Genomic DNA, 57,671 nt, shown 5'->3' with positions numbered 1-57,671 from the left:
CTAATCCTTTTGTATTTATTATGTTTTTACTCAGCGCGTAGTTGAGTAATTGGCATTTAATAATGCATGTTAGCCATAGATTAAGGCAGCTAAGCTGCCTTAGTATGTTGACTTAGTGGTAGGTTATTTACTTTGCAGGTGTATGCCAGCAATCATGCATCTAACCGAACCTCCCGCCGACTCTATGGTTGGTATAGGTAACGGAACAAGTTTAGCTGTTTTTTGTATTGCTGCTTTTTGCTCGGTTGTAAGTGCATTAAACGCCGTTTGTGAGAGTGCTAAAATACGACCATTTGTACCTTGTAACTCTATTGCGTTGCCGCAAAAGCTACTTATTTGCGCATTAGTTAAGTTTATTACTTCTAAATGGCTTTGTATCAAATGGCTAGTTAATTGTTTGTGCTGACTATTTGGCACCATATTTAAGCTGATCATGGCAAACTCTGTGGCTACACACATTAATACATTAGTATGATAAACCGCAGTACCTTGCTCATCGTAGGCGTTAAATACAACAGGTTTTAGCTTTAATTGCTCGCACACTGTATTAACCACGGTTTTAGTAGTGCGCTTAGATTCTACTGCATAAGCAAGCTTATGGGGGTGGTCAATAACAAGCGATCCTGTGCCTTCTAAAAATGCATTTTCTTTCGCTAAAAATGAATAATCAGTCACAGACAACACTTTATAGTGATTAGTCAAAAAATCAATAATATCTTTTCGATATTCTAGCCTTCTGTTTTCTGCGTACATTGGGTACATAACTAGCTCGCCACTTTGATGGGTAGAAAACCAATTATTTGGAAACACAGAATCGGGCGTGTGTGTATGTTCGTCTTCAAAAAGATGAACCGTTACGCCCTCGTTTTGTAATAATTTAACCGCATTAGTGACTTCGTCAAAGGCAAGCTGGCTCTGATTTTGTGAGTTACAGGTACTTTGAAACGTATTGTCTAACATGGTTTGTGGATTAGATGTAAAGTGATGCGGGCGCACCATCACCACCGCTGTTGGTGCTTGCTTTATTATGCTCATGCGACTTGCTCTTGGCTTACTGATTTATTACTTTGCTCTGTATTAAGCACCGAAAACAAGTTACGTGGATCGGCTTGTTGTGTAATTAAATCAAGTAGTTCAAACTCACCCGCAGCCACCAGCGCGTCTTTAATATACACCAGCGCGGTAAAGTCTTCGCTTGCAAAGCCTACCCCATCAAATATTGTAAGCTCGTTGTTACTTGTACGCCCAGGTGTTTGTTTATTAATTACTTTATGAAACTCTGTTACGGCAAAGGTATCGCTCATTTGCTGTATTTCGCCCTCTATTCTGGTTTGCGGTTCGTACTCTACAAACACATTTGCGCGCGTTAATAATTGTGAATCAAGCTCTGTTTTACCAGGGCAATCGCCACCAATGGCATTTAAATGCACACCCTGGGGGATCATATCGCTGGTTAAAATAGTGGCATTTTTTTTATCGGCTGTGCAGGTGGTAATAATGTGCGCGCCTTGTACGGCCTCTTTTGCGCTATTACAAATAGTCACGTTTAAGCCACAGTTACTTAAATTGTTAAACGCTTTTTGTGAGGCATTTTTATCAATATCGTATAAACGAATGTGAGTAATGCCTAATACAGCTTTAAAAGCTAATGCTTGAAACTCAGACTGTGCACCATTACCAATTAATGTAAGCGTTGTTGAGTGCTTAGGCGCTAAATATTTTGCCACAAGCGCCGATGTAGCCGCTGTGCGTAAAGCTGTTAGTAAGCACATTTCGCTGATCATAACCGGATAGCCGCTATCAACATCCGACAAAATACCAAACGCGGCCACGGTTTGAAGTTCCTTAAAGGTATTTTTTGGATGACCATTTACATATTTACAACTAAACATTTTACCGTCGCTTACTGGCATAAGCTCTATTACGCCATCTGGAGAGTGCGCTGCATAACGTGGCGATTTATCAAATTCGTCCCAGCGAGCAAAGTCGTGTTCTAATCTTTGGGTAAGCTCAAGCAATACGTTTTCTATTCCGACTTTATTTATAAGTTTGGCCATTGCCTGTACGCTAACGAATGGAACACCTTGTTTAGGTTGTGCGATAAAATGACTCATAAATACCTCTTTAATGACTAAATAAATTAATTGAAATTAGTTTATAGGCCAGAGGTGTTACTTAAAATGCCAAAAGTTTATACAAATAATAGTATTTTTTAGCAAATTGCTATGCATTAAAGTACAAATTTAGTAATTTTTAATAAACACATAACCCAAGGCGTTTTATGACCCCTTACATTTACGACTCATTAGATAACGCATTAATAGCCGAATTACGAAAAGATGGCCGCGCTTCTATTTCAGCCCTAGCCGATGTTTTAAAAGTGTCGCGCGGGACAGTGCAAAATCGCTTAGACCGTTTAGTCTCATCGGGCGCTATATTAGGCTTTACGGTGCGTGTACACGAACACATAGAAACCGAAGCTGTAAGAGCAATAATGATGGTGGAAGTGGTTGGTAAATCTACATCGCAGGTAATTAAAACCATGCGCGGCATACCAGAGCTAACAAAGTTACATACAACTAATGGCGCTTGGGATTTAGTGGCTGAAATACAGGCGGCAAATTTAGGTGAGTTTGATGGCGTACTCAGGCAAGTACGCGAAATAGAAGGCATTTTAAATAGCGAAACCAGTATATTACTGTCATCTACTTAGGTTAGGTTTAATAATGTCCCTTTACGCTTAAGCGTTAGAACACAGCTACATTGCATAGCTGTGTGCGTAATCTACGATACGTGCGTTTTGGCTTTTTAAATACTCTCTGCCCGCTTTTACACCTAGCTTATGATCAAAGCGTAAATCGTTGTTTGAACTGCCTAATAATTTACTGTGCAGCTTTTCGTCTGCAAAAATTTGTATAATCTCTACATCACTTGGTGGGTTAGCAATAAAGTTAAGCTCATCTAAATACGCTTGCTCATGCTGAATTAAGTAGTCGAGTGTTTTTGGGCAGTAGCCTGATGCACATGCAAACGTTCTTAATTTTTGCACCCACGCAGATTGCGCCTGAAAGTGTGCGTCTACCGTTCTTATAACCACAATTTTACGTGCACCACGGTTATATGCTTCGCGTACAGGTAATGGTGCAGCTAAACCGCCATCGAGGTAAAAGTCTTCTTCGCTTTGCTCTGCCGCTAAGTGTGCTTCGTTTGCCGCTTTTGTATCTAACCACGGTGTTAGTTTAACGCCTTGTTTGTATAAAAACGGTAATGCGCTTGATGCTTTTAACAGATCCCGCCATTGTTTGCCCTCACCGGTAGGTGATAAGTAATAGGCTTTTCTGTCGCGTGCGTTAGTCGCGGTTATTAAAAGCTCACGGTCGCCTAAACTAGTTTTAGCTGTTTTAAAGTCGAGTACTCTGTTTACCTCAGTGGTTTTATCAAAGTACCAGTCTAAATCTACTATGTGCTTACCCATTAAGCCGCGACCTAGTTGAAAAAAACGTTTATTGCGCGAAAGCCCTCTAATTAAGCGCTTAGCGTAACCTTTTTGGCGAGCTAAGTAGCTAGTTAAATTTTGCGAACCAGCAGAGGTACCAATAAATAAGTCAAATGGGTCATAGTTTTGCTCTAACCACGCATCAAGTACACCGGCTGTGAATATCCCTCGTTGTCCGCCACCTTCAGCAATCAGAGCAACTTTTGGCTGCGCTGGTTTAGTAACTGAATTAGCTGATGGGGTGTTTAGAGAATTCACGGTGTACCTGCCTTTAATTTAATGATGTTTTTGTTTATACAGTCATTATAAAAAATTAAAGTGATATCTTAAAATTGATTGTTTAAATCAGTTTGATTGAAAAAACAGAACGGCATTAAATGCAAAAGTAGCCGCTTACAATTGGCATAACACTTTACGCTAACTATTTAAAAACCGAAAACAACTTAATACAGACACCACTAAAAGTTAATAAAATAGGTATAAAACAACTAACTTTTGATGATGCCTGTATATTAACAAGCCTTGGGTGTACGCTTGCTTAACTAAATAACCAATTAATGTTTTATTTCCATTAAAATTTCTAGTGCGCGGTGGCGTTTTTCACTATCGTATACGTCGTTTGTAAATATAAACTCATCCACTTCAAGCTCTTTGGCTATCATCTCTAGCTTGTGTTTTATACTTACGTGCCCGCCAACAACGCTTAAGCTTAAAAAGTTCTCTACATGGGCGCGCTCTTGTTCGCTCCATAAACCTTCCATGGTATCTACCGGCGGCTTTAACCACAGCTCTTTACCACGTATTAGTTCAAGCACCCGTTGCTTTGAGGTGGTAGAAAGGTATTGAGCTTCTTCGTCAGTTTCTGCTGCCACCAGCGGTAAAGCAAGCATTACATAGGGTTTATCGAGTACGTTTGAGGCTTCAAATTCACGTTTATACAGTGCTATTGCATCATGTACAAAACGCGTTGCAAAGTGCCCTGCAAATACATAAGGCAGCCCTTTTTGCGCGGCCAACTGAGCGCTAAATAGACTTGAGCCTAATAACCAAAGTGGTACGTTTGTATCCTCCCCCGGAATAGCACGTATTGGGTGAGTACCGTTGTATGGGCCTAATAATGTTTGTAGCTCAGTTACTTCACCAGGAAAGTTTTCAGCTCGGCTTATATCGTTATTAAGTGCACGGCTTGTAACAGGGTCACTACCGGGTGCACGGCCAAGGCCTAAATCTATTCGTGCGGGGTATAAACTTTCAAGCGTACCAAATTGCTCAGCCACAACTAATGGTGAATGGTTTGGTAGCATTATTCCGCCAGAGCCAACACGTATACGCTGAGTTTTACCTGCAATATGACCTACTAATATTGAAGTAGCAGCACAAATTATACCTTGCATATTATGGTGCTCGGCCAGCCAAAAGCGGTTAAAGCCTATTGGTCGGCGCGCTGGGCGTATTTGGTAGTTTTATTGAGCGTGTGAGAAACGCTTTCCCCTTTGATCATGGGGGCAAGCTCTAATAACGAAAAAGGAATGGAAGATAACAAAATAGCAGCTCCTAAAAATGCATACTAATAATGAGTTCATTATCAGCATAAAACACTTAAATGGGACTGCTATTAAATCAATTCAAGCTAAGGGTAAACATAAAAGCAAAATAGGTATATGTTATTTTGCTCTAAGGTATTCAAGCAAGCTCAGCATTTTGTTGGCGCTCCTTTTTATAACCTTCAGAATCAACGCCTTTTTTCCAGTAACCTGATGACACTATATTACAACGCGGTATGTTAAAGTGCTCACTAAACACGGCTTTAGCCTTACGTACCAAACCGGCCTCTAGCGCCATAAACACAATAGGTGGCTGCTCTGTTAGCTCAATAGTTTTAATTGCATTGAGCATTGCTTCATCGGCGTTATTGGTAATTATCCAATTAATGTTGCGTGTGGTGTCTAAATCAATAATGTCTTGCTTTGTTGGGGCATGTATAAACGCATCAATTTTTGAAAACAAAGGAAGCGTTTGTACATAGCCTTTAATAGCATTTACCGATGTTAAATCGCCAAGTAATACATAATGTGAATGCTGGTAGTTATCAAGCTTTTTAGGGCCTGGACCTGCTATACCTAGCTCATCTCCTACTTGTGCAATTTTAGCCCAATGGGTTGCTGGGCCTTGGTGCATATTAATTACAAAATCGAGCGTTAGTGCGCCGCTTTGCTCATTTACATGCTGTATTGTGTATGAGCGCATGCATGCCGTTTTTAAATTTAAATCGGCAACGCCATTTTGTGGAATAAGCACTTTTACATAATTACCAATGTGCGCACAGGTTATATCTGCAAAATCGTCTGAGCCTACAACAATACGCTGTAAGTGCGGTGTAATTTGCTCAGTGCTTAATACTTTAGCTTTGCGAACTTGTTTAGCCATTTAAAATCACCTCGTTTACAAAATAGTTAACTGCTTTTTACAGCAAGCATTGCACAACGCCCCATTGGTTGATAAAATCAACTATAGCAAATTAATTGACATTGTCAACCATATTGAGAACCCTATGAACACGCCTTTATCAAATACCTTGTTTGAACTCATGCAAAATTACCGTGTAACAATCCGCGAGGCCATTAACGCCAAAGAGTTGGGTATTAACGCTATGCACGTACGCTGTATACATATAATTGCTGGTACAAGTAATTGCACAGCTAACGATATAGTTACTAGAACACAGCGCGATAAAGCACAAATAGCACGGTTAGTTAAAGATCTTATTGCGTTAAACCTTATTAATAAGCAAGCAAGTGAGCACGACAAACGCTGTTTTATTTTATCGCTCACTGAGCAAGGCAATACATTGTTTGATAAATTATTAGCGTCTGAGCAGCAAATAAATGATCAAATGTGCAAAAATTTAAACCCTCAACAAATCAAAGACTTTTTAAATACAGCACAACAAATGATCAAAAACATGGATTGATCGTCTTTCATTTCTTGGCATAACTCATACAAAACGCATATACTGTACACTTATACAGTATATGCGTTTTAGGTTGTGTTATGTTTGTTATTCCCGTTTATATAGAAGCCGGTGTGTGTGGGTTTGAATCGCCCGCGGCGCAATATACCGAGCTAGGTGTTTCTCTTGATGAGCTATTAATAAAGCACCCAGATGCCACATTTATTGGCATTGCATCGGGTAACTCTATGCAAGAGGTAGGTATTTTTGAAGGCGACCTACTTGTAGTAGACCGTGCAGAGCAAGCCGATAATGGCGATGTTATTGTTGCCAATTTAAATGGCCTGTTTGTTTGTAAGTTACTTGATAAAACGAATGCAAGGCTGCTGTCGGCATCGCCCTTACATAAGCCTGTACAACTCACCCCAGCAGATGAGTTTCAGTTAGAGGGCGTAGTAACGCTTTCTGTACGAATGCACAGGCAAACTCCAGAGCTTTTAAAATGTACGCCTTAGTGGATGCTGTTTCATTTTATGCAAGCGCCGAAAAAGTATTCGACCCTTCCATTCGCTCCAAACCTGTTGTTGTACTTACTAATAACGACGGCTGCGTATGTGCTGTGTGCCCTATTGCTAGGCAGTTAAACATTCCTAAATTTGGTCCTTATTTTAAAGTTAAGCATTTGCTTGAGCAAAACAACGTGGTTGTACGCTCAAGCAATTACGAACTATATGCCGATTTAAGCGCCAAAATGATGAACATAATTGGCCGCTTTTGCGACACACAATACATATACAGTATTGATGAGTCGTTTTTACACTTTAATGGCTACACGCCACTGATTAAAAACTGGCACGAATACGGTCATGTAATGAGGCGTACCGTATGGCGAGAAGCAAAACTGCCCGTAGGCGTAGGTTTTGGCCCAACGCCTACCCTTGCCAAAGCGGCTAACCACGCAGCTAAAAAGCTAAGCGGATTTGATGGTGTAGCCGTTATAGATAACGAGCAAAGCCGCCAAGCCATTTTACAAAGAATGAGCTGCGAAGATGTATGGGGTATAGGCAAGCGCTTAGCTAAAAAGCTTAAAATAATGAACATAAACACAGCGTGGGAACTTGCACAGCAAAGCCCTAAAACAATGCGCCGTGCATTTAGTGTGGTTGTAGAGCGTACAGTAAGCGAGCTTAACGGTGTAGCGTGTTTAACCTGGGACGATGTACGCCAAGATAAACGAGAAATTTATTCTACCCGTAGTTTTGGCGAGCGAATATACGAGCCTAGCGCATTAAAAACCGCTCTTATGAACCATGTTACTACCGTTGCCAGTAAATTACGGGCGCAACGCTCACTAACAAAACAACTTTATATATTTGCCGCAAGCGGTAAACACGAAGACCGCTATTGTAAAAAGTCGTTTATGTATAAGTTTGCAACCCCCACTAACGATACTTGCGTAATGGCAAATGCAGTCTCTGAGGTGTTTAATAATATTTATCAGCCAGGTGTTCGGTTTTATAAGTGTGGCGTAGGCGCTTTAGAGCTTACCTCGGTGCAGTATCAGCAAAGCGATTTATTTAACAAAAGTGCCGATAACCCCAAATTAATGCAGTGCTTAGATACAATAAATAACCGATACGGAAAAGGCATGCTAAGCCTTGCTAGCAGTAAATTAAACAACCGCTGGCACATGAACCGCGATTATTTATCGCCCCAGTACACGACTCGCTGGCACGATATACCTAAAATTTACTGTTATGAATAAGGGCGCTATTGCCTTTGTAAGTTAAACACTGTGTTTAATCGGCTTGTTTTTCAAAGGTGCATTGTACTTGAGGATCGTTAAGGGTGTATTTAACGGTGGTAGGGCTCACAAATTCTATACTTTGCCTAATGGTTTTTTCGTTAACGGGATCAACACAGCGACTCATTCTTAGGCTGTTATCTACCCCGTCACTTTTATACTTAAACGAGCTGGTTACAAAGCAAAAGTCAGGTTTTTTAGTTGTACGTGTGCCGTTATGCAGGCTTTCAAATACTATTTGCGAACCTAATTTAAAACCGGCATCGGGATACACTGGGTTTATTAAACTCAATTGACTATCAACACAAAGCGAAGAGCTTGCTGAAACCACCTTATAATCGCCTAGCTTTGTTTTTAATAAAGGAATAAAACGGCTCTTATTACTTGGCGTAGCAGTTTTAGCAAAAAGTACATTGCTTAGAAATAAACAGCTTAAACATAATAAAACTTTACGATAACTCATTAAAATTCCAACTCATTACTAGTAAAAATAGCATAACACACTCCTACCTATACTCACTTAAAATACATTTAGTTCATAAAACAAAAAGCCCCTTGATCAAATCAAGAGGCTTTTGGTTATATAAAAAATATATTTAATTATAGCGCTACTTAAAAATAAGTGCTCGTCTGTAAGCTACAGCACATGTTAAAAGTAATAATATGAAAGCTAATGAGCCACCACCGCCACTGCTATCTTCACGACTTGAAGAAGCTGTACTTGCTACATTAGTAACGGTAACAGTTAAACTTTGCTCAGTCTCACCTTCACCATCTGATACAACAAGTTTAAAGCCTAACTCTGTAGTTTGAGAAACACTCGGCGCTGTAAACTTAAGGGTGTTAGAGTCAACATCATCAATAGCAACTTCAATTCCCATTGTTTGAACCCACTTAAACGTAAGCTCAGATGACTCTTTATCACTTGCAGAGGCCGTAACAGTAACTTGCTTAGCTTCTTCAACCGAAACAGAATATGTACTTAGCTCTACACTCGGCAATTGATTTACATGTAAAAAAGTAACTGTAAATACTTCAGTAAACTGCTCATACCCATCAGATATTACCAAAGTAACATTTGCATCAACAGTTTGTTCAAATTCACCAACGCTAAGCACGGCTTTACCTTGTGTATCTTCAGCTGCAATAGATAACTGAGGATGATCAACACGCCACTCGTAAGATAACGTATCTCCATCTGGGTCAGTAGAAGCAGACGCATCAAGCTCAATAGTAGCAAGCTCTTCTATCGTTGCTGGCATATCCACATTTAATACAGGCGCCTGATTTAGACTCTCTTGCGCCAGTTTTGCAACTATTTCAATAACGCCGTTAACCTCTCCATCAAGGTCAAATGAACTACCGTCTGTAATTGCAAAACTAAAACAGCGTGAGCATGCTTGCTCATACACATTGCCTGACAAAATAGGGGCAGACTGCCAACCTGAAGCGGTTAATAACCTCACTTGCATGTCAGAGCTTAAAATAGAATTTACGTGTTCAGGCAGCGCAATTTCTGCGGTACTTGATGAATTAGAAAGCGTAACATGAAGGTTAATAACATCACTTTTAGCTTGGAAGTGAGGCTCTATAATGTCTAAATCTGGGAAATAAGTGCTAAGTGCCTGTTCAGAAATAGACATATCAGCAATATAACCCGCTGCTAGAGCCTCTTTAATGCTACCTACAGCTAAGTGATTAAACTCATCAATACTGTGAGCACTATCACCTGAAGCTAAGATAGCTGTATTAGTAGTAGAAGTGCTATCTAGGTAATCAGCAATACCATCTTTATCACTATCACCTACCCCTTCCTCAATATCAGGTATACCGTCGCCATCAGTATCTAGCTCAGGGTCATCAAATATAACGCTATCAACAATACGTAAACTAGTTTGCTTAGTTGCTAGTAGTTCATCACCTTGTTTTACACGTAAAGTTAAATCTATATTATTGGTTTGCTCAGAAAGATTTGCGCTAAATGAAACATCCCACTGTGAATCAGCTGTTTTATAAATGTAAAAATCAACACCTGTGGGGCCAATAAGCTCAAGTGATACATCACTACCTGTACTCGGTAAATTTACTAACTTAATGGTTGCATTAAAGTCAGGTAAAGAACGCTGAATAGTTTTATTAACTGCTTTACCATTTTGATAAAAATCAGTAATAAACTGCGCCTGTGCCGCTTCACTTAAAAACACGAGTTGGCTGTTATCATTTTTGCCTATAAAAGCATTGCGATTAGGTATAACACTTATATTTGTAGCATTTGCTAAAAACTCGCGCGCTAACTCAACCTTAATAGGTCCATGCTGCTCAGCTCTAATATACTGAGTACTATTATTAGCTTTTAAAGAAAAACCGGTGTAATCATATGGATTAGGGCCACTGATAAATATGTCAACAAGTACATTACCATTTTGGTATACATGCGTAATAGGTTGAAGACTAACTTCAGGATAGATCATCGCTGTTACTTCACCCGATACGCGGTTACCTGCACCATCAACAGCAGAAACAGGAATTGGCACATTACCCGTTCTAAATACAAAGCTATCTTCTATTTCAATAAGCGCTATCTCTGACACATCGTCAAAAACAACTCTACTGTCAATAATTGCATCTTGTATCGCTACTAGCGTATTACCAAAAACTTCAAAACGATACTGCTGTAAAACTGGAGGCGTTGTATCAACTAGTGTAACCGTTTGAATAGCCGCTGTTTCATTGCCAACATTATCACGTGCAATCCATGTAATTTGGTGCTCACCTAGTGGAAAGTAAGACCCTGAACTTGTATATACTTGAGGTTCTAAATGCCCGTTATCAGTCGCCAGTGGAGTATATAGACGGGTAATATTAGTATATTGTGAAGTCGCTTCAACCGTAATTGGCTCAAGGCTTGATACAAACTCAGGCGGACTATTTTCACCGCGGCTTGCATCACCTGGGTGGCTATCTTCACTGTCTTCAATACCATCGCCATCTGAATCAGTGCTAAGCGGGTTACCCGAAAGTTGATACTCTTGTAAATTAGTCAAACCATCATAGTCGGCGTCATAATTAGCATCGTAGGGTTCTAACGCATTTAGCCCATATTCGGCCTCCCAATAATCAGGGATACCGTCCGAATCAAAGTCGCTGGTAAGGTCTATATCTGCAGACCAAGTAATATTATCAACTGATAACGGTTGCTGCTGAAGGTATAAACTTTCATATTTAACTTTAATAATGTTAAAACCATCATCTACTGGTAACAATAAACGAGCCTGAATACTATTACTTATCTCTAAAGGGCTACCATTTAAAGTTATTTGCAACGCGTCAGTATTATTGACCCAGTAATCTAAGTTAATAAAACCAGCCTCAAATAACCCAGCAATAGCAAATCCACCCACATTACTAACAGGCGTTAATTGTGAACTAAGACTTGCATTACCCTCTGTAAACCAATCGGTGTTAGCTTGCCAAGCCCAAGCATTGATGGCAATTTCAGTAAACTTAGTCGGAAGAAGACCATCTTCAAAACTTTCGTTTAATTGCGAAAAAGTCTGCACTAATGACATTGCGTCATTAGCAAGGCTTTGAGAGTAAAACTCCTGAATATTTGTATAACCATCCGCATCGTAATCTAAATTAGCATCTGCAGCATCTAATGGTAAAAGGTCATTACTTACTTCATATCCATCACTGAGTTCATCACCATCTGAATCTGCTGAATTTGGATTTGTTCCTAGGTTAAATTCTTCAAACGCCGTAAGCCCATCAGTATCAGCATCGGAGGCTGCATCACTTGCGTCAAGGCGATTTAATCCATTAACTAATTCCCAGTAATCAGGAAGTTGGTCATTGTCTGTATCTGTTAAATCAGATTGAGAAAATAAAGCAAAGTTATCAAGCCATACAGTATCAGCACCCGATGAAGCATAACCGTCTTTATAATATTTAAATTCAATATTATGAAGCCCTTCGCTTATGTTAAGCAAAATAGACGTTACTTCTGAGATATTTGAATTACCTCGTTCAGCACGGTCAAAAACTGGTTGCCCATCAATAGTAATAGTTAAAAAGTCACAGCAAGATTCTGATTCAATTTTATAATCGAAAGCTAATACACTCTCTTCAAATAAACCTGTTACAGTAAAACCACTAAACTGTGAGTCGTTGATAATACCTGAACGAATACTTTGCACACCGTCAGTCGAAAAGCCATCTGTAATAAACCAAGGAGCACTAGAACCTTCTGTTTCAACCATCCAACTAGGTAGTGCAGAGCCTTCAAAAGAGGTCGTAAGATTTAAAGCAACAGGGAAAGAAGTATTAGACTGCGGGTCAGTGTTTGCCAAGTACTCTGTTAAGTTTGAAAAGCCATCACTGTCCGCATCTTCTGATGCATCTGAAGAGTTGGTTAAATCTAAACTATTATTATACTCCCAGCCATCAGGGATAGTATCGCCATCGGTGTCTGAGTTGTTTGGTAAACCAGCATTTAAAAACTCTAAAAGATTAGATAGGCCATCGTTGTCAGCATCAAGTGAAGCATCTTCACTGTTAGTCATATCAAGGTTGTACAGTAATTCCCAAGAATCAGACATACCGTCGTTATCTGCATCAGGAAAATTAGGCCCTATATATAAATTATCTATATATACAGCATCTGCAGGAGTAGAAACGGATACATCTTTAGAATACTTAAACTTAACTGTATTAAGTCCGGCAGCAACAGGAAACGAAGCACTTTTCCACTCGCTAACGCCAGATTCATCTAAAACAACTGAACCATTAATATAAACAGTAAAATAGTCATAACCAACTTCTGTGTCTAATGCGTAGTTAAAGTTTACATAGCCTTGCTCGCTATTTAAAAAGCTAAACTCAACACTGGTTGATTGGTTGTCTGTAATGTCGTTATTAGTCAACACAAAGCCAGAATCTTCATTAATTTGAGTTGTTACCCAAGGCGTTTGTAAATTTGACGAAATAAGCAAATCTGGAACAGCTGCATCATCGAAGTCAAAGGTTGTTTCAGGAAAAACGACCGGCTCAGAGCTTGCGTCTGAAGGGTCACTGTTACCAAAAAACTCGATTACATTACTCCATGTGTCTGAGTCTAAATCAAGTTGAGCATCATCTGCATTTAATGGGTTTAATGAAAACGATACTTCCCAGCCATCAGGCATGCGGTCAGAGTCAGAGTCTGCATTATTAGGCTCAGTAAGATATACATTTATTTCATCGTAGTCTGATAAATCATCTGAGTCGGTATCTGCTGAATTTGGTAAAGTATTAGCTGTGTACTCCTCAAGATTAGTTAAACCATCTTGGTCTAAATCAAGTGCAGCATCAGCGGCATCGCTTGGGTCTAATCCGTAAAGGAGTTCCCAGTTATCATCCATTAAATCAGTATCAGCATCGATAAACTGGATGTTATCGCAGGTAACACCTACTTCATTGAATGCTGAGATTACATCGTTTGCACTGTATCTTAGGTCAATGGCTGAGTTTATAGCGCCACAGGCACCATCAATAAAGTCACTAGAGTTAACCCAATAATTTTGATTAGCAAAAAGCATTATTTCAAACGCTTTTTTAGGATCCCATCCAGTAGTATTCGAAAGTAAAAAGAAAGCGCGATTAAAAACACCGCTACTAAAATGAACATCCATGCCTGAGTAATAATCGCTCGCTCTGTCAATTGAAAGTCCATCTAGTGACGGCGTTTCAAAATAACGAAGTGCAGGATCTATTTTAGAAATATCAGCGCCAGATAGCCAATCAGTCTCTCCACGTAAAAAATATTCAGCTGTTTCACCAGCCATATCAGAGAAAGACTCGTTAATACCACCCGATTGATCTGAATATATTAAATTAGAATTTTGACTGGTAAAACCATGGCTGACTTCATGAGAAACAATATCAAGGGATACCAATGGATAAAAATTATCGGCACCATCACCAAAAGTCATTGCCTGACCATTCCATGTGGCATTTTCCCAATTGTTACCGCTGTGAACACGCATTAATAATTGAAAAGTAAGTGGCGCCGTGTTGTACCACTGTTGATACATATCAAATACAGCCGTACCAAATGCATGCGCATCATTTAAAGGAGAAAATGCCCCATTCACCTCTTTATGTGTATTGCGATCACAGGCAAAAGAGTACGCTTCACTTGGCTCAAAGCCAGACTCCATCGTAACAGTTTTAACTTTATCGTTTTCTAAAAAACACATCCCATCACGCTGCGTTATATCCAACGCTTCGGTGTCTGTACCGTATTCGTACTGGCCTGTTTTTGTATTACCACCAGGCCCCGTGCCATGCGCACTGTGAATATTATTCCACAGCTTAAATACACGGTAATCAGATTCGCTTACCAAGCCTATTGGTTTTTTTTCTACACCATTTTCAGTGACATCTAACTCAATTAAGCGAACAAAATGTGCTGCTCCGTTATCAATATAAATATATCGTTGGTTATTGATAACTTTATAAGAGGTTGAATCAACAAGCTTAGCTTTAATTAAAAGTGCATTAACAGCAGAGTATTCATCAAACTGGCTATTAGCTGTGTTGTTTAAAGATTTGAGGCTAATATTTTTAGCAAAAAAACCACTAATATGTTGATTGCTAGACTGCACTGTAATTTGCTGGCCCCAAATAGGCACACCTGCAAAATGCTGCTGCATTTTTTTTGATAAACTAGTTTGCTTAGCAGAAACAGACCCAGAAGATTCTACTTCTATAAAGTAAGAACCCGCAGATGCTTTGCTGGCTAATGCTACATTATGATTTAAAAGCGAGTTAATTTCTGATGCGGATGATTTATTAACACGCTGCGAAACCGCCGCATGTGAACTGAGCGAGTTTATAAAGCAAAACGCAATCAATCCTGATGAGAGTGTTTTATACATAACATTCCTATGTCGTATATTGTTGTTATTCAGTGCTTATTCATTTAAAAACACGGAAATATAACATATTTATTAACATAGAGTCATTTGAAAAGATGAGTAAATGGGTTCGATTGTGAACAAATGTGAAGCTAAAAGCCAAGATGGTATACTCAAATACAACCACCTTGGCACAAAAAGATTGCTGAAATTACTGCCAATATTTTTGAAATAACTGTGGGTAGCTTTGTTTTAAAAATTTAGGTTTGTCTTTAAAGCGCTTACCCGCTGGTTGCTCACCTGATGGAACAAACGGCAGCTCGTCATCGTTTCGTTCTTCGTAGAGTAAACCCGCAATTAAATCGTACTCGTCAATATAAGGATAAGGTTGCTCGTTTAAATAATATACCGGTGAACACTGTGCTAATGAGTCGGCATTAGTTAAAGCATTGTTAAATACTGTTTGTCCGCGAGAAATAAGCCAGCATCTAAATTCACTAAAGCCGTATTCGTCGTTACAGCCCGCCATTACAAATGCCGCGCCAAATAAATCCCAGGTAAAACATTTTCGCATGTTAATACCAAAAAATTTGTCAAAGGCAATAAGCTGCTCGTCAGTTAAATCGCTTAGTTTAGCTTTTAAATTTTCGCTTACACTTTCTGGATCAAGCCCTAAGTCGGGTGCGGTTACTAAATCCCAAAAAGCCTGCTCTGTTAACGCTGTCATTATAAAATCTCTTTTACTCGTCCAACTTGACCATCTTCTAGGCGTACTTTTATACCATGTGGGTGATTGGGTGATTTAGTTAGTAACCGCTCAACAATCCCCTCAGTTAAAGTGCCACTGCGTTGATCTTCTTTTAATACAATATTTACTGTTGTGCCTGGTGTAATTTGCGAACGCGTAGGAACAGCCATCGTTTAAATCCTAAAAATAGTTTTAGCAATTATAGCGCCCATAGTAAGGCAAACCAATGTTAATCAACTAAAAACGATATTTGCTTAGCCGCTATAGGTAAGTTTATTTTACCAAGCTCTGCTGTAATAATATTAATGATCTGAGTAAAGTGAGTTTCGCTCTCGTGGTATGCCGTGTCATCTTCAAAATAACACTTCACTTTTAATGACTTTGTTTCGTTTTTAAAATCAATTGTATGGGTTAAATAAGCAAAACCTGGGTACGAGTGTTTAATGCTTTCGCATGCGGTGGTAAGCGCGTGTCTAATTTTTTTATCGCGGAGTTTTTGTGTTTTGGTCATGGTTTATTTAGTTTGCTCGCTTTGCTGCTTTTTGTATTCTTCAAAGTTTTTATCTTGGTTTTCAAGACATTCGTAATACTCTTTATCGGCTTTGTAATTACATTCATCAAGGCGTGCCGATTGTATTTCGTGAAAGCGCGCATCAGAGCTACAGCCGCCAAGGAGTGAGAGCCCTAAAACTATTAATGCACTTTTAGTAAACGTGCTAATTAGCATTGAAATTCCTTACACTGTTATTGTTTAAAGTATTTTATGTATCAAAAGATAAGACCTTCGATTGTCAAATTTGTTCTATTTAAGGCAAGTTATAATATAAATAACGAATACCGTGATTAAATAGCAAACAGCTAATGTAAATTTAATAACGAAAGATAAACACACCAATAATAATATTGTATATTAGCGCCATAAAACCTTACTTTGCATAGGATTCATAATTATGATGTCGCAGTTACAAAAGTTGTTTCAGCGTATAGACAAAAGCAAGATATTTCAATCGTTTGTTATTGCTGTTATTGTTGTTTCTGCCCTTACCGTCGGTGCTCACACTTACTCACTTCACCCAACTGTAGAATTTGCCCTTAACTGGATGGATGTAGGGATCACCGCATTCTTTTTAGTTGAGTTAATTATTCGCTTTATAGCAAGTAAAGGAATAAAAGACTTTTTTTCGAAGGGATGGAATATATTCGATACCATAATTGTACTCGGTAGCTTATACCCTGCAGCTGGTTCGGCTGTATTGCTTGCAAGGTTACTGCGTATATTTAGGGTGCTGCGTTTAGTCTCTATGATCCCTGAGCTACGTTTATTAGTTAATTCCTTACTCAAAGCCATTCCGCAAATGGGCTATATAGCGCTGCTAATGTTTGTTATTTTTTATATTTACGCGGCCATGGGCAGCATGATGTTTGCTGATATTAACCCCGTGCTTTGGAAAGATGTGTCAATTTCAATGCTTACGCTGTTTAGAATAGCAACCTTTGAAGATTGGACCGACATAATGTACGAGACCATGGCAGTTTATGAGCTGAGCTGGATTTTTTACCTTACATTCATATTTTTAACTGCGTTTGTGTTTTTAAATATGATGGTAGGCGCTATTTTAGAAGTAATGGGCGAGGAACATCGCAATGCCCGTGAAGAACTTGCAGATAGTAACTCGCTACCCGCAACGCAAGGGCAAGTAAATGAACTACAAGCTCAAATTGCAGAGCTTAAAACGCTATTGAGTAACCGCAAAAACTAATCTAGTAAGCGTACTAAAGCACCCACTTACAGTTTAAAAAGTGGGTGCCGTTTAAAGGTCTAATTAGACTAAAATTACCAAAACGCTTTAATTTCCCTCGTTATTAGGTTTGTTATCAGTATCTTCAAAAGAGATAACATTATCGACTTTCATTTTAAACGCATCAAAAAACGCATTTTTTAAAACCGATACCACCGCCTGAAAAGTAGAAACGTCGGCATTATCTAACTGTCCTTCAATAGGAATGCGTGCAGCCACCAGCTTAGAATCATCGTTTTCTAATAGCGAGCTAAGTAAATCTATACTGCCTTCAAAAATAGCGGTAAATAGGCCGTCGTCATCTTTTTCAATATCTTCGCGCCACGAAAAAACACTTAAATTGTGCACACCAGCTTTTACATAACCATTTAAGTTATTGTTATTAGCAGCTAGCTCCATTGCACCATCAATACCACCGGCTTCAATATCAAATGGGGTATACACTTTAAAAACAGTTTCTAGATTTTTAACCGAAAAGCGCTGCACCTCAACATTAAAATCAAAATTAGCCTGTTCACTAAAAGGGTCTAACTTCCCGTTTAATGAAAGAGCAGCCTCTCCCATTAAAGCGCCTTCTACATTTAAACTGGTGACTAACGTTTTAGACAGGTTTTGGGCATTGGTTATATTTTTAATCTCAGCATTTATATTTGAAATATACGTGGGTTTTTCACCGTCATTTATCGCATTAACTAGCGAGACTTTACCGTTATTAATACGCAAGGTATCGATTGAAAAAAGCACTAAATCGTTAGCAAGCCCAACCCATGTTGTTTCGTCTTTAACTTGTTGGTTTTGCTCAGTGGTTGATGGGTCTTTATCGTATATAACAATTTCTGGGCGAGAAAAGGCCATATTAGTGACTAAATTACCCTTTAAAAGCGCAGACCAAGCAAGAGAAAAATCAAGGGTTTGTACCGCCAATAACGGTTTAGGGGCCGATGTTGCATCTACAGCGTAAATTTCAACATCGTCAATTGCATAGGCACCGCGGTATAAATATAAATCCACATCGCCAACATGCCCTGTTATTCCTTGTGTTTGTTCAAGCTGCTGGTTTACATAATATTGAACAGCATAAGGCGCTGCCGCTCTTAGTAGAATTAAAAATAAAACAGTAGCAACTAAAACAGAAAACCATTTATTTCGGGCATGCTTAAAAGTAAAAGCCATTTTATATCCTTGTTGTAGGGCCTAATTACTCGGAATAAGTAAATGTTACGGGCGTAAGTGAACTAAATACGCACAAAACAGCTTAAACCGAGTAAAAAACGGTGTAATAGAATAACAAAAGCAAAAGCTATACCAGAAAACGCAATATAAATGTATTAGGTACAAACAAGTAATACATAAATTTTTACAAATAGCGCACTTTAATAACAACACTTTGCTCGAATTACTAAGCAACCTCAACTACAGTAAAAAGTAACTCACACAAGAACATACCTCTATGAGCCCAATCTTTTTTATTTTAATTACTCTTTTACTTACCAGTATTGTTTGGTCTGTTATATTTTTAATGGCGTGGTATACCTTAGGTAAAAAGTTATATGCATTATTTTGGGCAAGTGCATTTATGTGCTCTGCCTGCCAATGGGGTACAATTTTATTGCAACCCTACTTTGAGTCAGATGTTACTTATTGGATGCTTGCGGTAAGTTTTTCTATGGCATCGGTTTTACTGGGAACTTGGGGGCACTGCATACGCACACGGTGCCCTATTAATATGAACTATTTGTTAGCATTTGCTGTTATTACATTTGCTGCTGTGTACTACTTTAAAGCAGTAAATGTGCATGTAGGTTTGAATATGTCGTTATACATTTACTACGACATAATCCTGCTTTTTATAAATGCCATTATTATACTAAAACATAAACCAAAATCGCTTCCTGCTGAAATTGGTGCAGCTGTAACATATACCGTATGCGGATTATGTTTATTTATTGCAGCGACTATCGCACTCATGCAAGGCGCTCAAGTTAATCAGGCCTATTTAGATTTATACATACTCATTAACTTTATTACAGTCCCTACTGCGCATGTAGGCATGGCGGTATTTATTATTTTTATAATGGCTTCTGATTTAGCCCAAGAAATGCAAAAACTAGCCATGACCGATGTACTTACACAATGCGTAAACAGGCGCGGCTTTTACGAAATAGGCCAGCAAAAACTTGAAACTCAATTAAGCTGCGAACAACATGTATCGCTTATATATTGGGATATAGACTCATTTAAAAACATAAATGATGAATACGGCCATGCTGGTGGAGATGAGGTCCTTATTCAAGCAACTAAACGTGTAAGGGCATGTTTAAATAAAGACGATATATTTGCCAGAATAGGCGGAGAAGAATTTGTAATACTCATAGCCAGAGATTCAGAACTAAAAGCAAAGCAATTTGCCGATACCCTACGCACTACTCTTGCAAGCAAGCCCATTGAATATAAACAACAATGCATAGATGTTACGGCAAGCTTTGGGGTTATAAGTATTAAATGTGCCACTACGCAAATAGATAAAGCCATAGATTTAGCCGACAAAGCGTTGTACATAGCAAAACACGAAGGCAAAAATAAAGTAGCGTATGCAGTGCCGCTTAACTAAAAAAGGGTTAGCAATACGCTAACCCCTTTTAAATACATACTTTTAAATGTAAAAATTATTCACCGTCTACAATTATGCGTAGCATACGACGAAGTGGCTCTGCCGCGCCCCATAAAAGCTGATCGCCAACTGTAAATGCGCTAATGTATTTTGGTCCCATAGCTAATTTACGAATACGCCCAACAGGAATGCTTAACGTACCTGTTACTTTAACTGGAGTTAAGTCAGTAGTACTGATATCGCGCTCATTTGGAATAACTTTAACCCACTCATTATGAGACGCTAAAATTTCTTCAATTTTTTCTACGCTAATATCTTCACGTAATTTAATGGTCATCGCTTGGCTATGGCAACGCATAGCGCCAATACGAACACATAAACCATCAATTGGCACTGGTTGCTTAGAAGAGCCTAAAATTTTATTGGCTTCTACTTGCGCTTTCCATTCTTCTTTAGACTGACCGCTTGGCATAGGTACGTCAATCCACGGGATTAAACTGCCCGCTAGTGGCACACCAAATTGGTCTTGTGGTAAGTCATTTGACGCCATTGTTTGACTGACTATTTTATCAATTTCTAAAATAGCAGAACTTGGGTTATCTAATTGCTCAGCAACACTCGCATGAATAGCGCCCATTTGTGCAATAAGCTCTTTCATATTTCGTGCACCAGCACCAGAGGCTGCTTGGTAAGTCATTGGGCTTACCCATTCAATTAGGTCTTGCTCAAACAAACCACCTAGTGCAAGTAGCATTAGCGATACTGTACAGTTACCGCCAACAAACGTTTTAACGCCTTGCTCTAAGCCTTGTTCAATAACATCTTTGTTTACGGGATCTAGCACTATTATGCTGTCTTCACTCATACGCAGTGCTGAAGCTGCATCAATCCAGTAACCATCCCAACCCGACTCGCGTAATTTTGGATATACCGCATTGGTGTAGTCACCGCCTTGGCAAGTAACAATAATATCCATTTTAGCAAGTTCGCTAATGTCACTTGCATCTAGTAATGGTTTTGCGTCGCCTGCTATATCAGGGCCTAGTTGACCCGCTTGTGAGGTGGTGAAAAAGGTGGTGTCGATATGGGCAAAATCACTTTGCTGCTGCATACGTTCTAATAACACAGAGCCAACCATGCCACGCCAACCGACTAATCCTACTTTTTTCATTGTTTGTTCCACTGTTTGATTCATAAAAGATGCCTTAATACATTAAAAATTAAATTCATTGCGTGAGATTTAATTTTCATTAACGTCAAAATAACACCACCAGCGCACTAAAACTAGTGAATAAAGTAGAACTTAAATATTTTTCATAGTCATAAAAAAGCCCTGTATTAAATACAGGGCTAATAGGTAATTAGGTTTTATTATATCCCCCTTCCTTGGGTAGAAAATTAAAACTCGTAGCTAAAGCTTAAACTAAACTCAGTGCCTTCTTCTTGACGCCAAAGTGTTAAGTTTTCTTGTTCAATTTCTTTTTCTTGGCCAAGTATATTTTTAACTTTAAAATTAACTTTAGTATTAAAGTTAGGGAAGTAAGAATAAACTAAATCAAGAGAATGAAATGACTTTTCTTCTGCGTCTTCGTTACCACGCGTACCTGGTACGATTATGCGCGGCCCAAACACGTTATAAACAACTGAGGTAGAATGAAAACCATCAGCAGAGTCATAACCCATTTGTAAGTTTGCTACCCATTCAGAATGACCAACTAAACGACGTTTATTATTAGTAACAATGTTAGAAACAGAGTCAGCTTCAAGCGCCTCTTTTAGTTGTTGTTCAAATAATGAATCAACCCCATCAGCATCGTTTATGCCAAGCTCAACACTTGAATCCGATAGAGTAACGTTACCTGATAAAAATATGGCAGATAAATCATTATGAATAAAACTAAAGTCAGTTAAAAAGTCTACCTCAATACCTGTTAGTTCACCCGACTGCGCATTTGCTGTTAGTAATTGCGGAGCAGCTCCACCAACACCCGCTAACTCAACCATTTCAATTGGGTTTTCAATATCTTTATAAAACAAAGCAACTGATAGATTGTTTCCTGAAGGCATGTACCACTCAAACCTAAAGTCAGCATTTTTTAGCTTGGAGCTTTGAAGTGTAGGCGAGCCTCGCACTAAAAACTCTGTTAGTGGGTCAACATAATAAGTTGAGCTTACATCACGCATATCTGGGCGAATCGTCGTTTCACTTAAGTTTAAGCGAAACTGCATTTCTTCATCCATAATATAAGTAATTGCTAAAGAAGGAAAAAAGTTATCTTCTTTTATTGCAACTTCGCTCACTTCTTCAATTGTTCCATCAAAGAAATTAGTATGAGCCTGAAAAGGCACTGATATTTGAGAAAAGTCTTCCCAACGAATACCACCGGTTATACGCCATGTGTTTTCGTAGAAAAAGTCGGCCATAAAATAATAAGCGTCTAACTTATGTGCAGCGCTGTACTTATCACCATCTGCGGTACCATCATCAAAAATACCAGAGCCTGTAATACTTGTATAAAACTCACTATTAGCTAAATTTTCGTCAGAAAAAATTTGGTCTATGTTTGAGCCAAATGTATATTCATCTGTTATACCACGGTGCGTAATACCAAATTGAATATTACTTGCATCACGTTTTTTTTCAGAAAAATCGCCACCCACCTTAAGCTCTAACTCATAGCCATCACCATAAAACGGGATGCCCATATTCCAACCATACGTATCTACGTCATCATGCAAAGTTTGATAATCACGCGTTACGTTAGTAGCAGCAACATCTTGTAACTGCTCTGATTCAAATACACCATCATTTAAGTTAGTTTGAAAAACAACATCTAACGCACCTGGAGCATCCCTGTTGGCGCGGCCTGTACCTGCATACCAATCAAAAAATAAATTTTCTAATTCAGGAAAATTATGAGTCCCTTTGAGCTGCGTAGAGAACATTTCACGCTCTTCATACATAACGTCAACACGGCGTAACTCAGTAACACCTTCTTCAGACTCGTTAGCATCGAAAAAGTCACGATTACGCACTCTGTCACTCATATCATGAAGCGCTATATTCGTTAGTTCAAATTTATGGTTATTATTAAATTCATAACCTAAATTTAATGTGCCACTCCAACGAACGGTTTGTTCAGTAGATATGCCATCATAAGTTTGTGCAAAACATTTATCTTCGCAGCCCAAACTACCTAAATTTGTACCGCTTTGCTCTTTAACTACTTCCCATTCATTGTCATAGGAAACAGCGGCTAGAACGCCAAAAGTACCTACTTCAGACTCAAACCTATCACCTAGTGCTACTGAAAAATTCATGCCTGGATCAACGTCTTTCTCATTAGGTCCAACTTGCCAATCTAGAGATTGTAAGAGCGCTTGACGCTGCTCAAGCGTAGTACTGCTGTCACCTTCAAGTCCTGCATCACTTTTAAGCGCTGTAGAAATTAATGAAGGTAAAGCACGTGTACCATCATCGCGCCCCATCCAATCATCATCACCACCACTGTAAAAATAGCCGGTGTCACTGTTAGAGGTGTTATATGAAGTACCTAACTGTATTTTAAACAAAAAATCAGAAGGAATAGATTTGGTGCGTATATTTACATTACCACCACCAAAGTGCGCTGGCATATCAGGAGAAAACGATTTCTGCACACTTAAGCTTTCAATAATATCCGATGGAAATAAATCCAGTGGAACAACTGATCGAGTGGGATCTGGGCTTGGAACATACATGCTATTAAGTTGGGTACTTGAATAACGTTCACCCAAACCACGAACATAAATATATTTACCATCGACTAAAGTTAAACCAGTCACACGACGAAGCGCTGAAGCTGCATCGCCATCACCTGTGCGTGATATTTGATCAGCACCCATAATATCAGCAACAAATGCCTGATTTTGACGCTCTTGTAGTACTGCGCCTGCACTACCTTTTAGTCGCTGGCCAACAGCAACTACTTCTTCTATTTCTTGCTCTTCGGCTTCGGCTGCTATAGCTGTGTTTACTGATAGCCCTATAATTGCAGCCATAACTGCGCAATTTAGTTTACAAAGAACAAGAGAAGAGGGTTTAAAAGATTTCATTTTTATACTCCGAAACAAAACAAGACATTAGCCGAGCTTTCGCTCGGCTATAATGTGGTTTGGGTTAAAGGCCTACTTTTACCCAACCTGCTGTCCAGTCTGTTTGTGCATCCATTGCACCAATGTAATCTACTGAATCAAAGTAACTATCTAGGCTTGAAGAATCAAAACCATTACCTAACAGTAATGACTCAGCCGAAGGCATATATCCGTTATCTGCTAAACCAAGGTCTGTGGCTGCTTGCACAGAGTTACCTGTTTGACCTAAGAACCAAGACTCAACATTACCAGTACCAATAGCTTGCGTACCAAAGTTATTTGCCGTTTCACATGCAACAACTGAGTGAGTAACAGTTAATGTACCATCCTCTGCGCGAGGAGCTGAATCTGAACCTACACGTAAACAATTTGAATAATCTGCCCCGCCTGTCACAACCACGTTTTTAAGCATACCCGCAGTGCCTGCACGTAGACGTATACCGTTAACCCCAACATTACCAATAATAGTAACATTAGAAATTGTAGGCATTGTGAGTGGAGTTGCACTTGAATCAAACTCAGAGTTATCCGCCTCAATTGCATTATCACCTGTTGAGTCGGCTTGCTTGATAAGTACGTATTGCGCTTTACCCGTCCAACCAAATGACCAATCTAGTGAGTCATCACCAATATTAGTTAAAACCAGGTGACTGATGTTTGCAGTACCACCGAAAAATTCAACACCATCGTCCAGATTTTCATGAACATGAATGTAATCAAGCTCTGTTTGACTACCAACACCCGCAAGCGTAATGCCGTTTAACTCATCTCCGTTACCAAGCGTTTTACCTGCTTGTTTAACTGCCACGTATTTTAAAGTACCTGAGTTATCTTCTGGATCATTACCACCAAATTGGCCAGCGTCACCTTCAGCAGACACACCACAGTTTGCAAGCTCATCAGCGGTAGCTTCGCCTTCTTGATCGCCACACGAGTTAGCCGGTGCATTACCTAAAAGCACTAAACCGCCCCATTGACCAATAGTCGTTTCGCCACCAGTAACATCTTCAATAGACGTCATAGTAATTGGCTGAGTTGCACTGCCCACGGCCTCTATTTTAGAACCACGGCGAACAACTAAAAAGTCATCACCCGACTCGCCAATAAGCGTAGTACCAAATTGAACATATAAAGTCGTTTCATCAGCGCGGTCATTACCTACGGCTGTACGGCCTTTTAGAATCCAATGTGCATCGTTAGTTAATGTTACGTCTGAAGTGAATACAACATCAGAAGTTAACTGATAAACTGGCTTGTCTGTGATTTCAGGAAAGCTTGCTGATACATCAGTAGCAAAACCCTGCTCTAAGGCGTTTTGAATATCATCAGGAAAACTTGGTGTTATAGCGACTGTCCAACCATCCATCCAGTTATTATCGCCATCAAACGCACCAATATAATCTGTTTTAGTAAAGAACGAATCAAGGTCTGACGAATCAACACCCGAACCTAATAATGGTGAGCTAGATTTAGGTGTAAAGCCATCGGTTGCTAAACTAAGGCCAGCAGCAGTCAGCGTTTGGTTACCTGTTTGGCCTTCAAACCAAGATTGAACGTTACCACCACCAATTGCTTCACTACCAAAGTTATTATCTTCACTACATGCCACTACTGAGTTTTCAATAGAAAGCTCACCAGATTCTGCATTTGCTACAGAGTCAGACCCCACACGTAAACAGTTTGAGTAATCTTCTGGCCCTGTAATTACTACATTACGTAGAACGCCCGCTGTACCTGCACGTAAACGAACACCGTTAGTACCATCAGCACCTACAATTGTTACGTTAGAAATTAGTGGCTTTGTTAAAGGTGTAGCATTTGAATCAAATTCTGAGTTGTCCGCTTCAATAGCGTTATCACCACCAACAGCACTTTGTTGAATATAAATATTTTGCGCACGACCTGTCCAACCAAACGACCAATCAAAGGCATCATCACCAATATCAGTAAGTACTATGTTACGAACATTTACAGTACCACCAAAAAACTCAACGCCATCATCAAGATTTTGATGAACTTGGATATATTCTACTTTTGTTGCAGAGCCTACACCCGCAAACGAAATACCATTAAGCTCATCGCCGTTACCAAGAGTTTTACCTGCGTGCTTTACGACAATATAACGAAGAACACCTGAGTTATCATCGCTAATATCGCCACCAAATTGCCCTGCATCACCTTCTGCAGATACACCACAGTTAGCAAGTTCTTCAGCAGTCGTTTCGCCAGTTTGATCGCCACACGAGTTAGCAGGAGCATTACCTAAAAGTACTAAACCGCCCCATTGACCAATTGTTGTTTCAGCGCCTGTTACATCTTCAATAGATGTCATTGTAATAGGTGCAGTTGCATTGCCATTTGCGTTAATTTGCGAACCACGACGAACAACTAAAAAGTCATCACCTGATTCACCAATTAATGTCGTGCCTGCTTGAACATAAAGTGTTGTAGCGTCTGCGCGGTCATTACCTACTGCTGTACGGCCATTTAAAATCCAATGTGCGTCATTTGTAAGTGTTACATCCGCTGTAAACGTTGTATCTTCAGCTAAGCGATATACTGGTTTATCTGTAATTTCCGGAAATTCGCTAGAAACATCTGATGCTAAGCCTTGTGCAAGCGCATTATCAATATCAATAGGGAAGCCACCATTAATACCAACAGTCCAACCTTCCATCCAGTTAGTTGAGCCATCAAATGCACCAATTTGCGTATTTGCAATAAGGGGCGAGCCAGCAAGTGGTGTATAACCGTTGTCATCTAGCATTAAATCAGCTGGAGTAAGTGTTTGGTTAGCGTCTTGGCCTTCAAACCAAGATTGTACATCGCCACCGTTAATAACTTCGCTGCCAAAGTTATTCGCTGCAGTTTGACAAGCAACAATAGAGTTTGTAATCGTAAGTGTGCCATCCTCAGCACGAGGTACTGAATCTGAACCTACACGTAAGCAGTTTTCATAAGTAGCTGGGCCCGTTACAAATACATTTTTAAGAACCCCTGCAGTACCCGCACGTAAACGAATGCCGTTATTGCCCTCAGCACCTACAATTGTAACGTTTGAAATAGAAGGTAATGTTAATGGCGTGGCGCTTGAGTCAAATTCAGAGTTATCAGCTTCAATAGCGTTATCGCCTACGTTAGCCGCTTGTTGAATGTAAACATTAGTAGCTGAACCCGTCCAGCCAAAAGACCAATCTAGCGAATCGTCACCAATATTTGTAAGTACAACATTGCTTACATTAACGGTGCCACCAAAAAACTCGATGCCATCATCAAGATTTTCATGTACTTGAATATAATCAACTGTAGTTGCAGAGCCAACACCGGCAAACGTAATACCATTTAACTCATCACCATTACCTAACGTTTTACCGGCTTGCTTAACAAGTACATACTTTAAAGTACCTGAATTATCATCACTGATATCGCCACCAAATTGGCCTGCGTCACCTTCAGCCGACACACCACAATTAGCAAGTTCATCAGCTGTTGCTTCACCTTCTTGGTCGCCGCAAGAATTTGCTGGCGCGTTACCTAATAGTACTAAACCGCCCCACTGGCCAATCGTTGTTTCTTGAGCTGTAACATCTTGAATTGAGGTCATTGTAATGGGCTGACTTACAGTCCCTACCGATTCAATTTGTGAACCGCGACGAACAACTAGGAAGTCATCTCCTGTTTCGCCAATAATCGTTGTACCTTGTTGAATATAAAGTTTGGCGTTATCTGCGCGATCATTACCAACGGCAGTTCGTCCATTTAATATCCAGTGTGCATCGTTTGTTAACGATACATCAGTAGTGAACACGGTATCTGCAGCTAAGCGATAAACTGGCTTATCTGTAATAGATGAAAACTCACTAGAAACATCAGTTGCTAAACCTTGAGTAAGTGCATTATCGATATTAGTAGGAAAGCCAGTAGTCGCATTTTGTGAATCATCACGTGATGACGTTTCATCACTTGCATCGTCACCGCCTTCAACAACGTTAGTTACTGTATCACCTTCATTGATAGTCGTGTCGCCTTCAGATACTACTAAGTCTCCACCACAACCTGCTAAAGATACTGCAGTTGCAATCAAACTTACTTTGAATAAGTCAGATAATTTCATTGTTCACTCCATTAAAGTATTTAATTATTTTTTAGGTGCTTAAATAAACTCAAGTCACCTTAAAACACTTAAACAATGCTTTAAGGTCACTTGAGTTTAGCTGCGGTAACAATACGGGAGACTTATGACAAAGTAGTTACAGTTTGATAACCATAAGATGACAATGATAACTTATTAAAAATCAAATAATTGGCTACTTAAAGCGACGAAAAAAACCGCCCTAAGGCGGTTTTGGTGTTGCGATTATGAAATAGTTTTAAGCGCGTTACTTTTTAAATTAGTAAAGCGCTTCAAAATTTATAATAAAGCTGTTTTGAGTGTTTCTGCATGCACTTTTTCACGCTTTACATATTTGATCCACTGCTGCGCTAAACGCTGAGATTTTTTATGTTTTTCTGCCTGCTCAAACGCTAAAATTGACGCATCAAAATTTTGCATGTTGTACTGAGCCATACCTAAGGCAACAAATGCATTTGATTCAAAATCAAGGCCACCTTTATCAAGTGCTTTACGCGCAGCATCGGCAGCTTCTTCATATTGCTCTGTGTTAACGTAAACCTCAGCTAAACGTTGTTCGTATTTACCGTGCTCTGATAAATCAGCCGCTTTTACAAAGTAGGTAATAGATTTTTCATCTTCTTTAGCTTGAATCATTGCCTCGGCTACAAAAGCGTAGTTTTTTGCTGTTTTTTCAGCAATACCTTTATCAATAGCTTCACTCATAACGACTGCTGCTTTAAACGCCAAGCCATTGTATAAATAAACTTGAGCAAGCTGGCGTAAATCAGACTTAGAAGTTAAAAAACCTTGTTGATAAGCTGATTCAATCACTGCTAACTGTTGTTTTTCTTTGCCCGTCTCACCATACATTCCAGAGAGCTGAACCCAATATTCAGGCTTATTGTATAGCTTTACCATACGCTCAAGTACATCAACCACTTTATCTGTTTGATTAAGTGAGTAATACATTGCACGTTGTAACACCAGCCAGTTTTCTTTAGGGGTTTTACCCTCACTGTCACTTAGTGAAATAACTTGAGTAATATACTCAAGTCCTTTTTGGTAATCCTTTAACTGATAATACGTTTGTGCTCTTAATAAATAGTAACCTTCTGTTTTAGGTTTAGTATTTATTGCATCCCATTTATCTAAAAACGAAATTACCTTTTTATAATCACTATTAGCCATTGCCAATTGCGCCAAGCTAAATGTAGTGCTTAAACGAAGTGATTCAGGAATGGCTTCTTCTGCTACCACTTTTTCAAACGAGGCAATCGCTTTTGGTAAGTCGTTTTCGTTGTAATAAATAAAGCCGTAAAAATTATGCATCATTGCAATTTCGTACGAGTTCATACTTGAAGCTCGCTCTTGAATGCTATTAAGTGCTTCAAGTCCACCCTTAACATCGCCATCGTCAGCGAGTTTTTGCGCTCGAGCAAGCTGACTATAAACCTTTTCACGTAGCGCAGGTACACGCTTTGTTTTTTGCTCTGCATGTGCAGTAGCTACGTTAAGGCCAGGCACAAAGCTTAACGTACTTGGTACAACAATACTGGCACTTACTGCAGCAGTACAAAATAGTGTTATTTTAAAAAATTTAGCTGTAGGTAGTAATTTCATAATCGCCTCGCATTTCTGTCCGTTTACTCGTGGTTAATTACTAAATTAACCACTAATTTGGAAAGATATTTTGTTCTGTACACCCGCCACTTCAACGGCTTCACCGTTTACTACACGCGGTTTATATTTAAATTTAAGGGCAGCATCCATTGCTGCTCTATCAAATAGTGACTCAGGAACTGCTTTTACAACCTGAGGGTCGCGCACTGTACCTTGTTTAGTCACTGTAAATTCAACAATTACATAGCCTTCAATACCACGAGATAACGCACGACGCGGATACACAGGCGCTACTTTAACAATCGGTAAGTATTCACCGTCGCTTGTTTCCAGCGCTAAACCGCCTGATAAATTCACATCGGCATCTACATTGGCACCAAAGTCGAAATTGTTTGCGTTTGCCGTTGCATCACTACTTTGCATTTGTGGTGATTCCATTGGCGGCGGAGGTTCTTTTGGTGTGGGTGGCTTTTGCGGTTTACGTTCTTTTTTTTGTACTGTTTCTTCTTTTTTCAAACGTACAAAGTCTAAAACGTTACCTTTTACTGGCTCCGACATAGCACCTTCACCACCGGTAATAAGTGCCTGCATGCCTAAAAACAGCATGAAGGTCACTACACCGGCTACAACTAATGCAACTAAATATCGCAACATAACTAACCCTTACGACGCATCTTGAGCAGCAATAGATACATCAAACGCACCTGCAGCGCGCGACGCATCCATTACCTTAATTAACATATCAGTCGTGGCTTTTTTGTCGGCTTGAATAACCACGCTCCCTTGAGGGTTTTCAGCTTTTAAGCGCTCAATATTCGCTTGCACTGCGCGCACATCAATTTGACGTTTATTAATCCAAATCTCACCTTTGTCTGAAATCGCGACTAAGATATTGGCACGCTCTTTTTTAACTGCTGTGGCTGCTTCTGGACGGTTTACATCAATACCTGCTTCTTTGACAAATGATGCAGTAACGATAAAGAAAATAAGCATAATAAATACAACGTCTAACATTGGGGTCATATTAATTTCTTCTGCTTCATCTTCTTGTAATAGGTTTCCTAACGGGGCTCTCATTTTTATTCTCCTATGATAAGCGGCGCTATAGTTAGCCGCTTATCTATATTTATTTAGTGGTCTAAAACCATGCTGTCTTCAAGTAGTTCCACTTCGCGCTTAGCTCTGCGTTGTAAAAACGTAGAGGCAAATACACCCGAAAGTGCGCCGACCATACCTGCCATAGTTGGAATAGTTGCCTTAGAAACACCCGATGCCATTGAACGCGCACTCCCAGTGCCTGTAATTGCCATTACATCAAACACTTCAATCATGCCGGTTACTGTGCCTAACAAACCAAGGAGTGGGCAAAGCGCTACCATTACGTTAATTAACGCAAGGTTTGTGTTTAAGCGCATACCCGCACGCGATATCATTGCTTGGCGAATTTGCTCTGCATTCCAGCTATTGCGCTCTGCTCGATTAGTCCAATCGGCCTTTACGCCATGTTTATAACTACGAAAACCATTAAAAAAATAAATAAATCGCTCGAGTATCAATAACCACATCGCGAAGATTAACACCCCAATGACCAAGAGAACTTGGCCACCAGTGTCGAGAAAATCACGGATAGCATTGATTGAGTCAATCAATAGCACCATGGTTTATGCTCCTTTCTCACTACGCTTGGCAATAATGCCTGCACTTTGCTCTTGAATAGTAAGTAATATATTTTTAGCGCGAGTATTAAGTAAGGTGTATAAAAATACCGTAGGAATAGCTACAACCAAGCCAAGGACCGTTGTTACCAATGCCTGAGAAATACCACCAGCCATTAATTTAGGGTCACCGGTACCAAACAGCGTGATAGCTTGGAAGGTGTTGATCATACCGGTTACTGTACCGAGTAAACCAAGTAGCGGTGCCACCACTGAGATGATTTTAATAAGCGTTAAATTGCGCGTTACTTTTGGCATTTCACGTAAAATAGCTTCGCTTAATTTAAGCTCTAATGTGTCGTGGGCAACATCAGGGTACTGATCTTTTACTTTCATTACGCGACCAAGTGGATTGTCGTCGCGTGCTACATCATCTTTAAGTTGGCTACGGATTTTTCCACCCATAATCATTAACGAGAAAAAGCGCTCAAGTGAGATAAGTAAAGCTATTACACCTACGCCTAAAATAACGTAACCAACTGTGCCACCTTGGTGTACACGCTCTTGCGTATCGGGTGCTTGTACTAATAAACCCAAAATAGAGCCACCAGTTGGGTCAAGTGCAAACTGTACAACACCGTTTTTAGTGTTTTGTAACTCATCTGCCGTGGCTGTAAAACGAGATACAGGCTGGCGTGTTAACTCACTCAGTGTGTTAGTAGCTGGATTAAACTCTAGATATTTACCGTTTGATACAAGGTTAAATGCACCTACACGTACAACTTCTTGCTGTGCTTTAGTGCCGCCCTCAATTATAACGCTTGCATCAAAACGACTTACTTTACCTTGCTCGGTCATTTCACGTTGTAGTTCAAACCACACTTTTTCAATATCTTCGATAGAGGCTAATTTAGATGTTGAACCCATTTTTTGAGCCAGTTCATCCATAAATGTACTACGTCCAGCAATCTCGGCTGATACCACTGAGGTTGCAAACTTATTACTTGAATCCCCAGCTACTTGTTGTAGTACACCAAATAACTCTTTAAGAGATCCCATACGTTTGGATAATGTATCGGTTAAGTTAGCAAGCTTTACTTCGTTTTCTTCAAACTGAGTTTCTAAACGTTCAGATTCAACAAGCATTTGATTACGCTTTGCTTGTGTATTTTTGAGCATTTGTACTTGCTCGTTTTGACGAGCTGCAAACTCTTGTTCACGTTGTTTGTTTTGTGCGTTTTGGGCTGACTTACCCTCTTCAAGGGTTTTAAGTAGTGAGTCTAAATTCATCGGCTCTGCCGCTACACATGTACCCGCAATGCTAATACTTGCAGCAAAAAGGGCCATTTTTGTCATTTGAGTAAACAATTTCATTTTTAACCTCTTATTCTGCTGCGTGTACTGGCAGAGTTAACATATCTGGGGCAAGTTGCTTACGCGCTATGCGTAAACCTTTATTGATTTGGCTTATTGTAGAATCAGGCAAAGCAACAAACGATTTAGTGTCTGCATTCCAGCTACCTGCTTTTTTACCGTCGCGTGTTAAGTAAATAAGTTCTAAGCGGCCAATGCGTAAAAAATCTACTTCGCGCTCTTTACCGTCTATATCTAATAAAGAGGTGTAGGCTTCAATAGTGCGCCCGTAATCAACTTCAACTTGGTAAGCTTCAAGTACACGGCGAAATTTTTCGCTTGAATTGATGTCTGCTCGGTTCATCATTTCACTTAAAGAGGTAATTCTTTTTGTGCGTTCGTCAGTTAAAAATGGCACATCTAGTGCTACAAACTGCTCAAGACCTGTGATCATACGCAGCATAAGCGGGGTAATTTGACGCTCAATAATAGAAACTTGATCCATTGACAGGTTAAGTGATTCCATTTCTTCAATTTGGTTATTTAACTGCTTAGTTAATTGCGCGTTGTAAACAGCTAACCCGTCAATTTCTTTATTAAGCGTTTTAAATTGTTGAAGACGTCCTTGCATTGAGTCTGCAATCTTGTCTATTTTTGTTTGTGATTGCGCAGCTGACTTATTTATTTCGCTGCTTTTATCGATAACCTTATCTAAATCGTTTGCGTGTACAGCAGCACTTGCGGCCACAATACCAGCTAAGATTAATGGTTTAACGCCTTTCATCGCATACACCTTTACTCGTTAATTAGCGGATTTGCTAGTTTGTTTTTTAGCTTTAATTGTTCAATGCAAACAATTTAAAGACTAAAGATTTTCAATGAGCGAAATTGTATAGATGAAAAATGACAAGCATGTTGCGCAAAAAAGTCGGTTTTATGACAACAGTAATAATTACGACTTAATAGGCTAAAAGTGTGCTGAGTGATTTAAAAAGGGCCTGAGTGTTTGATGACAAAGCACTCATTTATAAAAAATTATTTTAAAAGCGCGCTAATTTTATTAAATGACTGCTGCCAATCGGTATAATTAATCGCAATAGGAAAAGCTTTACCATTATTAATAAGCACTAATGATGGAAAGCCTTGAATGGGTAAGCTATGCGCATATGCAAGCTCAGCATTAAGCTCATCATTAATTTGATGTGATTGCAGTGAACTTGCAAAAGCTTCTGCGTCAAGACCAATCTCATGTGCAAGTGATATGAGTGTGCTTTCATCAGATGGGTTTTGAGCATTGAGATAATAAGCATGTTGAATAGCAGCGACCATGTTGGCCTCTTTATTTGCTTTGCGCGCTATAAGTGCTGCTCTACATGCGGGGTACGTTGAACGCCTTGGCTGACATTTACGCCAAAAGTCATAATTGAATTGCGTACCCAACTGCTCTGAAATTTTATGCCATGTTTTTTGTAGTATATCCTGCATATTTTGTGGCATAGGTTCTTGGCTGTCCGGTGCTAATCCCCCTACTTTGTATTCAATCGATAATATATCTTTAAAGTTATTTTCTAGCTCGCTTTTTAATTTTAACCAGGTAGGTGAAAAACCCCAACACCAGCTGCACATAGGGTCATGAATATATATAAGTTTACTTTGGGTCATACTTTGCCTTAACTATGTGCTGACATAACCTTATTACGACCTTGTTCTTTTGCAAGGTATAAGTACTCATCAGCTTTTTTTAGTTCGTTATCGTACTCGGCCACATTATTAACTTGTGCTACGCCTATACTACACGTAAAGGCGACTTTTGCTTTATCACTAGTTAAAATAACATGTTCACTAACATGATTTCTAAACTTATCCGCTAATTTAGCTGCCCTTTGACTTCGCTCATTTGGCAATATAACTACAAATTCTTCCCCTCCATAACGCGCTTTAACAGCCGAACTTGGAAACTGCGACTCTAGCAATTTTGTAAACTCAATTAAAACAGTATCACCAAAGTCATGGCCATACGTGTCGTTCATCGCTTTAAAGTTATCTAAATCGAGTAATAAAATTGAAAAAGGCAAGTATTCGTGTGGGTTTTCATCAACCAACTTTAAAAAATGTGAGGTTATAAAACGCCTGTTAGCACCACCGGTGAGCTGATCGGTATAAGCATCTTGTGTTTGCTCAAGTGTTATACCTGCAATGTCCATATGGCTTTTGTGCCTAAAGTATTCACCAATAAAAGAAAACACAAAAACTAAAGTAAAAGCAGCTAAGAAACGCGATTTTTCTACCTCTGGGTAATTAACTTGACCTATATCGGGGCCATATAAAATAAACGTACAACAGACTAATAGACATGAGCCAAGCCATGTTCCATGTTTAGCCCCTAAAGATGCAAAACTAACAACGGGGTAAAACATAAGCCAATAAAGCCCGGTGTTTTCTTTCCCGCCTGTATAGGTAAGTGCAATACACATTATAAATACAATACCCATGCTAATGAGCGCTACAACCTCAAGCTTCCCTGTTTTTATAAAATATAAAGTACTACTGGTAATAGTGATATTAACCAGAATTAAGGAGATAGTTAGAATAGGCGAATAAACATCGTAATTTAAAATTACCAACATTGATAAAACAACAATAGCTATTGCAATCATTGCAAATAAGGACAATGCCTGGCGTTGCTTATCAGAGCTGTAAACATTGTCTATGTTGATTAGACTAAGCCAGTTTTGTGCATTATTACTTTTTTTAGGCATTAGTTGCACCTAAACGATTTAAATCAAGCCCTAAAACTCTAGTAATATTGAACGTATTTAATAAATTATCATAATCAAACGGGTAAGATTTTACTGTATAAATAACCATAAATAATTTAGCAACTAAAAAACACGCTACAAAATAAAAAGCAGAGACTATTTTTTCCTGGATGACAGTAAGAGGTACAGTCATTATTTTAAAACTTAATTTTAAAGAGTTAAGCATATAAATCCTTTATATTATTCTTCATTAATAACCTTATATTTTTAGCAAAAAAAGCGCTAAATGTCTTACTAAGCAAGACTTAAAAGTAAATAATCAATAAGAAACAATAATAAAGTAGTAAGCTTTTAACAATACAACAAGGTAAGTAACTAATTTTAAGAGAGGCGACATAGGGGAAAATCCAAGATTGGAACGTTCCGTATTTATTGTGAGTTATAAGTGACTGAATACGTATTCAGTCACTTACAATTACAGTATTATTTCCACTTATTTGCTAAGCGGACAACGTTTAAGCCATACCATGCTATAAATACATAACATATCATTGGTACAAAAAAGCTTTGCTGTATGTTTACCGTATCGGCTATAAAACCTTGTAGTAATGGAACTAATGCTCCACCAACAATAGCTAAACATAACCAACCAGAGCCTTTGCTTGTCAGTGATCCTAGCTTTTCAATGGCTACAGAAAATATTGTTGGAAACATAATAGAATTAAATAAACCTATCGCAAGTACTGAATAAAGCGCTACATCACCTTGTGTAAATATAGTAATAAGCAGTAATGCAATAACACTAAATGCGTTGAAGGCAATGGCTTTCGATGGGGCTATTTTTTGTAAAAGTGCCGAGCCAATAAAACGCCCTACCATCGCACCACCCCAGTAGTAACTAATAAGTGCAGCAGCTGCATGCTCTTCAAGGCCCGCTATATGAGCTTCACCGATGTAATTAACCAAAAAGCTACCTATAGCAACCTCACCCCCTACATAACAAAATATGGCAAGTACACCCATAGTTAAATGTGGTGCTTGGGTAAGCGAGCGAGATTCAATGGCTGCATTGTTCTCTTCTTTATGGGCCTCTATTTCAGGTAGTTTAATAAATGCAAAAATAATAGCGATTAACAATAAAGCTGCAGCTAGCATTAAATAAGGTACTTTTACAGACTCAGCACTCGCCGCGGAAGCCGCGAGTGTGCCAGCAGTTCCAAAAAATAAAATACCACCAACATAAGGCCCAACCGTTGTGCCTAAAGCATTGAGTGCTTGTGCTAAGTTTAAACGAGAAGAAGCTGTTTTTTCAGGGCCAAGTGCAGCCACATATGGATTAGCAGAAACTTGTAGTACTGTTACGCCTGCAGCAAGCACAAATAAAGCACCTAAAAATAACCAGTACTCATGCACTACAACAGCTGGGTAGAACAACATACAACCGATAGAGGCAACTATTAAACCCGTTAATATGCCCTTTTTATAGCCTAGCTGCTTTACTAAAATACCTGCAGGTATAGAAACAATAAAATAGGCCCCAAAAAAGCAAAACTGTACTAGCATTGCTTCAAAATACGTTAGATCAAATACGTCTTTTAAGCGCGGGATCAGCACATCATTTAAAACAGTTATAAAGCCCCATAAAAAAAACAGGGTCGTCATTGCAGTCAGTGGAAACAGATAATTTTTATTAGACTGTTCGTTGACCGCGAATGATTGATTTGTATTTATTTCACTCACGTTGTTTTCACTCCATTAACAATTTAAAGCAAGTTTACCTGTTTAAACGTAAATTGGGTGAAGTGTCTATAGGAACGTTCTAATTATTTGCAGGTTTTGGTAAGGTTTTTAATAATTCGAGCCGTTTCTCCGCTATTATGAAATTGATAAAGCCCCTTATTTATATCTTCTAGCACTGTAAGCCATGACGGTGTGAGTTTACTAATAGCAAAATAAAAAGGGTTGTATTGTAACGGTGTAGTTTCTTGCTCAATAGAATTTAATAAAAACTGCTTTTTATCGTCACTCAATGTTGAATAACTTATCGCAAATTTTAGTACCTGAGGATCGCCAATGATTAAATCAACACGTTTTGCGACAAGTATCTGTACAAGTTGTAAGTCATCTACAGTTTTTATTGTTTCAAACTCGCCATTATCCATCATCGCATCAAATTCTGGCGTGTTTTGATACCCTCTCACGACACCAATTTTATGCCCTTTAAGTGATTTTAAATTGCCTGTAAAACGATCTTCATCCTCTTTTCGCTTTATAAAAGCGATTTCTCCGCCTAAAAATGAATTTGATAACCCCAGTAATTCACGGCGATTTTTATCTGTTACGTAGTCAGAAGGCGCAGTATCTTCAATAAAATACTCGGGTAATAGTATATCTGCTTTGCCTAGTTCAACGTTTCTAACTGCGCGTGCCCACGGTAAAAACTCAATGTAAACGCTGTAACCTTTGCTATGTAATAACGCGACCGAGAATTGATATACCCACCCTTTTTTACATAAGTCGTTACCAATATAGGGAGGCCAGTCTAAAGTGGCTAGATGAATAGTTTGCTTTGCATTTTTAGCCTCAAACAATATGCCCGATTTATGGTTGTACCCGTATACTACTTGGTGACTACCCTTTAAATGATATTCAACTATTGAATCTGAATAACTAAGTTTGCTCGCTAATAATAGAACTAATAAAAATAACCAACGCATTGTAATATCTTAAAATGTTTTAATTTATTCAAGCTTAGCTAACAATGAATTTTTTGCATGATTTAAGTAGGTAAGGATTTAACAAAGAGGGAATGTTTATAGGATAAAGGTAATGCTGTTGCGCATTATAAACTATGCGCAACCAAGGCTATAAAATAAGCGTAAAAGCAAGATTAACTAATTAGCTTTTTTGCCACTTCATTTTATTGTTTGTATCACGAGAACTAATAATAGTGTCGTCACTACTCTCTACGCCGCCAAGTTTTGACAAACGGTCGTATAAAACAACATTACAGGTTGCAGCCAGGTTCATGCAACCGATTGTTGGAATATAAACCACTTCATCACACCACTTTAAAACATCTTTTGATACAGAGCCATCCTCTGGGCCAAATACATAAAATGCGTTTTCTGGGTGTTTAAAATCAGGTAAAGGTGTCGCGCCTTCTATCAGTTCGATAACAACAACAGTGGCACCTTCAGGCTTTACCGTTTCTAGGTTATCAGTTTCTGTAAGGGGGATTCGTTCAGCTACATTTTTTGTATCAGTATGAAATTTTTTAGCATTTAAGTAACGGTTACCCGTAAAAAAAACGTGTTTAGCATCGTAACAACCAGCGGCACGTAAAACGCCACCAACGTTTGTTGGGCTTTTAGGATTAATTAAACCAATGCTAGCTTTTAGCTTACTCATTAATCAGTATCCTTAGTTGGCCACTCGGCAATGTATAAATCAAAATCATCAAGCTTAACATCACAATCTTTAACCGTTTTATCTTGAACAGAAATTCCTAACTCATGCATTTTAGTTTTATCGCCGTTATTTAATAACGGGTGCCATGAGGCTAAACCACGCCCTTCATGTAGGCGGCGGTAACTGCAGCTTTGCGGCATAAAGAAAATATCTTTAAGGTTTTCTTTGGTTAGTTTTACGCAAGAAGGGACAAGTGTTTGGCGGTTTTCGTATTCGCTACAGCCGCAGGTATTGTTATCAAGGTACTGACACACAATATTTGTAAATATTAACTGCTCACCTTCACGTAACTGATCGGTAGCTGTAAATTCGTCTTCATCTTCGCTATCAATAAAGGTGTTTAAACAACACTTTCCGCATCCATCACAAATGGCTTCCCATTCGTTTTGGTTCATATCGCTTAGATTTTTTTTAAGCCAAAACTGTGTATTTGCTAATTCTTGATCAAACATAATTTACTCGCGCCCCTAAAGAGCGCGCATTCTAACGTATTGCAGCTATACGCGCAAAGCCCGTGCCTTTATTAGTACGGGCTTTCGGGTCTTTTATTATTGCTGCGTGGCAACCCAACGTTTAATTTTTTCTTCTAAAATTGGCATTGGTAATGCGCCATCTATCAGTATTTGCGTGTGGAACGCTTTAATATCAAACTTATCGCCTAACTCTTTTTGAGTGTAGTCACGTAACTGCTGAATTTTAAACTGACCCAGCTTGTATGATAAAGCTTGACCAGGCCATGCAATATAACGCTCAACCTCAGCTATTACATCACTCTTAGCCATAGATGAGTTAGCAAGCATGTAATCAATCCCCTGCTGACGTGTCCAGCCCTTTGCATGAAAACCGGTATCAAGCACTAAGCGCATAGCTCTAAGTTGTTCATCTGCTAAGCGCCCATACCACATGTAAGGGTCGGTAAATAAGCCAAGCTCTTTACCCAAACTTTCGGCGTACAGCGCCCAGCCTTCAGCAAATACGGTATAACCACCAAACTTTCTAAAATCGGGTAAGCCCTCTATTTCTTGTTGTAATGCAATTTGAAAGTGATGCCCAGGTGCAGCTTCATGAATAGAGAGTGTTTCAAGTAAAAATTTAGGCTGCGCTTTTAGGTTAAATGTATTGATGTAAAAAATACCTGGGCGAGAACCATCTGGTGCCGGAGACGCATACGACGCCCCAGCCGCCGACTGAGCTCTGTATACTTCAACTGCTTTTACGACGTATGGCGCTTTTGGAGCAATATCAAAAAGTAATGGCAAGCGAGCATCTATTTTTTGCTTAACGTTTTCATAAGCCGCAATTAGCTCCTGTGGCGTATTGTAATAAAACTCGTCTGAGTCACGTAAGTGATCAAAAAACGCTGCAAGATCGCCTTTAAAACCAACAGTATCTTTTACTTTTTTCATTTCACTTAGAATACGCGACACTTCGCTTAAACCAATGTCGTGAATTTCATTTGCAGAAAGACTAAGCGTGGTATTTTTTTTGATTTGATATTCGTACCACGCTTTACCGTTTGGTAAGTCACTGTAACCAAATGTCTCTCGGCTATTAGGAATGTATTTGTTAGCTAAAAAGTCACTCATACTTTTATAAGCAGGCACTAACTTTTCCATAATCAGTGTGCGGTACTTTGCAGTTATTTGTTGTTTCTGCTCAGCGCTAAACGACGAAGGTAGGTTTTTTATAGGTCCCCAAAATAAAGAATCTTCAGCGCTTTGCACAACATGAGCTGCAAATTGTGGCTGCAGTTTTTTTGCTAATGGCTTAGGTAAAGTAATACCTTCATCTATACCCTGATCCATTGAGCTTTGTACACTGGCTAACCACTGCACAAACCCTTCGCTACGCTTTATAAAGTTATTATAATCTTCAACTGTATTAAAAGGTTGAGCACTTTGACCTGAGCCAAACCCTGCAAATGTATTATGCGAACCTGCCATTTGGTTTATTGGCAGCATATAACTAGGAAACTGCATACCTTCTAAATTAAGGGCAAGATCGCGCTTTAATATTTCGTAACTTAAAAGGGCTTGGCCTGTTAGCTGTGCTTTATCAATATAACGCAACCGTTGTTGATATTTTTTATAAAAAGCGGCTTTCTTTTCTCTGTTTTGTTTTGAAATAGTTGGCGTAAATGTGTCGTTAAATTCGCTGCGGCCACTGTACGTTGCATTAATTGGTTTAAACGTTAGTGACTCATCATAATACTGCGCAACGAGTACATCTAGTTGTTGCTCGCTAGAGAGCTCTGAAACAATAGTTGCTTGTGCGTTTGGAGTGTTTAACTGCGAAGTACTGTTAGCGATATCACTAAGTTCAGTATTTATACAGCCACTTAAGGCAAACATAACGCCGCTGGCAACTAAAGCTAATTTAATTGATTTCATGGTAATCCTTTTTAGTATCGTTTTTTAATTATGAGCACTTAGCACTATTAAATAAAGGAATTACGATAGATTGCATTTAAGCAATTGTATTTACACTTTTGTATTAGGTTGTTACATTTCAATTAATTAAACCGCCACTACAGAAGAACAATAATGAAAAAACAATTACTAAGTGCCTCTATTGCTTTGTTAACTTTTACAAGTCTTAGTGCTCATGCCACAACTTACTTATCAGCAAAAGCCATGGTTGACGTGCAAACCGGTAAACTCGTTCAATCACCTTTAATTACTATAGATAACGGTATTATTACCAGCGTTGAGCAAAACAAAAAGCCTGTATTATCAAAAGGTGATAAGCACATCCAATTACTTGAGCTAACATTGATGCCTGGCCTTATGGATATGCATGTTCACTTAACAAGCGATCCTACCGTGCCGCGTAGTGAGCGCTTAGGGCAATCAGTTCCGCGTATGGCGATAAAAGCGTCTCACTTTGCTAAAAAAACACTAGAAGCAGGTTTTACCACAGTTAGAAATGTAGGCGCCGAAGGCTACAGTGTTATAGCGGTTAGAGACGGTATTAATGCCGGTGATATTGTAGGCCCACGTATTTGGGCAGCAGGCCCTTCGCTTGGTATTACTGGCGGGCATTGTGATAACAACCGTTTGCCTCCTGAGCTAAAGTACACTTCAACAGGTGTTGCTGATGGCCCGTGGGCTGCTCGCGTAAAAGTACGTGAAAACATAAAATATGGTGCGAATGCTATTAAATTTTGTGCCACTGGCGGTGTTTTTTCTAAAGGCACTAAAGTAGGTGCGCAGCAATATTCTTATGAAGAGATGAAAGCAATTGTTGATGAAGCGCATATGCGCGATTTACCCGTAGCTGCTCACGCTCATGGAACAAGCGGTATTAAAACAGCCATTAAAGCAGGTGTCGACAGCATTGAACATGCCAGCTTTTTAGATGATGAAGCGATAGCTCTGGCAAAAGAGCATGGTACATGGCTTTCAATGGATATTTATAATACTGAGTACACACTGACTTTTGGTGAACAAAATGGTGTTGATGAAGAGAACCTCAATAAAGAGCGTCAAGTATCTAAAAAACAAAGAGATAGTTTTAATAGAGCGGTAAAGGCTGGGGTTAATATGGTATTTGGTACAGACGCCGCTATTTATCCTCACGGAGATAACGCAAAACAGTTTTCCCGTATGGTTGAATTTGGAATGACTGAACTACAAGCAATTCAAGCTGCAACAATTAATAGCGCAAAACTATTAAAAATGAACAATAAGCTTGGTCAGCTAAAAGCAGGGTTTGCTGCAGATATAATTGCGCTAAAAGGCAACCCACTTGAAAATATTACTGAACTAGAACATATCCCTTTTGTTATGAAAGCAGGTCAAGTGTATAAAAATGATTTGTAGCTTTAATTCTATAATTTTTAGATAGTAATATTTACCTGAACTCAGAGGTTTGAGGCAATACACCTTAAACCTCAAAAAAAGTTAAGCTAATTACTTACACGTTACTTTACACCTTAAGCTGATATTTAGTTTTTAATAACAAGCCTTTAAATACTATATAGATTTTATTGAAGTTAAATTATTTATTTCGTTATTGCTAATTTCATAACCTTCCTACTAGTTAATAAAACGTAAATAACATTGCATTAACAACCTAAAAACACCATCAATTGTATGTTTTTAAATCAAAAAACGCTATTTAATAAATTTAATTGAACTTTTTATTCACTTTAAAAACAATAACCATTATCATTCGCGCAAAGTTATTAAATGCGAATACTTATCACCCCATGAAAAAATTTAAATACTCATTAGTTACCCTAGCATGTTTAAATACACATATTGCAGTTGCTCAATCAGCTGAAGAAAATATTGAACGTATTAGCGTTTATCAAAAACAAAACCAAGTAGTAATGAGCTCAGGTCTTGCGACTAAATCTGATATGTCACTAATGGAAACGCCTGCTCCTGTTGTTGTTATTGACCGTGAACTAATAGAGTCACAAGGTGTAGATAGCTTACAAGAGTTAACGCGTAACGTAAGTGGTTTAACGCAAGCTGGTAATAACTATGGCATTGGTGACAATCTTGTTATTCGTGGCTTAGACGCTAACTATACTTATGATGGTATGTATGGCGGTGCAGGCCTTGGCAATACATTTAATCCTACACGTTCTTTAACAAATGTAGAGTCGGTTGAGGTATTAAAAGGCCCAGCAACAGGTTTATACGGTATTGGTAGTGCTGGTGGTGTAATTAACTTAATTGAAAAAAAGCCAGAGTTTGAAGAAAAACATAAAATATCTGCTGAGCTAGGGCAATGGGATAGCTATTCACTAGCATTTGATAGCACCAACGCAATCACTGATAATTTAGCCTATCGTGTCATGGCAAAAACAGCCTCTAGCGATGGGTACCGTGATCTAAAAGAAGACAGAGATGAGCTTTACGCATCCCTTAAATATGTATTAAGTGATAAACAAGACATTATGTTCTCTGGTGCTTATATTAAGGACTCAATTGCAGTTGACTCAATTGGTCACCCTATTCGTATTTATAGTGCAGAAACTGCAAATGGCCTAAGCGCTGGCGAAGTAACAGGCGCTGATTTAGTCAATGATCCTACAGGCAGCGGCGTACAATTAACGTCAGATCAGCAACAACAGCTAGCTGATTCATTGTCATCGACTGATGGTTTAACCCCTTACGACTTCGGAACCAATGGTATTATTTCACCAATGGCAGATGATAATGAAGGTGAAGAATTACGCTTTAAACTAACGCACAATTACTTTATTACAGATGATTTATTTTTAAATCAACAACTGCAATACCGTAACTACACATCAAGCTTTGCACGCCAAACAGGAGCGTTTAACTACGTTTATTCAACACGTGATGGGATTATTAACAATGACCCTCGCGCACCACTTGTTGAAGATGGTGTACTTTACCCCTTTGCCGCTCGAAGACAAGAATATCGCCAAGTAGAAGCCGACGAAAAATCGTGGCAATACTTTTTAGACCTGCGCTATGACTTTATGCTTGGTGATGTAGATAATGAACTTTTAGTTAATGCTAACTATGAAGACAGAGATATACGCTTTAAACAGTACTCAATATACGATGCAGACAAAGAAATCTACGACAGTGAAGGTAACTTATTGTACCAAGGTAGCTTGCCATATATTTATGATATGAGCGCTCCAAATTGGCCAACAGGTAACTTTGACGATTATGATCCACTTAAAACCAGTGACTATAATAAGAAAGTACAAGCATGGGGCTTAGGTATTCAGCATGTAGGTTACATTACAGATGAAGTAACGACACGTGTAGGCGTTGCTTACAACCGTATTAAGCAATCTTACGAGCACTTTGGTGTTGATGAGCGTTATAGTTCAAGTCGTGCTGAGCCAACGCCTGAAGCTAATACTTCTGACAGTGGTTTAACGTATAACTTAGGCGCGACTTACCAACCAACTGAAGATTTTTCTGTGTTTATAAACCACGCGAAAGGACGTACTGCATACAGTGTATTAGGTTCAGTCGCTGGAAATGAAGCAGACAGAGAAGACTCTGAGTCAATCAGCAACGATTTAGGCTTTAGGTTTAAAGCGTTTGATGATCAGCTTTTAGCATCACTTGTTATATTTGAAAGTGCACGTACTAATTTAGAGTACGCCAACCCTCTATATGAGGCTGGTGTATCAAACTCAGATGTAGTTGAAAGCTATTACGATGGTGAAGAACAAACTAAGGGTGTTGAGCTTGACTTAAATGCGCACTTAAATGAGCAGTGGAAAATTAATATAAATGGGGTTTATCAAGACGCACGCGATAAATCTAACCCAACAAGCAGTAGCTACGATACTCGCCAAAAAGGTGTACCTTATGTAACTGCAAGTACCTGGGTTACTTATTACGCAGAAATGTTTAATTTACCACAGGCTGTTAATATCAGCGGTGGTATTACGTTTGTTGATAACAGAAGTACTAATTCAAGCTCATTTAGTATTCCTGATGGATACGTACCTAGCTACACAGTTTATGATGCAGCGGTTTCGTACACTACAGATAAATGGCATATGCAGCTAAACTTAAACAATCTGTTTAACAAAAAGTATTACTCAAAAGCCATGTTTTTAGGCGGTATGCCAGGTGAAGAACGTAACGCTAAATTAAGCTTTAATTACACACTGTAATTAGTTTAGTATTTAAAAAGCACGGTACTCTAATTTAGAATCCGTGCTTTTTTTGTGTTTTATAAAGGCTTAATTCAGGTTAAATAGTAACCACTATTCGACCATTAATTTCGCCTTTGAGCATATCATCAAAAATTTCGTTAATATCCTCTAAGCGTTTTTCTTCAATAATGGCTTTTACTTTACCTTGAGCTGCAAACTCTAAACATTCTTGTAAATCTTTACGTGTACCAACAATAGAACCAACTACCGATACGCCATTAAGTACGGTATCAAAAATAGGAAGCGGCATGTCCTCTGGAGGTAAACCGACTAATACACACTTACCACCACGGCGTACACTTTTATAAGCTTGTTCAAAACCTGGTTTTGATACAGCTGTACACACAACCGCATGTGCACCACCTACTTGCTCAAATATTGCTTCACTTGGTACAACATTTTTAAAATCAAGTGTTATATCCGCCCCTAACTCTTTTGCTAGAGCTAATTTAGACTCCCCCGTATCAACAGCTATAACATTAAACCCCATAGCTTTTGCGTATTGCACGGCTAAATGACCAAGCCCACCTACACCCACAATAGCGACCCAATTACCCGGTTTAGCGCCGGAAACTTTTAATGCTTTATAGGTAGTAACACCTGCACAAAATAATGGTGCAGCCTCAGCGAAACCTAAACCATCAGGAATTTTTATAACGTAATCGCCATGAGCTAAGCAATATTCTGCATAACCACCATCAATTGAGTAGCCGGTATTATGTTGAGATAAACACAGGGTTTCTTTACCTTCTAAACAAAATTCACAATGTCCGCAGGCACTATAAAGCCATGGTACACCTACTCTATCACCAACTGATAAATGCTTTATGTTACTGCCGACTTCTTCAATAATACCCACACCTTCGTGTCCGGGTACTAATGGCATTTTGGGTTTTACAGGCCAGTCGCCATGACATGCGTGTAAATCGGTGTGGCAAACACCACAAGCCGCTATTTTAACTAACACATCATTAATACCCACCTGTGGTTTAGGAAGGTCTGTTATTTGTAATTTACCTTTATACTGAGTATTTATTGCAGCTTTCATAGTCATTCCATCGTAATTGAAAAAATAAAAAAAGGATTTATTTGCCTACTGTTGTGTGTACAACATATCCCAATATAGATGTGTAAATATTAATCTAAATCATACTTTAGTCGTTAAAATCGATTTATAAAGTAGCTAAAATCTTGCTATCCAAAATCAGCATGCTAGCATTACTTTCTGAAATTACTGAAAGTTAAAAAGCTATGAGTTTATCCGAAAAAAATTTAGCCTTTGTTATGCATTGTGGTGAAATGGGCAGCCGCTGGGGGTTCAATAGAACAATCGGGCAAATGTGTGGTTTATTAATTATCACTAAAAGCCCAATGACAGCTAATGAAATAGCCGATGCGCTTAGTATTTCTCGCGGTAATGTAAGCATGGGCATTAAAGAACTACAATCGTGGCAGTTAATTCGCGTTCAACATATTCCTGGCGACAGAAAAGAATATTATGCCCCCGCTGGTGATATTTGGGATATGGCCAATCGTGTTTTTGAAGAACGTAAAAAACGTGAGATTGACCCTACCTTAAGTTTGCTGCGTGATAACCTTTTAGATGAAGCTGTGAACGAAGATGAGCTTTATGCCCAGAAACAAATGGGGGAAATTCATAATCTACTTGAAGCGGTAACAAAATGGTCTTCAGAGCTTCAGCGCTTAACACCAGAGCAACTAAATAAGCTAATGAAGCTAGGCTCTGGTATCGGTAAAGTTATCGATTTAAAAGACAAAATATTTAAAAAAGATAAAGAATAATACACATTAAAAAAGCCGCATATTCTTAAAGGGTGCGGCTTTTAAATTGTTAAATGAACATTTTTAAATCTTAGGATAGCCAATTCTATCTGATAAGTAACCAACACTTGTGGCAAAGTAATATGAGCGATTCCAATGCATGAACACTTTATAGTTGTCGTACGCTAAGTACATACGCCCATTAATGTCATCTGGCATTACCAGTGCAGCGCGTACATCAACATTAGGTAAGTCAGAGCCGTCAGCTTTACGCACACCCAGGGCTTGCCAATCTGCAAGTGAGCGCTCTGAATCATTCCAGTACTCAAGCCATTGTTTACGTGTTTTAGTACCACGTACTAAAACGTATTTACTGTCAAAGTTTTCAGGTAATTGAACTTGGCGACCCCACGTAAGAGAGTCGTTCCACCCTTCTTGCTTTAGATAATTAGCAATTGAGGCAAATGCATCTTCTTTGGTAGTCCAAATATCTTTACGCCCATCGTTATTGTAATCTACCGCATAGGCATTGAACGAGGTAGGCATAAACTGTGTTTGCCCCATAGCACCGGCCCAAGACCCTTTAAACTTATCAAGCGTAATATGGCCCGACTTTAATATATCTAGCGCAGCCCAAAGCTGACGCTTATAAAGTGCTTCTCGGCGACCATCAAAAGCAAGTGTAACTAAAGATGAAATAACATTGTGGCCACCTTGAATAGCACCAAAGTTACTCTCCAAGCCCCAAAGTGCCACTATAAAACGCGCCTGAACACCAAACTCTTTAGCTACTTGCTCTAACACATCTTTGTTTTCTGCGTAGAGCTTACGTGCACGGTCAATTTTCCATTGCGGTACACGTTTTGGTAAATACGTTTCAAGTGTTTCTTTTACTTCAGGCTGATTTTTATCAGCAGAAACAACCTTTTCTTTATAAGTTGCGGTTGCAAAAGCATCATCAATTAGTTTGCTATCGTAACCTTTTGCTATTGCTTCGTGTTTTAAATTCGCTAAGTAAGTTTGAAACTCGGCTTGCGTTTTAGCCATTACAGAGCCGCTTAAGCACACTCCACATAATAAAACGGTCAGTTTTTTAATCACTATCAGCTCCATTTTCTTTTCTTAATTGACTTAACAAGTTCTCTTCTGGTGGTGGTATTTGTAAATAAAAGCCTTTATCAGGATCCGATAAAGCTGCTTTAACTGTTTCTAAATCTGCGCCACCTAAATGTTCACGTTTTGCTAAGTTAATGATCATAACGTATTGAGGTTGACCAAACATGGCCATTAAAGGTTCAGGAACTTTACTAAAATCATCTCTTTTTTCAACAAATAAGAAGGTATCCGCTTTTTTCTTACTTTTATATACCGCAGTGAGCATTATGAGCCTATAAATTCTTGCTTAACAATGCCGCACACTATAACATGAGAGTAATAATAAGTTAGAAAAATTAGATTAGAAATTTCAATAAAGGCCTTATTCAGCCTGCGTTTATCTAAAATTAATTTCTGATCAGACAATTCAATTGAGCGTGTATGTCGGACCAAATTTTTGAGTTAAAAGGGAATCTTTTTACGTTATCAGTTTTGCACCTTTATAGTGCTGATATAACCCTTTTAGCAGAACAGTTGTATGTAAAAATAGCCCAAGCCCCTAAATTTTTTGAAGGGGCTCCTATTGTTGTTAATTTAATAGAAATTAAAAACAGCTCACTTGATTTTGTGCATTTAAAATCACTCATTGAGCGTATGAGTTTTAACGCGGTAGGTGTTTGCAATGGCTCAGATGAGCAACATGCGCAAGCTAAAGCCGCTGGCCTTTCTGTATTAAATTATTCACAAGACGTTAAGAGCGAACCTGTTAAACAAGAGGCAAATACCTCAATTGTAGAAAAAACGGTTTACTTACCGGCACAAATTATTAGTGGCACGGTGCGCTCTGGACAACAAGTTTATGCAAAAGATAGAGATTTAATTGTACTTGGCGCAGTAAGCCACGGTGCAGAAGTTATTGCCGACGGTAATGTACATATTTATGGCACATTACGCGGACGCGCCATTGCAGGCGCAAAAGGTTTCAAAGAAGCACACATTTTCTGTCAAAAGCTTGAAGCCGAATTGGTTTCAATAGATGGCAACTACTGGATCAGTGATTCCCTACAAGGAGAACACTGGGGAAATGCAGTGCAAATACAACAAAAAGACGAATCATTAGAAATTTCAGCTTTGGTTAAAGGATAAATCTCATGGCAAAAGTAATTGTCGTTACCTCGGGTAAAGGCGGTGTTGGTAAAACAACATCAAGCGCTGCAATTGGCACCGGATTAGCATTAAAAGGCTATAAAACAGTCATTATCGATTTTGATATTGGTTTACGAAACCTAGATTTAATTATGGGTTGTGAACGCCGTGTAGTATACGACTTTGTAAACGTAATTAATGGTGAAGCGAACCTTAACCAAGCGCTTATAAAAGACAAGCGCGTAGAAAAATTGTTTTTACTTCCTGCGTCGCAAACTCGCGATAAAGACGCACTAACCCGTGAGGGTGTTGAGCGCGTACTTAACGAACTAAAAAAAGATTTTGATTACATCGTATGTGACTCGCCAGCGGGTATTGAAGCCGGCGCGATGATGGCTATGTATTTTGCTGATGAAGCAATTGTTACTACAAACCCAGAAGTCTCATCGGTACGAGATTCAGACAGAATTTTAGGTATTTTACACAGCAAGTCAAAACGTGCTGAAGAAGGCCTAGAAAACATTAAAGAGCACTTATTATTAACGCGTTACAACCCTGAGCGTGTTGAAAAAGGTGAAATGTTATCGGTAGAAGACGTACAAGATATACTATCGATCCCTCTATTGGGTGTTATTCCTGAGTCGCAAGCAGTATTAAGTGCATCTAACTCGGGTCAACCAGTAATACTTGATAGCGATTCTGATGCAGGCCAAGCCTACGCAGATGCAATTAATCGCTTATTAGGTGAAACAGTCGATTTTCGATTCTTAGATGTTGAGAAAAAAGGCTTATTTAAACGGATTTTTGGAGGTTAATGTGTCTTTACTTGACTACTTCCGCTCAGAAAAGAAAAACAGCGCGTCATTAGCAAAAGAGCGATTGCAGATCATTGTCGCGCACGAACGTTCTCAACGTGGAACGCCGGATTACCTACCACAATTAAAACAAGATATTTTAGATGTGATCCGTAAATACGTGAACGTTAATACTGATGCAGTACAGGTACAGTTTGATCAAAACGAAGATGATTTAGCCGTACTTGAGCTAAACGTGACACTACCTGACGAAGAAAAAAAGTAAAATTAAAAACGGCACTTTAAGTGCCGTTTTTGTTTAATACCAATCATTATAATTGAATGATTTTTTGATGTATGAAAATCGTATTGATAACTTGGTGAAACACTTAACTTAAACCCTGTAAGTTAGATGATTTGTTGTACTGTACTTTGTGCGTGCATACAGGCGTAAATGACTAACTATTAATGTAACTACCGCCAGGTTTAGCGCCTTAAAATGATTAAGTATTATTGCGAATTAGTAAAACACCCACTCTTTTAGTGTGGGTGTTTTTGTGTTCATGCAAACATAAGCTCTGGCTACTCAGATTTTGTTGAAATCATAAAAGCCTGATTTAAAAAATCTATTTATCCCACTCTTTTAATGTTTCTTTTACATAACTATAGCGCCACGAACTTAGTAAATCTGGCTTAATATGCTTTTGTTTTTGCACATCAGTTAACTTCCAATTCCAACTAATCAATTGATTAATTTGCTTTTTAGAAGCCATAACATCCTCAGGAATGTTGTGCTCTTTAGCCACTTTAGTTACTTTTTGTTTGATATCTTTAGCTACCTTTTTATAACTAGGAAAATCAATTAAACGCTTAAGTACAGGTGGATGAAGCTCTTCTGGGGTTGCTTTAGCCGTTTCAATACATTTTAGTATTTCTACACCAGAGCGATTAACTTCCATTGATTCAACGCCCGGAATTTGCCTAAGTGAATTTAAGCTTGAAGGGCCGCGCTTAGCAATTTCAGTCATATTGTGCTCTTTAAGCACAAAGTTAAGCGCTAAGTTTTTGCGTATTGCTTTGTTACGTCGCCATACAGCTAGCTCTTTAAGAACAGCGAGCTCATGCGGCTTTAACTGCCATGCATTCTTTATGTCTTTATATAAAAGCTCGTCGGGTGTTTGAAACGCGCGTTTATTTGCAATTAATTCGCTTTCATTTATTACAATATCAAATAACTCAGCCTTATTAATACGCTCAATAATAAGCTCATAACATGGCAGTAAATGAAAAGTATCTGCAGCTGCATAGTCTAATTGTTTTTTAGTTAAAGGACGCTGTAGCCAATTAGTGCGCGATTCACTTTTATCTATTTCTATTTCTAATAGCTCTTTTACCATTAAGGCAAAGCCCATACAATTGCCCTCGCCAAGCAATTGCAGTGCAAATTGTGTATCAAATAATGGAGCGGGTACAAAGCCTGCGTACTTTTGAAAAACTTCAATATCTTCTGATGGTGAATGCAGTACCTTTAAAACTGCGGGATCTTTCAAAATCTCCCAAAAATCAAATAATGAAAGTTCAGCCAGTGGGTCTATTAATGCTAAATGCTCACCATCAAAAACTTGGATCAGTGCAACCTCTGGATACAAAGTGCGACGGCGCATAAATTCGGTATCAATTGCTAAGATAGGTTTGCTTTTAATTTGCTCAACAAAAGTATTAAGCTGATTTTGTGTTTCGATCAATTGGTATTGCACTTAATCTCCTACAATAAAAAAGCCGGCTAATGCCGGCTTTTTTATAGGTTGCTAATCTTTCAAGGCTCTTCTGAGTATTTTACCTACGTTAGTTTTAGGTAACTCATCTCTAAACTCTACCAGTTTAGGGACCTTGTAATTAGTTAAATTATCACGACAGTGATTTATTATATCTTTTTCAGTTAAAGAAGGGTCTTTTTTCACAACAAAAACTTTAACTTGTTCACCACTTACATCGTGAGGTATACCAATAGCTGCTACTTCAAGCACACCATCATGCATCGCAACAACTTCTTCAATTTCATTTGGGAATACATTAAAGCCAGAAACAATAATCATGTCTTTTTTACGGTCTACTATGTAAAAGAAACCTTCATCATCGTATGTTGCTATATCGCCTGTTGCAAACCAGCCATCTTTAAGACATTCAGCAGTTGCATCTGGTCTATTATAGTAACCAAGCATTACTTGTGGACCTTTAACCCATAATTCACCTGGTTCACCTTTGGCTGCTTCTTCACCATTATCAAGCATAAGCTTAATTTCTGTGTTTGGCGCTGGTAAACCAATAGAGCCGTTGTATGCTTCTAAATCGTACGGGCTTACGGTTACAAGTGGCGCACACTCAGTTAAACCGTAACCTTCCATTAGTTTTGAGCTTGTCACTTTTTGCCATCTTTCGGCTACAGGGCGCTGCACGGCCATACCACCACCAAGCGACATTTTTAAATGACTAAAATCAAGCTCAGCAAAACCAGGGGTATTTAATAAGCCATTAAATAATGTGTTTACGCCTGTAATAGCGGTAAATTTATTTTGGCTAAGCTCTTTTACAAATGCTGGCATATCGCGTGGATTTGTAATTAATACGTTTAAACCACCGTATTTCATAAACGTTAAGCAGTTCGCAGTTAAAGCAAAGATATGATAAAGCGGTAAAGCAGTAACAACCACTTCTGTGCCTCTATCTAAAACTTTATCTAAACAACCCGATACTTGCTCAAGATTTCCAACCATATTACCGTGGCTAAGCATTGCACCTTTAGACACACCGGTAGTACCACCTGTGTACTGTAAGAAAGCCAAGTCAGATAATTGCATTTCTGGGCGAGTGTACTTTGCAGCATCAGCGCTTAGTACATCTGAGAACTTAATTACATTAGGCAGGCTGTAGCTTGGTACCATTTTTTTAACGTACTTAACGACAAAATTAACGATATGCTTTTTAACGCCACCAACTAGGTCACCTACTTGCGTAACAACAATGTGCTTAACATCGGTTTTAGCCAATGCTTTTTCAAGCGTGTCGGCAAAGTTAGCAAGAATGAAAATAGCAGTAGTATCAGAATCTTTTAGCTGGTGCTCAAGCTCACGTACTGTGTATAAAGGGTTAACATTAACCACAACACATCCTGCGCGTAGCACACCTAAAATAGTAATAGGAGTCTGTAACAAGTTAGGCATCATTACAGCGACTTTATCGCCTTTTTTAAGACCTAAATCATTTTGGATATATGACGCAACTTTTTTTGTAGCCGAGTCAATTTCATCATAGGTTAAAGTTTTACCCATGTTAGTAAATGCAGGTAAATCTTTGTAATCAGAAAAACTTTTTTCGAACACTTCGAGTAACGAGTTATAATGCTCAGGATCGATTGTTTCAGGCATACCCTCTGGGTAGCGCTTAAGCCAGATTTTTTCCACTCTTAGCCCCTGTTTATAATTATATTTTTATTAACCTTAATCTAAGTAAGGCGCTTTAACAATTGAGCAAATACTCTAATGCAGGAATAATCCCACATTTCACGTAAACTTACAATTAACATGCACCATTTTGCTGCATAAAGTCTTGAATATGCTCAAAACATAGCTCACTACTTTGCATATGGCAATGGTGCCCACCATCAACATTAATTATCTTCAAGTTGTTGTAATAACTAATATACTTTTCTAAATTTTGTTTTACAAACGAATACCCTTCGTTACCTAAAATTAATTGACTTGGTGCAGTTAATTCTTTTATTGCACCAATACATTGCGCTTCATCAAACCTAAAACCTGAATGATTTTTGAGCTTAGGATCCGTAGTTAAAACAAAATCTTTTGAAACTTGCTTAATATTGCGCTGCATTAACATGGCTACATGCTCATTATTCAAATCGGTTGTTTGAGCACGTGCATCATAAATTTGTTGCTTAGACTTATAAAAACGCGCTTTTTTATTTTTTAATCTGGCCCTGTTTAAAACTGCGTTTTTTAATTGCTCACACACATCCTCACTTGGGGTCGTTACGCAGCCTATGCCCTCTATAAAAGTAACGCTTTTAACATAGTCACTAAAGCAACTTGCATATAGCCCCGCCACCATAGCTCCCATAGAATGACCAACTAGATGCACTTTTTTAAAACCAAGTGTGGTTATAAAGTCATGTAAATCATCGATGTAATCTACAAAATAGTAATGTGCGTCATCACTTCGCCAGCTCGATAGACCATGACCTGCAAAATCAATGCAATACCAAGTATGTATAGGCTCTACATTATTTAACATTGGCATAAAACTATGACAATTATCTAACCAACCATGCAGTGCTATGACGATTTCTTTCCCAGAGCCGACCTTTAAGCCATGAATATTTAAATTGCTTGTTTTAATATCAAATGGCTGCACGTTGACTCCTTACTTTTAGTAGCGCGTCGTTATTTATAACATACAAGTTGTCTGACCACTAACATCTCAAATGGTGCGTAATTAAACCACTTTAAATACTTGTGATTTATAAAAAACACAGGATGATTTAAAACTATTATATTTCATGTACTTAGATAGATAACTTCAATTTTCTATATTTATTCATAGCATTTTTAGTACAATTTTAAGCCAAAACTATGTCTATTAAGTTTTATGTATAAAATTTATAATAAGTATAAATAAAATAAATACCCCTTAACTTTAGTCTTTTTTCAATAATCTGAAAGCTCATTTAATGCAAAAACCTTAGATATTCATTTATTTATCATGCTATCTGTATACAATATCAACGGCTATTAAATAAGGTACACTCATAAGGTACAACAATGAAAAAACAATTAAGCTTATTGGCACTTTTATGCACTACTTCTGGCGTTTATGCAGAATCAGCGCCTAAAAATGTTATTTATATGATTGGTGACGGTATGGGTCCAGCATACACGACTGCTTATCGCTATTTTCAAGACGACCCAACCACCAAAGACGTTGAAAAAACAGTATTTGATTCAATTTTAACAGGCATGGCTACCACATACCCTGACGATCATACTTATGTAACTGACAGTGCAGCAGGCGCAACAGCACTTAGCAGTGGTCATAAAAGTTACAATGGTGCTGTTGGTGTAGACACAGAAAAAAAAACCTGTGAAAACCATGCTAGAAATCGCGCGTGAACGTGGTATGACAACGGCGCTTGTTGCTACATCACAAATAAACCATGCTACTCCAGCAAGCTTTACAGCTCATAATGAGTCTCGTTATAACTACGACGAAATAGCAAATGATTACATCGATAATAAAATTGCAGGTAAATTACCCGTCGACTTAATGTTAGGCGGCGGTACAAAGTATTTTATTCGCGAAGACCGTAATTTAGTAGACGAGTTTAAAGCTGCTGGTTATCAATATGGCGACGATATTAAAAACCTAAATCAAATTACGCAACTGCCTGCTATCGGTTTATATGCATCAAAGGGCTTGCCATTCGCGCTTGATGAAAACCCAACTCGTTTAACTCAACTTACTTCTAAAGCACTTGATTTACTTGATGGCCAAAACAAAGAAGGCTTTTTTGTAATGATCGAAGGCAGCCAAATTGATTGGTGTGGTCACGCTAACGATATTGCGTGTGCAATGGCGGAAATGGATGACTTTGCTAAATCAATCGAAAAAGCAAAAGCCTATGTTGATAAAAACAAAGATACTATATTAGTAATTACAGCTGATCACTCTACTGGTGGTTTAACGCTTGGCGCACATGGTCAATTTAAGTGGGAAACAGATGTAATTAAAGGTATTAAAGCAACAGCAGGTAAATTGACTCAGCAATTACTTGATACTGACGACCTCAAGTCAGTATGGGATGCTAACACTAATATTGAATTTACGACTGAAAATAAAATCAAGCTTGAACAAGCTAAAAAAATGGGCGACAAAGCGCTTAATTTAGCTGTCAAAAGTATCATTAGTGACACAAGCTTTACCGGTTGGACTACAGGCGGGCATACCGCAGTAGACGTTCAAGTATTTGCTTACGGTAAAGGGAGTGAGCAATTTATCGGTTCACAAAACAATACCGATATTGCAGATAAATTGATTGGCTTTATTGAAAAGTAGTATTTAACACTAAACGCAAAAGCCCGAACTACTGTTCGGGCTTTTTGTTTTTAAAAGGCTTTAAGCGTATATATCTACGCCTATTAAATCTTGTACTTCTGCTCTGCGTTCTAAATTAGCAAACTCTGTATAAGTAGAAATTGCTTTGCTTACTTGTGCAGTTGGTTGGTCGTAAATTGTTTGGCTGAACTGTGTAGTACTCGCGCTGGCTTTAAAAAACTCATTTGCGCGCTCGACACCTTCTTTACTGCTTTTTACATAATCTGTGTTTGTTTTTTGCGTTGTATTTTGTTCAACAACACTTTGAGGTTTATTAGTGACAACACTTTTTGAGCTTACTCTACCAGGAATATCTCCAGCAAAAAAACCGGAACCAATGGGTAATGTCATAAACAAACTCCAAACTTAAACATAGTTAAAATTATGATTTAAAATTAAACAATTTGCAAACTTAAGCCTATTCGCGACCAGGTAGTTTTTTCCATGTAACCGTATCGCGTACATATTTTGGTTGAGCGTCGCTTGCTTTAACACCATTACCAGCTAAAAACTCTGCATCAACAAGGGCGAGCATAAAACGTGCATCTGGTAGAGTAATATCACTATTAATAGAAACGCTATCAAAATTATTAAGCGCATCTGGGTAAGTTT

General features: G+C 38.7%; 48 protein-coding genes and 2 pseudogenes (1 of these 50 cut by a window edge). 13 read left to right on the top strand and 37 right to left on the bottom strand.

Annotated elements, in window-relative coordinates:
* Nucleotides 1-123: 123 nt before the first annotated feature.
* A complete protein-coding gene (ctlX, locus tag ALFOR1_RS19825) occupies nucleotides 124-1,035 on the bottom strand; it encodes a citrulline utilization hydrolase CtlX (protein ID WP_104644150.1) in 912 nt (303 codons plus the stop codon).
* On the bottom strand, nucleotides 1,032-2,114 hold the full coding sequence (locus ALFOR1_RS19820) for an ornithine cyclodeaminase (protein WP_104644149.1): 1,083 nt from the start codon (nucleotides 2,112-2,114) through the stop codon (nucleotides 1,032-1,034). The genes ctlX and ALFOR1_RS19820 overlap by 4 nt, the downstream gene beginning before the upstream one ends.
* 167 nt (nucleotides 2,115-2,281) lie before the next feature.
* On the opposite strand from ALFOR1_RS19820, the gene ALFOR1_RS19815 reads away from it, so the two are divergent.
* A complete protein-coding gene (locus ALFOR1_RS19815) occupies nucleotides 2,282-2,713 on the top strand; it encodes an Lrp/AsnC family transcriptional regulator (RefSeq protein ID WP_004586320.1) in 432 nt (143 codons plus the stop codon).
* 45 nt (nucleotides 2,714-2,758) lie between these two features.
* Here the strand turns inward: ALFOR1_RS19815 and ALFOR1_RS19810 are convergent, their stop codons facing one another.
* The 3 genes and pseudogenes from ALFOR1_RS19810 to ALFOR1_RS19800 all read right to left on the bottom strand — a co-directional run bounded on the left by ALFOR1_RS19810 (nucleotide 2,759) and on the right by ALFOR1_RS19800 (nucleotide 5,923).
* Entirely contained in the window at nucleotides 2,759-3,754 is a 996-nt protein-coding gene (locus ALFOR1_RS19810; RefSeq protein WP_089349802.1) for a patatin-like phospholipase family protein, read from the bottom strand.
* 296 nt (nucleotides 3,755-4,050) lie between these two features.
* Nucleotides 4,051-5,039 (bottom strand): annotated as a pseudogene (locus ALFOR1_RS19805) (LLM class flavin-dependent oxidoreductase).
* Between the two features lie 140 nt (nucleotides 5,040-5,179).
* The gene (locus tag ALFOR1_RS19800; protein ID WP_104644148.1) at nucleotides 5,180-5,923 is read right to left on the bottom strand and encodes a siderophore-interacting protein; all 744 of its coding nucleotides are present in this window, start codon (nucleotides 5,921-5,923) and stop codon (nucleotides 5,180-5,182) included.
* Between the two features lie 124 nt (nucleotides 5,924-6,047).
* On the opposite strand from ALFOR1_RS19800, the gene ALFOR1_RS19795 reads away from it, so the two are divergent.
* The 3 genes from ALFOR1_RS19795 (at nucleotide 6,048) to ALFOR1_RS19785 (ending at nucleotide 8,211) form a co-directional block, all read left to right on the top strand.
* Complete coding sequence (locus ALFOR1_RS19795; protein ID WP_058550372.1) at nucleotides 6,048-6,467, top strand: MarR family winged helix-turn-helix transcriptional regulator; 420 nt, start codon at nucleotides 6,048-6,050, stop codon at nucleotides 6,465-6,467.
* A gap of 80 nt (nucleotides 6,468-6,547) precedes the next feature.
* Nucleotides 6,548-6,961, top strand: coding sequence for a S24 family peptidase (locus ALFOR1_RS19790; RefSeq protein WP_058550343.1), 414 nt, complete (start codon nucleotides 6,548-6,550; stop codon nucleotides 6,959-6,961).
* Nucleotides 6,949-8,211 (top strand): Y-family DNA polymerase, encoded by a 1,263-nt coding sequence (locus tag ALFOR1_RS19785; protein WP_104644147.1) that lies wholly within the window; start codon nucleotides 6,949-6,951, stop codon nucleotides 8,209-8,211. Before ALFOR1_RS19790 ends, ALFOR1_RS19785 begins: the two co-directional genes overlap by 13 nt.
* Before the next feature lie 34 nt (nucleotides 8,212-8,245).
* On the opposite strand, the gene ALFOR1_RS19780 is transcribed toward ALFOR1_RS19785, so the two are convergent.
* The 6 genes from ALFOR1_RS19780 to ALFOR1_RS19755 form a co-directional block, all read right to left on the bottom strand.
* On the bottom strand, nucleotides 8,246-8,713 hold the full coding sequence (locus ALFOR1_RS19780; RefSeq protein WP_104644146.1) for a hypothetical protein: 468 nt from the start codon (nucleotides 8,711-8,713) through the stop codon (nucleotides 8,246-8,248).
* A gap of 145 nt (nucleotides 8,714-8,858) precedes the next feature.
* A complete protein-coding gene (locus ALFOR1_RS20635) occupies nucleotides 8,859-15,167 on the bottom strand; it encodes a M4 family metallopeptidase (protein ID WP_104644145.1) in 6,309 nt (2,102 codons plus the stop codon).
* 190 nt (nucleotides 15,168-15,357) lie between these two features.
* Nucleotides 15,358-15,873, bottom strand: a complete 516-nt coding sequence (locus ALFOR1_RS19770; protein ID WP_104644144.1) for a DUF4240 domain-containing protein — start codon at nucleotides 15,871-15,873, stop codon at nucleotides 15,358-15,360.
* Entirely contained in the window at nucleotides 15,873-16,064 is a 192-nt protein-coding gene (locus tag ALFOR1_RS19765) for a YwbE family protein (RefSeq protein WP_058550338.1), read from the bottom strand. The genes ALFOR1_RS19770 and ALFOR1_RS19765 overlap by 1 nt, the downstream gene beginning before the upstream one ends.
* Before the next feature lie 59 nt (nucleotides 16,065-16,123).
* Entirely contained in the window at nucleotides 16,124-16,405 is a 282-nt protein-coding gene (locus tag ALFOR1_RS19760) for a hypothetical protein (protein ID WP_104644143.1), read from the bottom strand.
* Between the two features lie 3 nt (nucleotides 16,406-16,408).
* Nucleotides 16,409-16,621 carry a hypothetical protein gene (locus tag ALFOR1_RS19755; protein WP_058550336.1) on the bottom strand — a complete coding sequence of 71 codons (213 nt, stop codon included), beginning with the start codon at nucleotides 16,619-16,621 and terminating at the stop codon, nucleotides 16,409-16,411.
* Between the two features lie 223 nt (nucleotides 16,622-16,844).
* Here ALFOR1_RS19755 and ALFOR1_RS19750 point away from each other — a divergent pair, with 223 nt between their 5' ends.
* Entirely contained in the window at nucleotides 16,845-17,654 is an 810-nt protein-coding gene (locus tag ALFOR1_RS19750) for an ion transporter (RefSeq protein ID WP_058550335.1), read from the top strand.
* A gap of 87 nt (nucleotides 17,655-17,741) precedes the next feature.
* Here the strand turns inward: ALFOR1_RS19750 and ALFOR1_RS19745 are convergent, their stop codons facing one another.
* The gene (locus ALFOR1_RS19745) at nucleotides 17,742-18,866 is read right to left on the bottom strand and encodes a DUF748 domain-containing protein (protein ID WP_104644142.1); all 1,125 of its coding nucleotides are present in this window, start codon (nucleotides 18,864-18,866) and stop codon (nucleotides 17,742-17,744) included.
* 277 nt (nucleotides 18,867-19,143) lie between these two features.
* Here ALFOR1_RS19745 and ALFOR1_RS19740 point away from each other — a divergent pair, with 277 nt between their 5' ends.
* Nucleotides 19,144-20,304: a GGDEF domain-containing protein gene (locus ALFOR1_RS19740; RefSeq protein ID WP_104644141.1), complete on the top strand. Its 1,161-nt coding sequence runs from the start codon at nucleotides 19,144-19,146 to the stop codon at nucleotides 20,302-20,304.
* A 55-nt stretch (nucleotides 20,305-20,359) separates the two neighbouring features.
* On the opposite strand, the gene asd is transcribed toward ALFOR1_RS19740, so the two are convergent.
* The 17 genes from asd to ALFOR1_RS19655 all read right to left on the bottom strand — a co-directional run bounded on the left by asd (nucleotide 20,360) and on the right by ALFOR1_RS19655 (nucleotide 41,800).
* Nucleotides 20,360-21,499: an aspartate-semialdehyde dehydrogenase gene (asd, locus tag ALFOR1_RS19735; RefSeq protein WP_104644140.1), complete on the bottom strand. Its 1,140-nt coding sequence runs from the start codon at nucleotides 21,497-21,499 to the stop codon at nucleotides 20,360-20,362.
* A 203-nt stretch (nucleotides 21,500-21,702) separates the two neighbouring features.
* On the bottom strand, nucleotides 21,703-24,399 hold the full coding sequence (locus ALFOR1_RS19730) for a TonB-dependent receptor domain-containing protein (protein ID WP_104644139.1): 2,697 nt from the start codon (nucleotides 24,397-24,399) through the stop codon (nucleotides 21,703-21,705).
* A 64-nt stretch (nucleotides 24,400-24,463) separates the two neighbouring features.
* Nucleotides 24,464-28,552 carry a hypothetical protein gene (locus ALFOR1_RS19725; protein ID WP_104644138.1) on the bottom strand — a complete coding sequence of 1,363 codons (4,089 nt, stop codon included), beginning with the start codon at nucleotides 28,550-28,552 and terminating at the stop codon, nucleotides 24,464-24,466.
* Between the two features lie 297 nt (nucleotides 28,553-28,849).
* Nucleotides 28,850-30,172, bottom strand: a complete 1,323-nt coding sequence (locus ALFOR1_RS19720; RefSeq protein WP_058550329.1) for a tetratricopeptide repeat protein — start codon at nucleotides 30,170-30,172, stop codon at nucleotides 28,850-28,852.
* A gap of 45 nt (nucleotides 30,173-30,217) precedes the next feature.
* Entirely contained in the window at nucleotides 30,218-30,823 is a 606-nt protein-coding gene (locus tag ALFOR1_RS19715; RefSeq protein WP_173827092.1) for an energy transducer TonB, read from the bottom strand.
* Nucleotides 30,824-30,835: 12 nt separating this feature from the next.
* Nucleotides 30,836-31,249, bottom strand: coding sequence for an ExbD/TolR family protein (locus ALFOR1_RS19710; protein ID WP_058550327.1), 414 nt, complete (start codon nucleotides 31,247-31,249; stop codon nucleotides 30,836-30,838).
* A 53-nt stretch (nucleotides 31,250-31,302) separates the two neighbouring features.
* On the bottom strand, nucleotides 31,303-31,830 hold the full coding sequence (locus ALFOR1_RS19705) for a MotA/TolQ/ExbB proton channel family protein (RefSeq protein ID WP_058550326.1): 528 nt from the start codon (nucleotides 31,828-31,830) through the stop codon (nucleotides 31,303-31,305).
* A gap of 3 nt (nucleotides 31,831-31,833) precedes the next feature.
* Complete coding sequence (locus ALFOR1_RS19700; RefSeq protein WP_104644137.1) at nucleotides 31,834-33,201, bottom strand: MotA/TolQ/ExbB proton channel family protein; 1,368 nt, start codon at nucleotides 33,199-33,201, stop codon at nucleotides 31,834-31,836.
* A gap of 10 nt (nucleotides 33,202-33,211) precedes the next feature.
* Nucleotides 33,212-33,964, bottom strand: coding sequence for a DUF3450 domain-containing protein (locus ALFOR1_RS19695; protein WP_104644136.1), 753 nt, complete (start codon nucleotides 33,962-33,964; stop codon nucleotides 33,212-33,214).
* A gap of 251 nt (nucleotides 33,965-34,215) precedes the next feature.
* On the bottom strand, nucleotides 34,216-34,842 hold the full coding sequence (locus ALFOR1_RS19690; RefSeq protein ID WP_104644135.1) for a DsbA family protein: 627 nt from the start codon (nucleotides 34,840-34,842) through the stop codon (nucleotides 34,216-34,218).
* 8 nt (nucleotides 34,843-34,850) lie between these two features.
* Nucleotides 34,851-35,939, bottom strand: a complete 1,089-nt coding sequence (locus tag ALFOR1_RS19685) for a GGDEF domain-containing protein (RefSeq protein WP_058550322.1) — start codon at nucleotides 35,937-35,939, stop codon at nucleotides 34,851-34,853.
* Nucleotides 35,932-36,165 carry a hypothetical protein gene (locus ALFOR1_RS19680; protein ID WP_104644134.1) on the bottom strand — a complete coding sequence of 78 codons (234 nt, stop codon included), beginning with the start codon at nucleotides 36,163-36,165 and terminating at the stop codon, nucleotides 35,932-35,934. Before ALFOR1_RS19680 ends, ALFOR1_RS19685 begins: the two co-directional genes overlap by 8 nt.
* A gap of 257 nt (nucleotides 36,166-36,422) precedes the next feature.
* Entirely contained in the window at nucleotides 36,423-37,679 is a 1,257-nt protein-coding gene (fucP, locus tag ALFOR1_RS19675; protein ID WP_104644133.1) for an L-fucose:H+ symporter permease, read from the bottom strand.
* Nucleotides 37,680-37,762: 83 nt separating this feature from the next.
* Nucleotides 37,763-38,656: a substrate-binding periplasmic protein gene (locus ALFOR1_RS19670; RefSeq protein ID WP_104644132.1), complete on the bottom strand. Its 894-nt coding sequence runs from the start codon at nucleotides 38,654-38,656 to the stop codon at nucleotides 37,763-37,765.
* A 181-nt stretch (nucleotides 38,657-38,837) separates the two neighbouring features.
* Nucleotides 38,838-39,350, bottom strand: coding sequence for an RNA methyltransferase (locus ALFOR1_RS19665; protein ID WP_104644131.1), 513 nt, complete (start codon nucleotides 39,348-39,350; stop codon nucleotides 38,838-38,840).
* Nucleotides 39,350-39,862, bottom strand: a complete 513-nt coding sequence (locus tag ALFOR1_RS19660; RefSeq protein ID WP_058550317.1) for a YcgN family cysteine cluster protein — start codon at nucleotides 39,860-39,862, stop codon at nucleotides 39,350-39,352. Before ALFOR1_RS19660 ends, ALFOR1_RS19665 begins: the two co-directional genes overlap by 1 nt.
* A gap of 96 nt (nucleotides 39,863-39,958) precedes the next feature.
* The gene (locus tag ALFOR1_RS19655) at nucleotides 39,959-41,800 is read right to left on the bottom strand and encodes a DUF885 domain-containing protein (RefSeq protein ID WP_104644130.1); all 1,842 of its coding nucleotides are present in this window, start codon (nucleotides 41,798-41,800) and stop codon (nucleotides 39,959-39,961) included.
* Nucleotides 41,801-41,953: 153 nt separating this feature from the next.
* Between ALFOR1_RS19655 and ALFOR1_RS19650 the strand changes: the two genes are divergently transcribed.
* Nucleotides 41,954-43,231, top strand: coding sequence for a Xaa-Pro dipeptidase (locus ALFOR1_RS19650; protein WP_104644129.1), 1,278 nt, complete (start codon nucleotides 41,954-41,956; stop codon nucleotides 43,229-43,231).
* A 389-nt stretch (nucleotides 43,232-43,620) separates the two neighbouring features.
* Entirely contained in the window at nucleotides 43,621-46,035 is a 2,415-nt protein-coding gene (locus ALFOR1_RS19645; RefSeq protein ID WP_104644128.1) for a TonB-dependent receptor, read from the top strand.
* Nucleotides 46,036-46,114: 79 nt separating this feature from the next.
* Here ALFOR1_RS19645 and adhP read toward each other — a convergent pair whose 3' ends face one another.
* On the bottom strand, nucleotides 46,115-47,125 hold the full coding sequence (gene adhP, locus ALFOR1_RS19640) for an alcohol dehydrogenase AdhP (protein ID WP_104644127.1): 1,011 nt from the start codon (nucleotides 47,123-47,125) through the stop codon (nucleotides 46,115-46,117).
* Nucleotides 47,126-47,328: 203 nt separating this feature from the next.
* Here adhP and ALFOR1_RS19635 point away from each other — a divergent pair, with 203 nt between their 5' ends.
* Nucleotides 47,329-47,880: a GbsR/MarR family transcriptional regulator gene (locus tag ALFOR1_RS19635; RefSeq protein ID WP_058550312.1), complete on the top strand. Its 552-nt coding sequence runs from the start codon at nucleotides 47,329-47,331 to the stop codon at nucleotides 47,878-47,880.
* Nucleotides 47,881-47,943: 63 nt separating this feature from the next.
* Here the strand turns inward: ALFOR1_RS19635 and ALFOR1_RS19630 are convergent, their stop codons facing one another.
* Both ALFOR1_RS19630 and ALFOR1_RS19625 read right to left on the bottom strand, forming a co-directional pair.
* Complete coding sequence (locus ALFOR1_RS19630; RefSeq protein ID WP_104644126.1) at nucleotides 47,944-48,960, bottom strand: lytic murein transglycosylase; 1,017 nt, start codon at nucleotides 48,958-48,960, stop codon at nucleotides 47,944-47,946.
* On the bottom strand, nucleotides 48,953-49,240 hold the full coding sequence (locus ALFOR1_RS19625) for a YcgL domain-containing protein (protein ID WP_058550310.1): 288 nt from the start codon (nucleotides 49,238-49,240) through the stop codon (nucleotides 48,953-48,955). Before ALFOR1_RS19625 ends, ALFOR1_RS19630 begins: the two co-directional genes overlap by 8 nt.
* A 155-nt stretch (nucleotides 49,241-49,395) precedes the next feature.
* Here ALFOR1_RS19625 and minC point away from each other — a divergent pair, with 155 nt between their 5' ends.
* From minC to minE, 3 genes are read left to right on the top strand one after another with little or no spacing between them, the layout of a single operon-like run.
* Nucleotides 49,396-50,100 (top strand): septum site-determining protein MinC, encoded by a 705-nt coding sequence (gene minC, locus ALFOR1_RS19620; RefSeq protein WP_058550309.1) that lies wholly within the window; start codon nucleotides 49,396-49,398, stop codon nucleotides 50,098-50,100.
* Nucleotides 50,101-50,105: 5 nt separating this feature from the next.
* A complete protein-coding gene (gene minD, locus ALFOR1_RS19615) occupies nucleotides 50,106-50,915 on the top strand; it encodes a septum site-determining protein MinD (RefSeq protein WP_058550308.1) in 810 nt (269 codons plus the stop codon).
* Between the two features lies 1 nt (nucleotide 50,916).
* The gene (gene minE / locus ALFOR1_RS19610) at nucleotides 50,917-51,180 is read left to right on the top strand and encodes a cell division topological specificity factor MinE (RefSeq protein WP_004586362.1); all 264 of its coding nucleotides are present in this window, start codon (nucleotides 50,917-50,919) and stop codon (nucleotides 51,178-51,180) included.
* Between the two features lie 340 nt (nucleotides 51,181-51,520).
* Here minE and rnd read toward each other — a convergent pair whose 3' ends face one another.
* The 3 genes from rnd to ALFOR1_RS19595 form a co-directional block, all read right to left on the bottom strand.
* Nucleotides 51,521-52,651 carry a ribonuclease D gene (gene rnd / locus ALFOR1_RS19605; RefSeq protein ID WP_104644125.1) on the bottom strand — a complete coding sequence of 377 codons (1,131 nt, stop codon included), beginning with the start codon at nucleotides 52,649-52,651 and terminating at the stop codon, nucleotides 51,521-51,523.
* Nucleotides 52,652-52,702: 51 nt separating this feature from the next.
* Nucleotides 52,703-54,355: a long-chain-fatty-acid--CoA ligase FadD gene (gene fadD / locus ALFOR1_RS19600; RefSeq protein WP_058550306.1), complete on the bottom strand. Its 1,653-nt coding sequence runs from the start codon at nucleotides 54,353-54,355 to the stop codon at nucleotides 52,703-52,705.
* Between the two features lie 115 nt (nucleotides 54,356-54,470).
* Nucleotides 54,471-55,322: an alpha/beta hydrolase gene (locus tag ALFOR1_RS19595; protein WP_104644124.1), complete on the bottom strand. Its 852-nt coding sequence runs from the start codon at nucleotides 55,320-55,322 to the stop codon at nucleotides 54,471-54,473.
* 407 nt (nucleotides 55,323-55,729) lie between these two features.
* Between ALFOR1_RS19595 and ALFOR1_RS19590 the strand changes: the two are divergent.
* Nucleotides 55,730-57,020: pseudogene (locus ALFOR1_RS19590) on the top strand (alkaline phosphatase).
* 60 nt (nucleotides 57,021-57,080) lie between these two features.
* Here ALFOR1_RS19590 and ALFOR1_RS19585 read toward each other — a convergent pair.
* Nucleotides 57,081-57,410: a hypothetical protein gene (locus tag ALFOR1_RS19585; RefSeq protein WP_104644123.1), complete on the bottom strand. Its 330-nt coding sequence runs from the start codon at nucleotides 57,408-57,410 to the stop codon at nucleotides 57,081-57,083.
* Between the two features lie 67 nt (nucleotides 57,411-57,477).
* Nucleotides 57,478-57,671 carry the 3' end of a tRNA (adenosine(37)-N6)-threonylcarbamoyltransferase complex dimerization subunit type 1 TsaB gene (gene tsaB, locus ALFOR1_RS19580; protein WP_104644122.1) on the bottom strand. The gene runs 511 nt beyond the window's last position, so the window shows 194 of its 705 coding nt (coding positions 512-705); its start codon lies beyond the right edge, outside the window — the gene reads right to left on this strand; its stop codon occupies nucleotides 57,478-57,480.

This window comes from Pseudoalteromonas carrageenovora IAM 12662 (assembly GCF_900239935.1).
GTDB lineage: Bacteria > Pseudomonadota > Gammaproteobacteria > Enterobacterales > Alteromonadaceae > Pseudoalteromonas > Pseudoalteromonas carrageenovora.
Note: the sequence above shows the minus strand (reverse complement) of the source record. Positions and strands in the feature narration are given on the sequence as shown.

What these genes read in the sequence shown, in the direction of transcription:
- ALFOR1_RS19730 (WP_104644139.1), bottom strand. Translation starts at nt 24,399, where the DNA reads ATGAAATCTTTTAAACCCTCTTCTCTTGTTCTTTGTAAACTAAATTGC.
- ALFOR1_RS19765 (WP_058550338.1), bottom strand. Translation starts at nt 16,064, where the DNA reads ATGGCTGTTCCTACGCGTTCGCAAATTACACCAGGCACAACAGTAAAT.
- ALFOR1_RS19670 (WP_104644132.1), bottom strand. Translation starts at nt 38,656, where the DNA reads ATGCGTTGGTTATTTTTATTAGTTCTATTATTAGCGAGCAAACTTAGT.
- ALFOR1_RS19690 (WP_104644135.1), bottom strand. Translation starts at nt 34,842, where the DNA reads ATGACCCAAAGTAAACTTATATATATTCATGACCCTATGTGCAGCTGG.
- ALFOR1_RS19740 (WP_104644141.1), top strand. Translation starts at nt 19,144, where the DNA reads ATGAGCCCAATCTTTTTTATTTTAATTACTCTTTTACTTACCAGTATT.
- ALFOR1_RS19720 (WP_058550329.1), bottom strand. Translation starts at nt 30,172, where the DNA reads ATGAAATTACTACCTACAGCTAAATTTTTTAAAATAACACTATTTTGT.
- adhP (WP_104644127.1), bottom strand. Translation starts at nt 47,125, where the DNA reads ATGAAAGCTGCAATAAATACTCAGTATAAAGGTAAATTACAAATAACA.
- ALFOR1_RS19695 (WP_104644136.1), bottom strand. Translation starts at nt 33,964, where the DNA reads ATGAAAGGCGTTAAACCATTAATCTTAGCTGGTATTGTGGCCGCAAGT.
- ALFOR1_RS19800 (WP_104644148.1), bottom strand. Translation starts at nt 5,923, where the DNA reads ATGGCTAAACAAGTTCGCAAAGCTAAAGTATTAAGCACTGAGCAAATT.
- ALFOR1_RS19755 (WP_058550336.1), bottom strand. Translation starts at nt 16,621, where the DNA reads ATGCTAATTAGCACGTTTACTAAAAGTGCATTAATAGTTTTAGGGCTC.
- ALFOR1_RS19790 (WP_058550343.1), top strand. Translation starts at nt 6,548, where the DNA reads ATGTTTGTTATTCCCGTTTATATAGAAGCCGGTGTGTGTGGGTTTGAA.
- ALFOR1_RS19700 (WP_104644137.1), bottom strand. Translation starts at nt 33,201, where the DNA reads ATGAAATTGTTTACTCAAATGACAAAAATGGCCCTTTTTGCTGCAAGT.
- minC (WP_058550309.1), top strand. Translation starts at nt 49,396, where the DNA reads ATGTCGGACCAAATTTTTGAGTTAAAAGGGAATCTTTTTACGTTATCA.
- ALFOR1_RS19655 (WP_104644130.1), bottom strand. Translation starts at nt 41,800, where the DNA reads ATGAAATCAATTAAATTAGCTTTAGTTGCCAGCGGCGTTATGTTTGCC.
- ALFOR1_RS19685 (WP_058550322.1), bottom strand. Translation starts at nt 35,939, where the DNA reads ATGCCTAAAAAAAGTAATAATGCACAAAACTGGCTTAGTCTAATCAAC.
- asd (WP_104644140.1), bottom strand. Translation starts at nt 21,499, where the DNA reads ATGAATCAAACAGTGGAACAAACAATGAAAAAAGTAGGATTAGTCGGT.
- ALFOR1_RS19645 (WP_104644128.1), top strand. Translation starts at nt 43,621, where the DNA reads ATGAAAAAATTTAAATACTCATTAGTTACCCTAGCATGTTTAAATACA.
- ALFOR1_RS19760 (WP_104644143.1), bottom strand. Translation starts at nt 16,405, where the DNA reads ATGACCAAAACACAAAAACTCCGCGATAAAAAAATTAGACACGCGCTT.
- ALFOR1_RS19665 (WP_104644131.1), bottom strand. Translation starts at nt 39,350, where the DNA reads ATGAGTAAGCTAAAAGCTAGCATTGGTTTAATTAATCCTAAAAGCCCA.
- ALFOR1_RS19705 (WP_058550326.1), bottom strand. Translation starts at nt 31,830, where the DNA reads ATGGTGCTATTGATTGACTCAATCAATGCTATCCGTGATTTTCTCGAC.
- ALFOR1_RS19725 (WP_104644138.1), bottom strand. Translation starts at nt 28,552, where the DNA reads ATGAAATTATCTGACTTATTCAAAGTAAGTTTGATTGCAACTGCAGTA.
- ALFOR1_RS19635 (WP_058550312.1), top strand. Translation starts at nt 47,329, where the DNA reads ATGAGTTTATCCGAAAAAAATTTAGCCTTTGTTATGCATTGTGGTGAA.
- ALFOR1_RS19785 (WP_104644147.1), top strand. Translation starts at nt 6,949, where the DNA reads ATGTACGCCTTAGTGGATGCTGTTTCATTTTATGCAAGCGCCGAAAAA.
- ALFOR1_RS19680 (WP_104644134.1), bottom strand. Translation starts at nt 36,165, where the DNA reads ATGCTTAACTCTTTAAAATTAAGTTTTAAAATAATGACTGTACCTCTT.
- minD (WP_058550308.1), top strand. Translation starts at nt 50,106, where the DNA reads ATGGCAAAAGTAATTGTCGTTACCTCGGGTAAAGGCGGTGTTGGTAAA.
- ALFOR1_RS19660 (WP_058550317.1), bottom strand. Translation starts at nt 39,862, where the DNA reads ATGTTTGATCAAGAATTAGCAAATACACAGTTTTGGCTTAAAAAAAAT.
- ALFOR1_RS20635 (WP_104644145.1), bottom strand. Translation starts at nt 15,167, where the DNA reads ATGTATAAAACACTCTCATCAGGATTGATTGCGTTTTGCTTTATAAAC.
- ALFOR1_RS19780 (WP_104644146.1), bottom strand. Translation starts at nt 8,713, where the DNA reads ATGAGTTATCGTAAAGTTTTATTATGTTTAAGCTGTTTATTTCTAAGC.
- ALFOR1_RS19650 (WP_104644129.1), top strand. Translation starts at nt 41,954, where the DNA reads ATGAAAAAACAATTACTAAGTGCCTCTATTGCTTTGTTAACTTTTACA.
- ALFOR1_RS19625 (WP_058550310.1), bottom strand. Translation starts at nt 49,240, where the DNA reads ATGCTCACTGCGGTATATAAAAGTAAGAAAAAAGCGGATACCTTCTTA.
- ALFOR1_RS19745 (WP_104644142.1), bottom strand. Translation starts at nt 18,866, where the DNA reads ATGGCTTTTACTTTTAAGCATGCCCGAAATAAATGGTTTTCTGTTTTA.
- ALFOR1_RS19820 (WP_104644149.1), bottom strand. Translation starts at nt 2,114, where the DNA reads ATGAGTCATTTTATCGCACAACCTAAACAAGGTGTTCCATTCGTTAGC.
- ALFOR1_RS19770 (WP_104644144.1), bottom strand. Translation starts at nt 15,873, where the DNA reads ATGACAGCGTTAACAGAGCAGGCTTTTTGGGATTTAGTAACCGCACCC.
- ALFOR1_RS19710 (WP_058550327.1), bottom strand. Translation starts at nt 31,249, where the DNA reads ATGAGAGCCCCGTTAGGAAACCTATTACAAGAAGATGAAGCAGAAGAA.
- ALFOR1_RS19585 (WP_104644123.1), bottom strand. Translation starts at nt 57,410, where the DNA reads ATGACATTACCCATTGGTTCCGGTTTTTTTGCTGGAGATATTCCTGGT.
- ctlX (WP_104644150.1), bottom strand. Translation starts at nt 1,035, where the DNA reads ATGAGCATAATAAAGCAAGCACCAACAGCGGTGGTGATGGTGCGCCCG.
- ALFOR1_RS19795 (WP_058550372.1), top strand. Translation starts at nt 6,048, where the DNA reads ATGAACACGCCTTTATCAAATACCTTGTTTGAACTCATGCAAAATTAC.
- ALFOR1_RS19815 (WP_004586320.1), top strand. Translation starts at nt 2,282, where the DNA reads ATGACCCCTTACATTTACGACTCATTAGATAACGCATTAATAGCCGAA.
- ALFOR1_RS19750 (WP_058550335.1), top strand. Translation starts at nt 16,845, where the DNA reads ATGATGTCGCAGTTACAAAAGTTGTTTCAGCGTATAGACAAAAGCAAG.